General features: G+C 56.9%; 54 protein-coding genes and 1 tRNA gene (2 of these 55 cut by a window edge). 40 read left to right on the forward strand and 15 right to left on the reverse strand.

Annotated elements, in window-relative coordinates; genetic code table 11:
- From pheT to ACP3PW_RS11015, 8 genes are all read left to right on the forward strand, one after another.
- Positions 1-2155: the 3' portion of a phenylalanine--tRNA ligase subunit beta gene (pheT, locus tag ACP3PW_RS10980; RefSeq protein WP_426416737.1), read on the forward strand. The gene continues 218 nt to the left of window position 1, outside the view; 2155 of the gene's 2373 nt are visible here — the last part of the coding sequence; its start codon lies beyond the left edge, outside the window; the stop codon is at positions 2153-2155.
- A gap of 3 nt (positions 2156-2158) precedes the next feature.
- The gene (ihfA, locus tag ACP3PW_RS10985) at positions 2159-2461 is read left to right on the forward strand and encodes an integration host factor subunit alpha (RefSeq protein ID WP_426416738.1); all 303 of its coding nucleotides are present in this window, start codon (positions 2159-2161) and stop codon (positions 2459-2461) included.
- Positions 2442-2798, forward strand: coding sequence for a MerR family transcriptional regulator (locus ACP3PW_RS10990; protein WP_426416739.1), 357 nt, complete (start codon positions 2442-2444; stop codon positions 2796-2798). Before ihfA ends, ACP3PW_RS10990 begins: the two co-directional genes overlap by 20 nt.
- 96 nt (positions 2799-2894) lie before the next feature.
- Positions 2895-2971 (forward strand) — tRNA-Pro (locus tag ACP3PW_RS10995).
- 429 nt (positions 2972-3400) lie between these two features.
- Complete coding sequence (locus ACP3PW_RS11000; protein WP_426416740.1) at positions 3401-3601, forward strand: hypothetical protein; 201 nt, start codon at positions 3401-3403, stop codon at positions 3599-3601.
- Positions 3602-4084: 483 nt separating this feature from the next.
- Positions 4085-5197, forward strand: a complete 1113-nt coding sequence (locus ACP3PW_RS11005) for a phosphoserine transaminase (RefSeq protein WP_426416741.1) — start codon at positions 4085-4087, stop codon at positions 5195-5197.
- A 176-nt stretch (positions 5198-5373) separates the two neighbouring features.
- Positions 5374-6543, forward strand: coding sequence for a phosphoglycerate dehydrogenase (locus ACP3PW_RS11010; RefSeq protein WP_426416742.1), 1170 nt, complete (start codon positions 5374-5376; stop codon positions 6541-6543).
- Between the two features lie 256 nt (positions 6544-6799).
- Entirely contained in the window at positions 6800-7141 is a 342-nt protein-coding gene (locus ACP3PW_RS11015; RefSeq protein ID WP_426416743.1) for a zinc ribbon domain-containing protein YjdM, read from the forward strand.
- Between the two features lie 109 nt (positions 7142-7250).
- Here the strand turns inward: ACP3PW_RS11015 and ACP3PW_RS11020 are convergent, their stop codons facing one another.
- Together ACP3PW_RS11020 and ACP3PW_RS11025 are read right to left on the reverse strand one after the other, a co-directional pair.
- Positions 7251-8570, reverse strand: coding sequence for an aminotransferase class III-fold pyridoxal phosphate-dependent enzyme (locus ACP3PW_RS11020; RefSeq protein ID WP_426416744.1), 1320 nt, complete (start codon positions 8568-8570; stop codon positions 7251-7253).
- 176 nt (positions 8571-8746) lie between these two features.
- Complete coding sequence (locus tag ACP3PW_RS11025) at positions 8747-8986, reverse strand: hypothetical protein (protein ID WP_426416745.1); 240 nt, start codon at positions 8984-8986, stop codon at positions 8747-8749.
- Positions 8987-9347: 361 nt separating this feature from the next.
- Between ACP3PW_RS11025 and ACP3PW_RS11030 the strand changes: the two genes are divergently transcribed.
- The 15 genes from ACP3PW_RS11030 (at position 9348) to ACP3PW_RS11100 (ending at position 23250) form a co-directional block, all read left to right on the forward strand.
- Entirely contained in the window at positions 9348-10253 is a 906-nt protein-coding gene (locus tag ACP3PW_RS11030) for an EamA family transporter (RefSeq protein WP_426416746.1), read from the forward strand.
- A 3-nt stretch (positions 10254-10256) separates the two neighbouring features.
- Positions 10257-10724: a flavodoxin family protein gene (locus tag ACP3PW_RS11035; protein WP_426416747.1), complete on the forward strand. Its 468-nt coding sequence runs from the start codon at positions 10257-10259 to the stop codon at positions 10722-10724.
- Positions 10725-11069: 345 nt separating this feature from the next.
- Positions 11070-12311 (forward strand): urea ABC transporter substrate-binding protein, encoded by a 1242-nt coding sequence (urtA, locus tag ACP3PW_RS11040; protein ID WP_426417039.1) that lies wholly within the window; start codon positions 11070-11072, stop codon positions 12309-12311.
- 121 nt (positions 12312-12432) lie between these two features.
- Complete coding sequence (urtB, locus tag ACP3PW_RS11045) at positions 12433-14058, forward strand: urea ABC transporter permease subunit UrtB (RefSeq protein ID WP_426416748.1); 1626 nt, start codon at positions 12433-12435, stop codon at positions 14056-14058.
- A 3-nt stretch (positions 14059-14061) separates the two neighbouring features.
- Entirely contained in the window at positions 14062-15150 is a 1089-nt protein-coding gene (urtC, locus tag ACP3PW_RS11050; protein WP_426416749.1) for an urea ABC transporter permease subunit UrtC, read from the forward strand.
- Positions 15147-15977 carry an urea ABC transporter ATP-binding protein UrtD gene (gene urtD / locus ACP3PW_RS11055; RefSeq protein ID WP_426416750.1) on the forward strand — a complete coding sequence of 277 codons (831 nt, stop codon included), beginning with the start codon at positions 15147-15149 and terminating at the stop codon, positions 15975-15977. Before urtC ends, urtD begins: the two co-directional genes overlap by 4 nt.
- Positions 15978-15980: 3 nt before the next feature.
- A complete protein-coding gene (gene urtE, locus ACP3PW_RS11060) occupies positions 15981-16676 on the forward strand; it encodes an urea ABC transporter ATP-binding subunit UrtE (RefSeq protein ID WP_426416751.1) in 696 nt (231 codons plus the stop codon).
- A 371-nt stretch (positions 16677-17047) separates the two neighbouring features.
- A complete protein-coding gene (locus ACP3PW_RS11065) occupies positions 17048-17947 on the forward strand; it encodes an urease accessory protein UreD (RefSeq protein WP_426416752.1) in 900 nt (299 codons plus the stop codon).
- A 57-nt stretch (positions 17948-18004) separates the two neighbouring features.
- Complete coding sequence (ureA, locus tag ACP3PW_RS11070; protein WP_426416753.1) at positions 18005-18307, forward strand: urease subunit gamma; 303 nt, start codon at positions 18005-18007, stop codon at positions 18305-18307.
- 55 nt (positions 18308-18362) lie between these two features.
- Positions 18363-18686, forward strand: coding sequence for an urease subunit beta (locus ACP3PW_RS11075; protein ID WP_426416754.1), 324 nt, complete (start codon positions 18363-18365; stop codon positions 18684-18686).
- Positions 18686-20392: an urease subunit alpha gene (gene ureC, locus ACP3PW_RS11080; RefSeq protein WP_426416755.1), complete on the forward strand. Its 1707-nt coding sequence runs from the start codon at positions 18686-18688 to the stop codon at positions 20390-20392. The genes ACP3PW_RS11075 and ureC overlap by 1 nt, the downstream gene beginning before the upstream one ends.
- Positions 20393-20425: 33 nt before the next feature.
- On the forward strand, positions 20426-21040 hold the full coding sequence (gene ureE / locus ACP3PW_RS11085) for an urease accessory protein UreE (protein ID WP_426416756.1): 615 nt from the start codon (positions 20426-20428) through the stop codon (positions 21038-21040).
- Positions 21037-21702, forward strand: coding sequence for an urease accessory protein UreF (locus ACP3PW_RS11090; RefSeq protein WP_426416757.1), 666 nt, complete (start codon positions 21037-21039; stop codon positions 21700-21702). Before ureE ends, ACP3PW_RS11090 begins: the two co-directional genes overlap by 4 nt.
- Before the next feature lie 45 nt (positions 21703-21747).
- Complete coding sequence (gene ureG / locus ACP3PW_RS11095; protein ID WP_426416758.1) at positions 21748-22386, forward strand: urease accessory protein UreG; 639 nt, start codon at positions 21748-21750, stop codon at positions 22384-22386.
- A gap of 282 nt (positions 22387-22668) precedes the next feature.
- The gene (locus tag ACP3PW_RS11100; protein WP_426416759.1) at positions 22669-23250 is read left to right on the forward strand and encodes a DUF1415 domain-containing protein; all 582 of its coding nucleotides are present in this window, start codon (positions 22669-22671) and stop codon (positions 23248-23250) included.
- A 321-nt stretch (positions 23251-23571) separates the two neighbouring features.
- Here the strand turns inward: ACP3PW_RS11100 and ACP3PW_RS11105 are convergent, their stop codons facing one another.
- Positions 23572-25359: an ABC transporter transmembrane domain-containing protein gene (locus ACP3PW_RS11105; RefSeq protein ID WP_426416760.1), complete on the reverse strand. Its 1788-nt coding sequence runs from the start codon at positions 25357-25359 to the stop codon at positions 23572-23574.
- A gap of 231 nt (positions 25360-25590) precedes the next feature.
- On the opposite strand from ACP3PW_RS11105, the gene ACP3PW_RS11110 reads away from it, so the two are divergent.
- Positions 25591-26574 (forward strand): NUDIX domain-containing protein, encoded by a 984-nt coding sequence (locus ACP3PW_RS11110; RefSeq protein WP_426416761.1) that lies wholly within the window; start codon positions 25591-25593, stop codon positions 26572-26574.
- Positions 26571-29888 carry a DUF3427 domain-containing protein gene (locus ACP3PW_RS11115; protein ID WP_426416762.1) on the forward strand — a complete coding sequence of 1106 codons (3318 nt, stop codon included), beginning with the start codon at positions 26571-26573 and terminating at the stop codon, positions 29886-29888. Before ACP3PW_RS11110 ends, ACP3PW_RS11115 begins: the two co-directional genes overlap by 4 nt.
- 94 nt (positions 29889-29982) lie before the next feature.
- Here ACP3PW_RS11115 and ACP3PW_RS11120 read toward each other — a convergent pair whose 3' ends face one another.
- From ACP3PW_RS11120 to ACP3PW_RS11140, 5 genes are all read right to left on the reverse strand, one after another.
- The gene (locus ACP3PW_RS11120) at positions 29983-30864 is read right to left on the reverse strand and encodes a MaoC/PaaZ C-terminal domain-containing protein (RefSeq protein ID WP_426416763.1); all 882 of its coding nucleotides are present in this window, start codon (positions 30862-30864) and stop codon (positions 29983-29985) included.
- Positions 30865-30966: 102 nt separating this feature from the next.
- Positions 30967-31965, reverse strand: coding sequence for a metal-dependent hydrolase (locus ACP3PW_RS11125; protein WP_426416764.1), 999 nt, complete (start codon positions 31963-31965; stop codon positions 30967-30969).
- Positions 31966-32142: 177 nt separating this feature from the next.
- Complete coding sequence (locus tag ACP3PW_RS11130) at positions 32143-32745, reverse strand: Fic/DOC family protein (RefSeq protein WP_426416765.1); 603 nt, start codon at positions 32743-32745, stop codon at positions 32143-32145.
- Positions 32746-32747: 2 nt separating this feature from the next.
- Positions 32748-32948 carry a YhfG family protein gene (locus ACP3PW_RS11135; RefSeq protein ID WP_426416766.1) on the reverse strand — a complete coding sequence of 67 codons (201 nt, stop codon included), beginning with the start codon at positions 32946-32948 and terminating at the stop codon, positions 32748-32750.
- Between the two features lie 73 nt (positions 32949-33021).
- Entirely contained in the window at positions 33022-34146 is a 1125-nt protein-coding gene (locus ACP3PW_RS11140) for a M14 family metallopeptidase (protein WP_426416767.1), read from the reverse strand.
- 356 nt (positions 34147-34502) lie between these two features.
- Between ACP3PW_RS11140 and ACP3PW_RS11145 the strand changes: the two genes are divergently transcribed.
- From ACP3PW_RS11145 to ACP3PW_RS11155, 3 genes are all read left to right on the forward strand, one after another.
- On the forward strand, positions 34503-35099 hold the full coding sequence (locus ACP3PW_RS11145; protein WP_426416768.1) for a DUF938 domain-containing protein: 597 nt from the start codon (positions 34503-34505) through the stop codon (positions 35097-35099).
- An 89-nt stretch (positions 35100-35188) separates the two neighbouring features.
- Positions 35189-35677 carry an FKBP-type peptidyl-prolyl cis-trans isomerase gene (locus tag ACP3PW_RS11150; protein WP_426416769.1) on the forward strand — a complete coding sequence of 163 codons (489 nt, stop codon included), beginning with the start codon at positions 35189-35191 and terminating at the stop codon, positions 35675-35677.
- Between the two features lie 283 nt (positions 35678-35960).
- Positions 35961-36563, forward strand: coding sequence for a hypothetical protein (locus ACP3PW_RS11155; RefSeq protein WP_426416770.1), 603 nt, complete (start codon positions 35961-35963; stop codon positions 36561-36563).
- A gap of 27 nt (positions 36564-36590) precedes the next feature.
- On the opposite strand, the gene ACP3PW_RS11160 is transcribed toward ACP3PW_RS11155, so the two are convergent.
- From ACP3PW_RS11160 to ACP3PW_RS11180, 5 genes are all read right to left on the reverse strand, one after another.
- Positions 36591-38024: a DEAD/DEAH box helicase gene (locus ACP3PW_RS11160; protein WP_426416771.1), complete on the reverse strand. Its 1434-nt coding sequence runs from the start codon at positions 38022-38024 to the stop codon at positions 36591-36593.
- 76 nt (positions 38025-38100) lie between these two features.
- A complete protein-coding gene (locus ACP3PW_RS11165) occupies positions 38101-38505 on the reverse strand; it encodes a hypothetical protein (RefSeq protein ID WP_426416772.1) in 405 nt (134 codons plus the stop codon).
- Between the two features lie 274 nt (positions 38506-38779).
- Positions 38780-39964, reverse strand: a complete 1185-nt coding sequence (locus tag ACP3PW_RS11170) for an NAD(P)/FAD-dependent oxidoreductase (protein WP_426416773.1) — start codon at positions 39962-39964, stop codon at positions 38780-38782.
- A 93-nt stretch (positions 39965-40057) separates the two neighbouring features.
- On the reverse strand, positions 40058-40414 hold the full coding sequence (locus ACP3PW_RS11175; protein ID WP_426416774.1) for an FHA domain-containing protein: 357 nt from the start codon (positions 40412-40414) through the stop codon (positions 40058-40060).
- A 14-nt stretch (positions 40415-40428) separates the two neighbouring features.
- Entirely contained in the window at positions 40429-42789 is a 2361-nt protein-coding gene (locus ACP3PW_RS11180; protein WP_426416775.1) for a serine/threonine-protein kinase, read from the reverse strand.
- Between the two features lie 290 nt (positions 42790-43079).
- Here ACP3PW_RS11180 and ACP3PW_RS11185 point away from each other — a divergent pair, with 290 nt between their 5' ends.
- A complete protein-coding gene (locus tag ACP3PW_RS11185) occupies positions 43080-43523 on the forward strand; it encodes a rhodanese-like domain-containing protein (protein WP_426416776.1) in 444 nt (147 codons plus the stop codon).
- A gap of 14 nt (positions 43524-43537) precedes the next feature.
- Here ACP3PW_RS11185 and ACP3PW_RS11190 read toward each other — a convergent pair whose 3' ends face one another.
- Positions 43538-43840 carry an EscU/YscU/HrcU family type III secretion system export apparatus switch protein gene (locus ACP3PW_RS11190; RefSeq protein WP_426416777.1) on the reverse strand — a complete coding sequence of 101 codons (303 nt, stop codon included), beginning with the start codon at positions 43838-43840 and terminating at the stop codon, positions 43538-43540.
- 141 nt (positions 43841-43981) lie between these two features.
- Here ACP3PW_RS11190 and ACP3PW_RS11195 point away from each other — a divergent pair, with 141 nt between their 5' ends.
- The gene (locus tag ACP3PW_RS11195) at positions 43982-45091 is read left to right on the forward strand and encodes a c-type cytochrome (RefSeq protein ID WP_426416778.1); all 1110 of its coding nucleotides are present in this window, start codon (positions 43982-43984) and stop codon (positions 45089-45091) included.
- On the opposite strand, the gene ACP3PW_RS11200 is transcribed toward ACP3PW_RS11195, so the two are convergent.
- Positions 45092-46558 carry a flagellar hook-length control protein FliK gene (locus tag ACP3PW_RS11200; RefSeq protein WP_426416779.1) on the reverse strand — a complete coding sequence of 489 codons (1467 nt, stop codon included), beginning with the start codon at positions 46556-46558 and terminating at the stop codon, positions 45092-45094. It lies immediately after the preceding gene.
- Between the two features lie 197 nt (positions 46559-46755).
- On the opposite strand from ACP3PW_RS11200, the gene ccmA reads away from it, so the two are divergent.
- The 10 genes from ccmA to zipA form a co-directional block, all read left to right on the forward strand.
- Complete coding sequence (gene ccmA, locus ACP3PW_RS11205; protein WP_426416780.1) at positions 46756-47388, forward strand: cytochrome c biogenesis heme-transporting ATPase CcmA; 633 nt, start codon at positions 46756-46758, stop codon at positions 47386-47388.
- Positions 47388-48089: a heme exporter protein CcmB gene (ccmB, locus tag ACP3PW_RS11210; protein WP_426416781.1), complete on the forward strand. Its 702-nt coding sequence runs from the start codon at positions 47388-47390 to the stop codon at positions 48087-48089. The genes ccmA and ccmB overlap by 1 nt, the downstream gene beginning before the upstream one ends.
- 114 nt (positions 48090-48203) lie before the next feature.
- Positions 48204-48947: a heme ABC transporter permease gene (locus ACP3PW_RS11215; protein WP_426416782.1), complete on the forward strand. Its 744-nt coding sequence runs from the start codon at positions 48204-48206 to the stop codon at positions 48945-48947.
- A gap of 12 nt (positions 48948-48959) precedes the next feature.
- Positions 48960-49133, forward strand: coding sequence for a heme exporter protein CcmD (ccmD, locus tag ACP3PW_RS11220; RefSeq protein ID WP_426416783.1), 174 nt, complete (start codon positions 48960-48962; stop codon positions 49131-49133).
- A 2-nt stretch (positions 49134-49135) separates the two neighbouring features.
- The gene (gene ccmE, locus ACP3PW_RS11225; RefSeq protein ID WP_426416784.1) at positions 49136-49585 is read left to right on the forward strand and encodes a cytochrome c maturation protein CcmE; all 450 of its coding nucleotides are present in this window, start codon (positions 49136-49138) and stop codon (positions 49583-49585) included.
- A gap of 68 nt (positions 49586-49653) precedes the next feature.
- On the forward strand, positions 49654-51639 hold the full coding sequence (locus tag ACP3PW_RS11230) for a heme lyase CcmF/NrfE family subunit (protein ID WP_426417040.1): 1986 nt from the start codon (positions 49654-49656) through the stop codon (positions 51637-51639).
- A gap of 16 nt (positions 51640-51655) precedes the next feature.
- Positions 51656-52195 (forward strand): DsbE family thiol:disulfide interchange protein, encoded by a 540-nt coding sequence (locus ACP3PW_RS11235; RefSeq protein WP_426416785.1) that lies wholly within the window; start codon positions 51656-51658, stop codon positions 52193-52195.
- Positions 52196-52197: 2 nt separating this feature from the next.
- Positions 52198-52689, forward strand: a complete 492-nt coding sequence (locus ACP3PW_RS11240; protein WP_426416786.1) for a cytochrome c-type biogenesis protein — start codon at positions 52198-52200, stop codon at positions 52687-52689.
- A 175-nt stretch (positions 52690-52864) separates the two neighbouring features.
- Positions 52865-56371, forward strand: coding sequence for a chromosome segregation protein SMC (smc, locus tag ACP3PW_RS11245; RefSeq protein WP_426416787.1), 3507 nt, complete (start codon positions 52865-52867; stop codon positions 56369-56371).
- Positions 56372-56603: 232 nt separating this feature from the next.
- Positions 56604-57167: the 5' portion of a cell division protein ZipA gene (zipA, locus tag ACP3PW_RS11250; RefSeq protein WP_426416788.1), read on the forward strand. The gene runs 621 nt beyond the window's last position; the window shows 564 of its 1185 coding nt (coding positions 1-564); it begins with the start codon at positions 56604-56606; its stop codon lies beyond the right edge, outside the window.

The following is a 57167-nucleotide window of genomic DNA, read 5'->3' on the forward strand; positions in this document are numbered from 1 at the left end:
GTTTCAGGTTGTTTGTGGTGCCCCCAATGCCCGTGCCGGTCTCAAAGCACCCTTTGCCCGGGTGGGTGCAGTGCTGCCCGGAAACTTCAAGATTAAAAAAGCCAAGCTGCGTGGAGTAGAGTCTTTCGGGATGCTTTGCGCCGAGGATGAACTGGGTATTTCAGATGAGCATGATGGCCTGATGGAGCTGGAGGGGAGTGCCCCGCTTGGTGTCGATCTGCGTATTTTTCTGACTCTGGATGATCGCGTCATCGATGTTGACCTGACTCCGAACCGCGCCGACTGCCTATCCATAGCCGGAATCGCTCGGGAAGTGGGGGTTAACTATCGGCAGCAGGTAACCCCGGTGGTTATCAATGCGACCAAGCCGGTAATCGAAGATCATTTTCCGGTCAGCCTGGAGGCGCCCGCCGACTGCCCCCGTTATGTCGGCCGGGTTATTCGCAATGTCGATGTCACCGCCAGCACGCCGCTATGGATGGTTGAGCGCCTGCGTCGTAGTGGTATCCGCAGTATCGATCCGATTGTCGATGTAACCAATTACGTGATGATCGAGCTGGGTCAGCCCATGCATGGTTTTGATCTGAACCAATTGCAAGGCTCGATTGTTGTTCGTCGTGCTCGCCAGGGTGAGACCCTTGTCTTGCTCGATGGTCAGGAGGTCACCCTTACGCCGGATGTGTTGTTGATTGCTGATCAGCAGCGTCCGCTGGCTCTGGCGGGCATCATGGGGGGGGAGGATTCCGGGGTCAGCGAGAGCACTCGGGATGTTTTCCTTGAAAGTGCTTTCTTTAACCCGATATCAATCGCGGGCAAGGCGCGCTCTTTTGGTTTGCATACCGATTCATCCCACCGTTTTGAGCGCGGTGTTGACCATCGGTTGCAGGCCAGGGCGACCGAGCGTGCAACGGACTTGATTCTCGAAATCTGCGGCGGCGAACCTGGTCCCGTGGTGGAGAGTTCCAGCGCCAAGCACTTGCCGGTTGAGCCCGTTGTGACCCTGCGTGCGCAGAAGGTAACTGATCTGCTAGGGCTTGAAATTCCCCACTCGGAGATTGAGGAGCTATTGAAGCGCCTCGGTATGTACCTTGAAGCGCAGGGTGATGGTGTCTGGAGTGTGCGGGTGCCGAGCTACCGCTTTGATATCGAACTCGAAGTTGACCTGATCGAGGAGCTCGTGCGCACCTACGGTTATCACCGCCTGCCATCGTCTGCTCCCCGGATGAGCTTGGGGATGAGGCCTTTGCCTGAGGCCCACGTGGGTTTAGGTCTCGTGCGGCGTACGCTGGTTGCTGTTGGCTATCGTGAAGCGATTAATTACAGTTTTATCGATCCCAAGCTGCAGAGTTTGTTTGAACCGGATCTTGCGCCGGTGGTGCTCTCCAACCCTATCTCTGTGGATATGTCGGTGATGCGCACGAGCCTGCTGCCGGGGTTGGTGAAAACTCTGGAGTACAACCTGAACCGCCAGCAGAGCCGAGTCAGGCTGTTTGAATCAGGTTTAACCTTTGTGCCCAGTGAGGGTGGAATCGAGCAAAAGTTGAAGCTGGCCGGCTTGATCTACGGTACCCGACATCCGGAAGGCTGGACGGGGGATAATGGCCGGGTTGATTTCTTTGATCTCAAAGGAGATATGGAAGCCGTGATGTCGTTGGGGGGGAATCGCAGCGAGTACAGTTTTAAGTCCATCAGCGATGTTCCCTATTTGCATCCAGGTCAAACTGCCGCTCTGTTCCACCAGGGGGTTCGTATGGGGCAGATGGGTGCGCTGCACCCCTCCATTCAGGCGAAGCTGGGTATCGATCACCCTGTCTACCTGTTCGAAGCGGATACGATGGATGGGTCTGTCGCAAAATTCAATGAATTATCCAAGCATCCGGAAGTTCGTCGGGATCTCGCAGTCCTGGTTGATCTGGCTGTAAATGCGGGTGATGTTCAGGATCTTGTACGTGAAGCCGCTGGCGACTGGCTCACAAACCTAAGGTTGTTTGACGTTTATCAAGGCAAAGGTATTGATCCACATAGAAAAAGTCTCGCTTTAGGCTTGACCTTACAGCATCCATCGCGCACTCTTACTGATGATGAGGTGAATGAAATATTCGCTAAAGTGGTGAGTGCACTGGAAGAGAGGTTTGATGCCACTCTAAGGATGTAATCTATGGGGGCTTTGACAAAGGCCGAAATGGCCGAGCGCCTGTTTGAGGAACTCGGCCTGAATAAGCGTGAAGCCAAGGAAATGGTAGAGATGTTTTTCGAAGAGATTCGAGATGCGCTCGAGAACAATGAGCAGGTCAAGCTGTCCGGTTTCGGTAACTTTGACCTCAGGGATAAGAGTCAGCGACCAGGTCGAAATCCGAAGACCGGCGAAGAGATTCCAATCACGGCGCGCCGTGTGGTGACCTTCAGGCCTGGACAAAAACTGAAAGCCAGAGTGGAAGCCTATGCTGGAGCCAAGCAATAACGACGAACTGCCCCCGATTCCGGGAAAGAGGTACTTCACCATTGGTGAGGTAAGCGACTTGTGTGCAGTGAAGCCTCATGTTCTGCGGTATTGGGAGCAGGAGTTCAACGAGCTCAATCCAGTTAAGAGACGAGGTAATCGTCGCTATTACCAGCGTCAGGATGTGTTGATGATACGGCAGATCCGTAGCCTGCTGTATGATCAGGGGTTCACTATTGGGGGGGCTCGCAACCGCCTCTCCGGTGACGAGGTTAAAGAGGATAACACCCAGTATCGACAGATCGTCAAACAGATGATTGCCGAGCTGGAAGATGTATTGGAAGTCCTTAAGAAGTAGTCGAAAAAGTCTTAAAAACTGTTTGCGGGTGTAGCCGATTGCTGTATTATTCGCACCGTCCTGCAGTTGAGGTTGTCGCCATTTCTGTAGTGCAGTCGGAACGTAGCGCAGCCTGGTAGCGCACCACAATGGGGTTGTGGGGGTCGGAGGTTCGAATCCTCTCGTTCCGACCATATTTCTAAAAAGCAGCTTTCGAGCTGCTTTTCTCGTTTCTGTCCCAGGCTGGCGCGTCCCTTTGTGTTGGCCCCTTTCGTTCTAGCGTCCAGTTGCGCCTGCGACCCCTCTTTGATCTCCACGTTTTGCTTGTAGTGCCTAACAAATATCTGACCGCTCTGGTTGTTGCTTTTTCTCATTTTTGATACTCCCAACCAAAAAATGAGATCTGGTTGGCATTTGTGTGTTGTTAATTTCAGGTTCCGGGTCTTGAAATCTTTCTAAATAGGGTGCTGGGTTGATCTTTGTCAACTGCCGACCTGTTTCCGTTGTTCTTCGCTCCATGTAGCACATTTGTAAGCGATTGGCATGGAGATTGTAAGGTTATAGGCAGGGAGGTCCCACAGTAGTGATGGGGCTGAAAATTCCTTCTGGTGTTGGAGTATGTGATGGATTTACATAACTACCGGGCGGCTGCGGCCAATGAATTGCAGCTGGGGACTTTTGATCGTGAGCTATGGTGTAACGCTCTGGGCATGAAGGATGGTCATGTTTCGGCGGCTCACGGAGCTTATGTCAGGATGCGTGCGCAAGTGTTGGCGGACTCATCAGACAGCGGCATGGTAAATGGATTTTCCAATAGGGATTAATGCAAGGGAGTATAGGGGGTAACTATGTGCAGCATTGAATATTGCCATAACAGCGAATGCGGTCACCCGTATCGAATTGAAACGATCGGCGGCTTACTGCCGGGAATGAAAAGTCTGGAATCAATAACCTGCCCGTATTGTCGGCACACCTACTGGGTGCGCAGCCACGGGATCTTCCGCTGCTTTCCACTCACCGCAAGACAAATGCTTGATCATGACCGTAGTCAGGGTATGCCGCTCGAGAGAGCAAGCTAACAGCCTGGCACGACTCTTGTCGGGATGCCCGCGCGACTAAATATCAAGCGAGCATCCAAGGTTTGCCTGCATTGGGTCTCGGCGCTTTGCTGCGTCGGCGTGGTGTGATATTTCCCGTGACCCACCTTTGGTCGTGCTCGCCAGCAGGATCGACCTTCCTCTATAATGCCCGTTTACCCGGCCTCGCCGTCGCCCCCTAACCCTGTTTTGCATCTTCGAGGAATATCCATGAAGCCCGCGATTAAACCGGCTAACCCTAATTTTTCATCTGGACCCTGCAGCAAGCGCCCTGGCTATGCACTGGATGCGCTTGATATCAGCACGCTGGGTCGTTCCCACCGCTCTTCGGTCGGTAAGGATGCGCTCGCTCGCGCCTGTTCGGAAACTGCGCGCCTGCTGGAACTACCCGAAGGTTATCGGGTGGGTGTTGTACCCGGCTCCGATACCGGGGCGATGGAGATGGCGATGTGGTCCCTGTTGGGTCCCCGCGCGGTGGATGTGTTTGCCTGGGAGTCCTTTGGTAAGGGGTGGTTAACCGATATTCTCAAGCAGCTAAAGCTTGCGCAGGTGAACGCCTATGAAGCCGATTACGGCCACCTGCCTGATTTTAGCCAGGCCAGTGCTGCCAACGACATCGTATTTACCTGGAATGGTACCACCTCCGGGGTGCGGGTCGATAACGCGGACTGGATCAGCGATCAGCGCGAGGGTCTAACCCTGTGTGATGCGACCTCATCCGTTTTCGCCATGGATATGCCCTGGGAGAAGCTGGATGTCGTCACCTTTAGTTGGCAGAAAGTGCTGGGCGGTGAGGGTGCTCACGGAATGTTGATCCTGAGCCCGCGGGCGGTGGAGCGACTCGAGACCTATACTCCGAGCTGGCCAATGCCGAAGATTTTCCGTATGACCAAAGCTGGAAAGCTGATCGAAGGGATCTTCCGCGGGGAGACGATCAATACACCCTCTATGCTGTGCGTAGCCGACTATCTGGATGCGTTGCAGTGGGTCGACAGTCTGGGAGGGGTTAGCGCGGCGATCGACAAGTCCCGTAAGAACCTCGCGGTACTGGAAAGCTTTGTTGCCGAGCGTGAGTGGATTCAGTTTCTGGCCCAGAGCCAACCGACCCGTTCCAACACCAGTATTTGCTTTACCCTCTCCCTCGAACAGGAGCAGGTTAAAAAGATGGCAAAACTGTTGGAGCAGGAGGGGGTCGCTTACGATATTGGATCCTACCGTGATGCACCACCAGGGCTCCGTATCTGGGGGGGAAGTACCGTCGAAGCCGCTGACCTTGAAGCGTTGCTGCCGTGGCTGGATTGGGCCTACGCTGAAGTTGCCTGACAGACCCCGGACCCTGCGGACGATGTTGAGGTCCGCAGGTAACCGCTTTGCGGTGCATCTATTGCGTCGGCTAGGGGGTTGTTCGATACCGATAAATTGGCAGTCACGAACTGAGCGCCTGAAACCCTGTAGATAGCTCCGGGTGCGGCCCATAACAATAAAAAGGAAAGCCATTGATGCACAAAATACGAACCTATAACCAGATCTCTGCGCTTGGTCTCGACCGCTTTTCTCGTAGCCTGTACGAGGTCGCCAGCGAAATCACTCACCCCGATGCATTTTTACTGCGCAGTCAAAATCTGCACAGTATCGAGCTTCCCGACACGCTGCAGGCGATTGCCCGCGCCGGTGCCGGTGTTAACAACGTGCCCACCGAGCGCTGTTCCGAGCAGGGGATCGTGGTGTTTAACACCCCCGGTGCCAATGCCAATGCGGTCAAGGAGCTGGTTCTCACCGGGTTATTGCTAAGCTCTCGTGGCGTTTCCGAGGGGTTGGCCTTTGTACAGTCGCTTGATGCTAACCAACCCGCTGACGAGATGGCCGCTTATCTGGAGGCACAAAAAAAGCGCTTCGCCGGTAGCGAAATCGCGGGCAAGACATTGGGGGTCGTCGGTCTCGGTGCGATCGGTTCAATGGTAGCCAATATGGCGCTTTCGTTGGGGATGGATGTGGTGGGATACGATCCGGCGATTTCGGTGGAAGCCGCCTGGAGACTCTCCAGCAAGGTCGGCAAGATGGATAACCTGCACAGCCTGCTAGCGCGTAGTGACTTCGTTAGCCTGCACGTACCAGCCTTTGAAGCGACCCATCACCTCATTAACAGCGATAGCCTGAAAAGCGCCAAGCCCGGACTCAAGCTGCTGAACTTTTCGCGGGAGGAGATCGTCGACCACGATGCGATTTTACCCGCATTGGCGGAGGGCGTGCTGGCGGCTTATGTAGCTGATTTCCCAACCCCGAACCTGATTGGGAAAGCGGGCGTGCTGCTATTGCCCCATATCGGTGCCAGCACTCGTGAGGCGGAGGAAAATTGCGCGGTAATGGCGGCTGAACAGCTGATCGACTACCTCGAAAATGGAAACGTTAAAAATTCGGTCAATTTCCCCAATATTCGCATGGACCGGGCGGGGGGAAGCCGTATCACCTTCTCCAACCACAACGTCTCCGGCGTGCTGGGGGATGTGCTTTCGGTGCTCGCCGAGCGTAAGGTCAATGTGCTCGACATGCTTAACAAGAGTCGCAACGAACTCGCCTATAACATCATCGACGTAGAAGGCAGTGCGACCGAGGATTTGGTGGCGGCGATCTCCGCGCTTGAGCACGTCATCAAGGTCAGGGTGATATAACCCTGGCGTCTGCTGCCCGGTGGTCGGACAAACATTGTCTGCTCAATATTGGAATCCTGGGGCGCGCTTCAGTACAATGCGCGCTTTTCACCTTCGGCAACGATGACGGTGGGCAAACGTCCGCTTAGGGTGTCCACAAGGCGAGCCTCAAAGGCGGTATGGAGTGGGTTGCCAGTCGCGGTCTTCGTCTGAATAGCGCAGTGCCTTTGGAAGCGCAGGGCGCTGTTTCCATCTTATTGATAACAGGAGCCATGCCATGGCCGATTACCCCGCCTGCCCAAGCTGCAGTGCCGAGTACACCTATGAAGACCGGGGGTTGTATGTCTGCCCCTCCTGCGGTCACGAGTGGTCTTCCGAAACCATCGCCGAGGAGGTCGAGGAGGGACTGGTTGTGCGCGATGCCAACGGCAACCCGCTCGCCGACGGCGACAACGTGACCCTGATCAAGGACCTGAAAGTGAAGGGTTCCTCGTCGGTGATTAAAGTGGGCACCAAGGTTCGCATCAACCGCCTGGTTGAGGGTGACCATGACATCGATTGCAAAGTTGATGGCATCGGCCCGATGATGTTGAAGTCGGAGTTCGTTAAAAAAGCCTGATCAGGAGCTTCGTGGGGCGGGGAGGTTGAGCCCGTACCAGGGTTCAGGGCCATAAAAAGGCCGGCAGCAATGCCGGCTTTTTTGTCTCTTTATTGCGGAGGGGATGGCGTTAGCCGATCACCTCGGCGATCGAGAGGCGCAGGCGTTCGATAAAGAGGTCGATCTCCTGCTCGCTGATGGTCAGGGGTGGCGACATCACCAGGGTATCGCCAACCCCGCGGCATAGAAGGCCGTTTTTGAAACACTGGTTGTGAACAGGTACGGCGGGTCCAGCCGGGAATCGACTGTCGGCGGCAAAGGTGACGGCGCCGAGCAGGCCGAAGTTGCGGATGTCGATCAGGCTGTCGATATCGCGCAGTCCGTGCAAGGCGTCCTCCCAGTATTGGCCGATTGGACCGGCAGCACGGGTTAGCAACTCCTCCCGCGCATAAATTTCCAAGGCAGCCAGACCCGCAGCAGAGGAGACCGGATTCCCGGAGTAGGTATTACCGTGGAAAATCTCGGGCCCGCCGGCCGGTGCGGCGTCGAAAATGACTTGCTGGATCTCCTCACGCATAAACACACCACCCATGGGGACGGTGCCGCCGTTGATCGCCTTGGCGCAGGTGATCAGATCCGGGGTGACCCCCATCGATTGTGCGGCAAAGGCCGCGCCGGTGCGACCGAAGCCGGTGACAACCTCATCGAAGATCAGCAGGATATCGTGCTGGTCGCACAGCTCACGCAATGCCTGCAGGTAGCCCTTGGGCGGGGGTACCATGCCGCCGGCGCCGACACAGGGCTCGACCACTACAGCGCAGATGTTTTCCGCACCGCGCTGGGCGACCAGCTTGTTGAAGGCCGCTTGCAGGCGGTCGGTGCCGTGCTCGGGCAGGCCCCGGCTAAACGCGTTACGGTCGATATCCAGCATGTCCGGCAGGAAGTCCACCTCATCGTAGACCGGAAAGCCTTTACGGTTGTTGGGTAGCCCCTGTAGCGAAGTGCCCCCCATATTGATGCCGTGATAGCCTCGCTCGCGGGCGATAAACCGGGTCTTGCTGGCTTTGCCGCGGGCGCGCTGGTATTGGTAGGCAATCTTGATCGCCGTATCCACCGACTCGGAGCCGGAGTTGGTGAAGAAAACCCGGTTTAGCTCGGGCGGTGCCAGCTTTGCCAGCTGCTCTGCGAAGCGGAAGGTGACCTCGTTACCGAACTGGAAAGGGGGGGCAAAATCCAGCGTCATCAGCTGGTTGCTAACGGCGTCGGCCACTTCCTGGCGGCCGTGTCCCAGATTGGCACACCAGAGACCGGCGGTAATATCCAGCACATCGCGACCATCATCGGTATAGAGAAAACAGCCTTCGGCGCGGGTAAAAATTCGAGGGTTGTCTCGAAATGCCCTGACGTTGGTAAAGGGCTGCCACCAGTGCTCGAGGTTCAACTGTGTCATGCCGATGCTCCTTTGGGTTAACGGCTATAAAAGTAGGGGTATTATTCTATAGCAGTTGTCCGTCTGTGCAATCTTGTTGCGGGTTTGACGTGGGGAGCGCATAAAAGACCCAGACCCAAAAAGGGGGCTGCTTGCGCATCCCCCTTTGGTCAGCTTGGGCGTTACATTCTGTTGAATTAGCGGCCTTCGGCGTGGCAGGCGCGTTTGGCGGCTTCCGCCTCAAAGGCGATCTCTTTCATGCCCCAACCGTCGTCGTCAGCAGCGTGCCCGTAGTAATGGTTGCTGTTGTTGGTGTAATCGTTACGGGTATCGATCGCAACCTGGCGGCACTCGTCAGAATATCCAACGGGCTCGTTATTCATCGCCTCGACACCAACTAAGCCTGCGAACGTAGCAGCAAATACAGCACCTAACATAATCAATCCCTCCATCGGAGAACAGTAAAATAATACGCTTGCAAAACAGTGGTCCTGGCGTTCAATTTGCCGATGGTTGGTCCGTTTTGCTGATGGGGTTATTAGACGTGAAGGCGGCTTTTTGCACTATACGTAATGGTGCGAAATGCTGTGTGAGTAGTACCTATTCTGAGCGTGTAGATGCTTATGCCGTGCATCCAGGCTGTAAAAACTGCCGTGGAGTTCTCGCCCTGCTACTATTGCGGCAACCAATGGCAGCAACTAATGGCGGCAACCCTGACCGGGCAACGGAAAAGGCTTTCGTCGGGCAACGGCAGGGGAGGTCCCTGGCCCCAAGCTGGCTACAAGGCGGTTTAAAAATATGGTGTTTCGAGACTGGGTGCTGGCGCTAATGGTCGTGGTAGCGTGGGGCTTCAATTTTGTGGTGATTCGCTGGGGACTCGATGGCATGCCCCCAATGTTACTGGGGGCGCTGCGCTTCGCCCTCGTGGCTTTTCCGGCCCTGCTGTTTATACCGCGCCCCAAGCTCCCCTTGCGATGGTTGTTTGCCTATGGCATGACGATTAGTTTTGGTCAGTTTGCGTTGCTGTTTGGGGGGATGTATTTAGGAATGCCCGCAGGATTGGCGTCGCTGGTACTGCAGGCTCAGGTTTTGTTTACGTTGCTGTTTGCAGCGTTGCTACTGGGTGAGCCACCGCGGCCGGAGCAGTGGCTGTGCCTGTTGGTGGCATCGGCAGGACTATTGATGCTGGCACTGCAGGGGGGAGGGGGTGGCAGCTCAATGACACTGATCGGTTTTCTACTCACGATTGCTGCCGCCGCCAGTTGGGGCTTGGGAAATATTATCAATCGTCATATTGGCTCCATGGGCAGCGTCAACCTGATGGGGTTGGTGGTGTGGGGTGCGCTGATTCCTCCCGTACCCTTTATGCTGTTGTCGCTCTGGCTCGAAGGTCCGGCATTGGTGACAGAGAGTCTGCTCAACATCAGCCTGCAGTCGGTATTGGTATTGGTTTACCTTGCCGCGGTGGCGACCCTGTTTGGTTATCGGGTCTGGGGCGGCTTGTTAACCCGCTATTCGCCGGGAGTGGTGGCCCCTCTTACGCTTCTGGTTCCCGTGGCGGGACTCCTGTTTGCAGACCTATTGCTGGATGAGCAGTTGAGCGTACTGCAATGGGCAGGGATCGCCCTGGTTATGGCGGGCCTGGCGATCAACCTGTTGGGGGGGCGCTTGCGTCAACGAGCTACACTGAGTAGCAGGAGGTAATCCATGTCGGCCAGTAAACAGCTGTTAATCGTCGCCCATACACCCTCGCCCAATACCCTGTCGCTGGCCCAGGCGGTTCGGATTGGAGCGGAGTCCGAGGCGCCTTCGGTGCGGGTGACCCTGATTCCACCGTTGCAGGCCACCTGTGAGGATGTTCTTGCTGCCGATGCCATTATCCTCGGGACCACCGAAAACCTGGGTTATATGAGTGGTGCCCTGAAGGATTTCTTTGATCGTATCTACTACCCCTGCCTGGAGCTGAAACAGGGGTTGCCCTATGCCCTCTATATTCGTGCCGGTCACGATGGTACCGGCACGCGCCGAGCCGTGGAGACCATCACCACCGGCCTGCGTTGGCGCGCGGTGCAGGAGCCGCTGGTCTGTCGCGGGGAATTTGACCCGCAGTTTCTTGAGCAGTGTCGCGAGCTGGGTATGGCGATGGCGGTGGGGCTCGATACGGGAATTATCTGAATCCGGTGGCTCGTATGAGCGAGTGTTTTCGCCATCAACTGCATTTTTCTTGTGCATTGTTATATTCCTGACAAAAGATGCGCCCTCTTGGGGCAGGCTTAAAAAAGCCTGCGCCAGTTCGGTGCCAATGAGTATTTCTCATCTTGATATATTTCACGGGAGTGCCTCGAAACCCTTGCGCTAGAGCGCTTTGGTAATGTTGGTCTGTCCTTTGCAAATACCTGTTTGACCAGTTGGGTTGTAATACGACAAAACCAATAATCCGAAAATAGATGCACAGGAGTTATCATGGGATTCTCTCGAGTCACGTTTAAGAAGACATTGCTGGCGCTGGGTACCAGCGTGATGGTTGCCGGAAGCAGTATGGCAATCGCTGCCGAAACCATCAAAGTCGGAGTGCTGCATTCGCTCTCCGGCACCATGGCGATCAGTGAGACCACTCTGAAGGATACGATGGAGATGTTGATCGCAGACCAGAACGCCAAGGGTGGTGTGTTGGGTAAGCAACTCGAAGCGGTCGTTGTCGACCCCGCCTCGAACTGGCCGCTATTCGCGGAGAAAGCCCGCGAACTGATCGAGAAGGAAAAGGTCGATGTTATTTTTGGCGCCTGGACCTCGGTGTCACGCAAGTCGGTACTGCCGGTTATCGAAGAGCTCGATAGCATTATGTTTTATCCGGTACAGTACGAAGGTGAGGAATCCTCTAAAAACGTTTTTTACACCGGTGCTGCGCCTAACCAGCAAGCAATCCCCGCCGTGGATTACCTGAAAGATGAGCTGGGTGTTGAGCGCTGGGTGTTGGCAGGAACCGATTACGTCTATCCGCGTACCACCAACAAAATCCTCGAAGCCTACCTCAAGGCGAACGGTGTTGCCGAAAGCGACATCATGATCAACTATACTCCCTTCGGTCATTCCGACTGGCAGAGCATCGTTGCAGACGTAAAGAAATTCGGCAGTGCCGGCAAGAAAACTGCAGTGGTTTCCACTATCAATGGTGACGCCAACGTACCTTTCTACAAGGAGCTAGGCAATCAGGGTATCTCTGCTGAAGATATTCCTGTGGTAGCTTTCTCGGTGGGTGAGGAGGAGCTTTCCGGTATCGACACCAAGCCGTTGGTGGGTCACCTCGCTGCCTGGAACTACTTTATGAGCGTCGAGTCTGATACTAACGCTGAGTTCATCGAAAACTGGCACGGCTTTATTAAAAATGATGAGCGTGTAACCAACGACCCAATGGAAGCCCATTACATCGGTTTCAATATGTGGGTACAAGCGGTCGAGAAAGCCGGCACTACCGATCCCTCCGCAGTGCAGGATGCGATTATCGGTGTTAGCGTTCCCAACCTGACCGGCGGTTATGCCACCATGGCGCCTAACCACCACATCACCAAGCCCGTTTTGATCGGTGAGATTCAGGAAGATGGTCAGTTCCAGGTCGTGTGGGAAACCAACGGCACTGTACTGGGTGATGCCTGGTCCGACTTCCTCTCCGGCTCCAAGGACATCATCTCCGACTGGCGTGCACCGCTTTCTTGCGGTAACTACAACGTCAAAACCGGTAAGTGCTCCGGCCAAAACTTCTAATCCTGTTCTGCGACGACAACCCTGACGTTGTCGTCGCATCCTCACTCCAAAGCTTACGCATCCTGAGCCCCAAGGGGCCACCATAGCGCGTCATTAGAACGTGCCCAAGGACCGTACCCCTATGCCTGCCTTTCATTATTGCGCGCGACTGTTACCGCTTTTCTCCCGTCTGCTCTTTTGCCTGGGTGTTCTATTTTGCTCATCGGTTCAGGCGGCCACCGAGTTCGAGCAGGGCATTGAGTTGCTTAAACAGGGTAAACTCAAGCAAAACCCTCGTGCCATCGAACTGATCATCGCTAGCGAAGATCCACGCGCCCTTAGCCTTCTACTTCCAATGCAAAAGGGAGCGCTTTACCTGCATAAACCCTCTAAAGCACTGGTTCTTGTCGAAAGAAGCGACAAAAAATATCTACTAACCGACCTTCTCACAGGGGAATCATTGGGAGCGGTTAGCAAAAGAATGATCAAGAAAGTCCCCATTAACAACCGTCTGCGTAACCAGCTCAAGGCGGCGATAGCACTGCTACAGATGGCCAGCCCAGAGCCGGCATTACGGTTGCAATCGGTGCAGGCGCTGCTGCCGGAGGTGGGCGTTGATCATGTTGAGCTCTTAACCCTGCGACAGCAGAAAGAGACCGATGCTGAGGTCTCCGCATTGATCTCGGTAGCGCTGTCCCTGGCCGCTCTCGAAAGTGATGCGCCCGGCCAGCGCATGGGCGCTGCCGAAGCTTTGGGCGAGAGTTTGCAGCCCGAGGTACGCAATCGACTGACCGCATTATTGGGCACCGAAAGCGATAAAAGGGTAAAGGCCACGATCGAAGATAGCCTGCAGCGTATCCAGCAGCGGGTCGACCTTTTTGGTCATATGGAGACCCTCTATTTCGGGGTTAGTCTGGGCTCTGTGCTGGTGCTCGCGGCCATTGGGCTTGCCATCACCTTTGGCGTCATGGGTGTGATCAATATGGCCCACGGCGAGCTCATCATGCTGGGTGCCTACACCACCTATGTCGTGCAACAGTTGATGCCCAATCATATCGAGTACTCGTTACTGGTAGCGGTACCTGCCGCGTTTATCGTCTCGGGCCTGGTGGGTATCGCCATTGAGCGCGGCGTTATTCGTTTCCTTTATGGGCGTCCGTTGGAGACTCTGCTCGCCACCTTCGGTATCAGCCTCATTTTGCAGCAAGCGGTACGAACGATCTTTTCGCCACTCAATCGAAGCGTCGAGACTCCGGCCTGGATGAGTGGTGCGCTGGAAATTAACAGTGTGCTTTCCCTCACCTTTAACCGGCTCTACATCATTATTTTCTGCCTGATGGTGTTTGCTGCACTCTTTATGGTGCTGAAGAAAACCCGCCTCGGTTTGCAGGTCAGGGCTGTGTCGCAAAACCGTGAGATGGCTCGTGCCATGGGGGTGCGTTCGCAGTGGGTCGATGCCATGACCTTTGGTCTCGGCAGCGGCGTTGCCGGGGTAGCAGGGGTTGCCCTGAGCCAGCTTACCAATGTCGGTCCCAACCTGGGGCAGGCCTACATCATCGACTCCTTTATGGTGGTGGTGTTTGGCGGGGTCGGTAATCTCTGGGGTACGCTGGTCGCGGGGTTGTTCCTAGGTATCGGTAACAAGGTACTCGAGCCCTGGTCCGGGGCTGTACTGGCCAAAATCCTGGTGCTGATCTTTATCATCCTCTTTATCCAGAAGCGACCCCGCGGACTCTTTCCGCAGAAGGGTCGGGCTGCGGAGAACTAATCGATGCTACTCGACAAGCTGTTTATGAACGATCGTGGTGGCCAGATCCTGATTGGCTCGCTACTGCTTATCACGACACTGGTAACCCTGTTAAACCTGTTTGCCCCTCCCGGGAGTGCATTTCATGTGCCCACCTACACGGTAACCCTGTTGGGTAAATACCTGTGCTACGCACTGTTGGCGGTGGCACTGGATCTGGCCTGGGGCTACCTCGGAATCCTGAGTCTCGGTCATGGAGCCTTCTTTGCCCTCGGTGGCTACGCCATGGGGATGTACCTGATGCGCCAGATCGGTGATCGTGGGGTATACGGAAATCCCGATCTGCCCGATTTTATGGTGTTCCTCGACTGGCAGGAGTTGCCCTGGTTCTGGAGTGGCTTCGATAACTTTGGTTTTGCCATGATCATGGCGCTGTTGGTGCCGGGTCTACTGGCCTTCGTGTTCGGGGCGCTGGCGTTTCGTTCGCGGGTCACCGGGGTCTATCTGTCGATCATTACCCAGGCGCTCACCTACGCGCTGCTACTGGCGTTTTATCGCAACGAGATGGGGTTTGGCGGTAACAACGGTCTTACCGATTTCAAAGAGCTGCTGGGTTTTAGTCTGCAGTCCGATACGACCCGCCTGATGCTGTTTATCGCTTCGTCCCTGGCGTTGATCGCAGGCTACCTGATCTGTCGCGCCGTGACCCGCTCGCGCCTGGGCAGAGTCTGTGTGGCGATCCGTGATAGCGAAAACCGGGTGCGTTTTATTGGTTACCGGGTCGAGCGCGTCAAGCTGGCGGTCTTTACTCTGTCGGCGGCACTGGCGGGGGTGGCCGGTGCGCTCTACGTACCCCAGGTGGGCATCATCAACCCCAATGAGTTTTCACCGCTTAACTCCATCGAAGCGGTGGTGTGGGTGGCGGTCGGTGGTCGGGCAACCCTCTATGGAGCGGTAGTGGGTGCGCTGCTGATCAACTATGCCAAATCCTATTTCACCATGGCGATGCCCGAGGTATGGCTGTTCGCCCTCGGTGCCATCTTCGTACTGGTGACGGTGTTCCTGCCCAATGGCATTGTGGGGCTGTTCAAGCGCAAGGAGGCCAAGGCATGAACATGATCGAATCCTTTCGTCACTACACCCGCCGGGACCAGGTGTTCGATTTTTTGATACCGCCGGCGATCAGCAACCTCGACCTGTCGAAAAATACCATTCTCTACCTCGAGGGGCTTAACGTCAGCTTTGATGGATTCAAGGCGATTAATGATCTTAATCTCTACATCAAGCCCGGCGAACTGCGCTGTATTATCGGCCCCAATGGTGCCGGTAAAACCACGATGATGGATATCATCACCGGCAAGACTCGCCCCGACAGTGGCAGTGCCTTTTTTGGGCGTCGTATCGATCTGTTGCAACTGAGTGAGGCGCAAATTGCCGAGGCGGGGGTGGGCCGAAAATTCCAGAAGCCCACGGTATTCGAACCCCTCAGCGTGTTCGAAAACCTGGAGCTGGCGATGTCCGGTGACAAACGGGTGTGGACCACGTTTCGGGCCCGTGTTGGTGCCGAACAGCGCGATCGCATCGAGGCGACCCTGCAGCAGATCGGTCTCAAGGATAGCGCGCAACAGCGCGCAGGCGCGCTCTCCCATGGCCAGAAACAGTGGCTGGAGATCGGTATGCTGCTGATGCAGGAACCCGAACTGCTCTTGATTGACGAGCCGGTGGCCGGCATGACCCATCAGGAGATGGACCGCACCGCCGAGCTGCTGCTGTCGTTGGAGGGTAAGCACTCGGTAGTGGTGGTGGAGCACGATATGGATTTTGTGCGCTCCATCGCCCGTACCGTGACGGTGCTGCACCAGGGCAGTGTACTGGCCGAAGGTACGATGGATCAGGTGCAAGCCGATCCCCGTGTTAAAGAAGTCTATCTGGGGGAGTAGGGGATGTTACAGGTTCAGGGTATCAATCAGTTTTACGGGGCGAGCCATATTCTGTGGGATCTCGACCTCAATGTCAGCGAAGGCCGTTGCACCTGCCTGATGGGGCGTAACGGAGTGGGCAAGACCACGCTGTTGAAAGCGATTATGGGGTTGCTGCCGGTGGCATCGGGAGGTATCGCCTTTAACGGTAATGACCTGCTCGGCCAGTCGGCGGAGCGCCGTGCCAGGCTGGGGATCGGTTACGTGCCCCAGGGGAGACAGATATTCCCCCTGTTGAGCGTGGAGGAAAACCTGCAGATCGGTCTGCCCGCGCGGAGCGATAAGGCGCGCAGCATCCCCGGGTATATCTTCGAACTGTTTCCGGTACTGAAGGAGATGCTGCACCGCCGTGGTGGAGACCTCTCCGGCGGCCAGCAACAGCAGTTGGCGATCGGTCGTGCGCTGGTGACTGATCCCTCGCTGTTGATTCTGGATGAGCCCACCGAGGGGATACAGCCCAATGTGGTGCAGGAGATCGGCGAGATTATACGCAAGCTCAACCGGGAGATCGGCCTAACGGTCTTGTTAGTGGAGCAAAAGCTGCCCTTTGCTCATAAGGTCGCCGACGACTTCTGCATCCTTGAGCGAGGCCGTAACGTCGCCACCGGTGAGATGAGTCGCCTCAGCGAGGAGCTGGTGAAACAGTACCTTACCGTATAGATCTGAGCATAGGTGCAGACACAGATACAGACACAGGTTTTTGGTTTGGGTTGTGCGGGGCAACCGCGTCCGGTGGGAGGGTGCTACCTTGCACCTTCACGGTGCGCGCCATTTGGGCGCGTGCTCATCTTTGGTGCGGAGACTGGCGGCAGATGAGTGTTGCTCAACTCTACCCCTCAAGCAGGCTCAGGCTTTTGGGGGAATCACAAAACTGGTCTGTGCTTTGCAAACCCAATTGTATCGTCCGTCACTGCACCCGGTTGACGGCCCCGTTACAGGATCGAGGCAATAGTATCCATGCAGTGTTTGCATATCGTAGTTAGGGTTGACTCCTTGCAAGGCCGCCGCTGTCCAGTGGGAGCCTCCCGCCGATGAACGCCGTTACGCCCCTGTGTTGCGACACCCCTGAAGCGATGGCGCCTGAACCTGGCTTTGGCCAGCAACGCCAATGGCTGGCATCGCTGGAGCTGGGTTTCGACCTTCGCGGCGGGCGTACCGCGCTGCACCATCTACTGCACAAGGGGCCCCTGCGGGTGCAGAAGCCCTTTTACCCCGAGGGCGATTGCTGCCATGTCTATCTGTTGCATCCTCCCGGTGGTCTGGTGAGCGGCGACCGGCTGGCGATCGATATAGAGCTGGGGCAGGAGAGTGCCGCCCTTATCACCACACCGTCGGCGGGTAAGATCTACAAGGGCGACAGCAATGGTGTCGCCCAGCAGCAACGGGTTGAAGCCCGCGTCGCCCAGAGAGCCGCCTTGGAGTGGTTACCCCAGGAGACGATTCTGTTCGATGGAGCCTTGGGGCGCACCCACACCCGGATTGATCTTGCCGACGACGCTCGCTTTATCGGCTGGGAGCTGATCAGTCTCGGCCGCCCTGCCAGCGAGGAGCGGTTTGAGCGCGGCAGCATGTTGCAGCAGGTGAGTCTCTATCGTAATGGTAAGCCGCTGTTACTGGAAAAGCAGGATCTCTACGCGGGCAGTGAACTGGCCCGCCAAGCCTGGGGGCTCGGCGATAACGTCGTCACCGGCAGTGTCTGGGCCAGTGGGTTCGATGCAGAACCGCTGCAGTTGATCGACAGGCTGCGTGAGCTTATTAGCAGCGATACCGATGCCCGTTACGCCATCAGTTACCGTCGTGATGTTCTCTGTATCCGCTATCTGGGGGATGAGATGGAAGCGGCTCGTAACTATTTTACGGCGGCCTGGCAGTGCATCCGCCCTGTTTTATTACAGCGCCAGGGAGAGTTGCCGCGTATCTGGTTAACCTAGCCTGGCCACGCAGTCCGCTTCAGCCCTTAGCCAACAACAATTGTTAACGGAACCATTATGGAATTAACGCCCCGCGAAAAAGACAAACTGATGCTATTTACCGCCGCCCTGTTGGCAGAACGACGCCGCGCCCGTGGCGTCAAGCTCAACTACCCGGAGTCGGTGGCCCTTATAAGCGCCGAGATCCTCGAAGGTGCCCGCGATGGCAAGACCGTGGCAGAGCTGATGAGTTACGGCCGCACCATCCTGACCCGCGACGAGTTGATGGAGGGGGTGCCCGAAATGATCGACGAGATTCAGGTGGAAGGCACCTTCCCCGATGGCACCAAGCTGGTCACCATCCACGATCCGATTCAGTAGCACCACCGTTTTAGCAACGGCGGTTAACTCAAGCACAGCACACAGGGAGAACCCGATGCATCCTGGTGAAATGAAGATTAAAGCGGGGCAGATCGAACTCAACCCCGGGCGTGAAACCTGCACCCTCAAGGTGGCCAACAGCGGCGATCGTCCGATTCAGGTAGGTTCCCATTATCATTTTTTTGAGACCAACCCCGCCCTCGATTTTGAGCGCGACCTCAGCCGCGGCTTTCGACTCAATATCGCCGCCGGTACCGCGGTGCGATTCGAACCGGGCCAGAGTCGTACCGTAGAGCTGGTGCGCTATGCAGGTAAACAGCGCATTTTTGGTTTTCGCGGTGATGTAATGGGTGACCTTAACCCGCAGGGAGAGAGCTGATGGCGACGATTTCACGACAGGCCTACGCCGAGATGTACGGCCCCACCAGCGGCGACCGGGTGCGCCTGGCCGATACCGAGCTGTGGATCGAAGTCGAAGAGGATTTCACCCACTACGGTGACGAGGTAAAATTTGGCGGCGGTAAAGTAATTCGCGATGGCATGGGTCAGAGTCAGGGGCTGTCCAGCGCCGTGGTCGATACCCTTATCACCAACGCCCTGATTCTCGACCACTGGGGGATCGTCAAAGCCGATGTGGGGATCAAGGATGGACGCATCGTCGCCATCGGTAAGGCGGGTAATCCCGACACCCAGCAAGGGGTAACCATCGAGGTAGGTCCCGGCACCGATGTGATCGCCGGCGAAGGCCAGATCCTGACCGCCGGTGCGATAGACTCTCATATTCACTTTATCTGCCCGCAACAGATCGACGAAGCCCTGATGTCAGGCGTGACCACCATGCTCGGCGGTGGCACCGGTCCCTCCACCGGCACCAACGCCACCACCTGCACGCCCGGGCCCTGGAATATCGGCAAGATGCTGCAAGGCACCGATCACCTGCCGATGAACTTTGGTTTTCTTGGCAAGGGTAACGCCAGCCTGCCCGCCGCACTGGAGGAGCAGTTGCTCGCCGGCACCATGGGGCTAAAACTGCACGAAGATTGGGGCACTACCCCGGCCTCAATCGACAACTGCCTCAGCGTAGCCGATCGTTTCGATGTTCAGGTGGCGATTCACACCGACACCCTCAACGAGTCGGGTTTCGTCGAAGATACCATTGCGGCCTTCAAGGGGCGTTCGATCCACACCTACCACACCGAGGGGGCGGGCGGAGGCCACGCGCCGGATATCATCAAGGCCTGCGGACTGCCCAATGTGTTGCCATCCTCCACTAACCCGACCCGGCCCTATACCCATAACACCGTGGATGAACACCTCGATATGCTGATGGTGTGTCATCATCTCGACCCCAACATCCCCGAGGATGTAGCCTTCGCCGACTCACGTATCCGCAAGGAGACCATCGCCGCCGAGGATATCCTTCACGATCTGGGCGCCTTCTCCATGATCGCTTCCGATTCCCAGGCGATGGGGCGGGTAGGGGAGGTGATCATCCGCACCTGGCAGTCCGCCCACAAGATGAAGGTGCAGCGGGGCCTGCTGGCGGAGGATGTGCAGCTAGGTGCCGATAACTACCGCGCCAAGCGCTATATCGCCAAATACACGATCAACCCGGCACTGGCTCACGGCATCGCCCACGAGGTGGGTTCGATCGAGGTGGGCAAACTGGCTGACCTGGTGCTATGGAAGCCCCGCTTTTTTGGCATTAAGCCCTCGCTGATCATCAAGGGCGGGTTTATCGCCGCCGCCCCCATGGGCGATCCCAATGCTTCCATTCCCACCCCGCAGCCGGTTCATTACCGCCCCATGTTCGGCTCATCGCCAGCGGCGGCCGCGGCCACCAGTCTCACCTTCGTGACCGCCGCCGCTATGGAGCGCGGTCTGGAGGCGTCCCTCAAGCTGGAACGTCGCCTCGCCGCCTGCCAGGGGGTGCGTCAGGTCGGCAAAGCGGACATGGTGCACAACAGCTATCAGCCGCAGATGGAGGTCGACCCGCAAACCTACGAGGTGCGCGCCGACGGCCAACTGCTCAGCTGTGAACCCGCCACCGAGCTGCCCATGGCCCAACGTTACTTCCTGTTTTAGTCGCCCACTGCGCCACCACGAGAGACCCTGCCTATGTTGAAGATTGTCCAGCGCTTGCAGCCCAACCCGCTTTCGGTCGTCGGAACCCCTGCCGCCGCCGGGGTGAAGGATACCCCCAGCGATACCCTCAGCTTGCCCTTCGAGTTGCGTTGCAAAGGGCGTTTTCGCGCCCGCACCGACGGGGGGCAGGATGTCGGTGTTTTTATCGAGCGGGGCCAGGTGCTGCAGGATGGCGAGCTGTTAAAGACCGAGTGCGGCCAGCTGATTCGGGTTCGCAGCCAGCGGGAAACCCTGGTCACCGCCCGCTGCGATGACTGGCTGGCATTCTCCAAGGCCTGTTATCACCTGGGCAACCGTCATGTGCCGCTGCAAGTGGGGGAGCGATGGCTGCGTTTTCAGCCGGACCATGTGCTGGAGGAGTTGGTACGCTTGCACGGTCTCGAGGTGATCACCGAAGAGGCACCCTTCGATCCGGAAAATGGCGCTTACGGCCATCTGGGTGGGCATCAGCATCAGCACGATGAACCGCAGGAGGCGCAGGTACAACAAGCGCCCAACTCCCATCAGGGAGACAACCACAGCCATCACCATGACGGTCATGGCCACGATCATTGTCATTCCCACTCGCTCGGGCAGGGCACCCCATGACGCCACCGCTGCTGCACCTGCTGCAGTTGGTGAGCCCCTCGCTACCGATCGGTGCCTTTGCCTACTCCCAGGGGCTGGAGTACGCCATCGACGGGGGTTGGCTAACGCAGGAGGGCAGCCTCGAAGCCTGGATGAACGGTGTCATGGAGGAGGGGGTAGGCCGGGTTGACCTGCCCCTTATCCTGCGCCAGATGCGCGCCTGGAAAGCCGGCGATCAAGCCGCCCTGGCGCACTGGAACCAGTGGCTGCTGGCCAACCGCGAAACCCGTGAACTGTTGCAGGAGGAGTTGCAGCTGGGGGGAACCCTTACCCGCTTGCTGCGCTCCCTTGAGGTGCTGCCCCCCGCGCGGCCGCTACCCGAGGAGCCCGCTTACTGCACGCTGTTTGCGATCGCCGCCTGCCATTACGGCATCAGCGAGTCCGAGGCATTGCAGGGGTTTTGTTGGAGCTGGCTGGAGAATCAGGTAGCGGTGGCCTGCAAAACCGTCCCCCTGGGGCAGACCGCCGCACAGTTACTGCTGCAACGCCTGATGCCCACGATCGCCCTGACCTGCGAGCGCGCCCTGCTCCTGGACGATGAGGCGATGGGTGGCACGCTGCCCGGTTTCGCCATCGCCAGCGCCCACCATGAAACCCAGTATTCCCGGCTGTTTCGCAGCTAGCCCAACAGATAAAACGCCAAACGAACAAACAGAAGGAGTTATGCCATGAGTCAACAGTGTTTACGGGTCGGGGTCGGTGGACCGGTAGGGTCCGGGAAAACCGCGCTGCTAAAAGAGTTGTGTCAGGTGCTGCGTGATCACTACAACCTGGCGGTGGTGACCAACGATATCTACACCCGCGAGGATGCCCAGTTTCTGCTGCGCCACGAAGCACTGGAAGCTGACCGCATCATGGGGGTGGAGACCGGCGGTTGTCCCCACACCGCGATTCGCGAGGATGCCTCCATGAACCTGGCCGCCATCGACGAGCTGCAAGCGCGCCATCCCGGACTAGAGCTGGTACTGGTGGAAAGCGGCGGTGACAACCTGAGCGCCACCTTCAGCCCCGAGCTGTCAGACCTCACGCTCTATGTGATCGATGTCTCCGCCGGCGACAAGATCCCCCGTAAGGGCGGCCCCGGTATCACCAAGTCGGATCTGCTCATCATCAACAAAACTGATCTCGCACCCCTGGTGGGCGCCGACCTGGATGTGATGGACCGAGACGCGAAAAAGATGCGCGGTGAGCGCCCCTTCGTGTTCAGCAATCTCAAGTCGGGACAGGGGTTGCAGTCGATCATCGACTTTATTATCGAGCAGGGGATGCTGGCGCACAGGCTGGGCAACGTCGAGCAGAGCGCTTAGGGTGTCTGGCAATCCGCTATGGGGTAGCCTATCGGTTTGACCCGAGGTCAGCCGCCTATGGCCATGGCGCTGGGTATCCGTTTTCGGGTGGGGCCGGTCGCGTCTTTGAGGGTTCGTTTACCCTGCACGAACTTTGTTGTCGCGACCAGTTTGTAACCGGGGGCTCGGAACTGGGTCGGCTGATCGTTTTTGGGGCACCGGTCGTCAACCCACGGTGCTATAGCCGCAAGGAAGGGGTACACTCGCTTTTTAATTTTTCGGCGAGCCTTACAGGAACCCCCTATGTCCACCTCAGAGTCGGTCTCTCACACTGCATCCGAGCTTCACCCGGCCGCCCGCATCACCAGTAACTGGGTTGAGCGGGTGGTGGTAGGGCTTAACTTCTGTCCCTTCGCCAAGCGCGAATTTATGCAGGAGCGTATCCACTACCGGGTCATGGAATCCGATGCGGATACCGCCCTGCTGTCGATGCTCAACGAGTGCCAGCGCCTGGATGAAGAGCCCGAGATCGAAACCACCCTGCTGATTTTTAACGATAGCCTGCAGGACTTTGACGACTTTCTGGTGTTGGTGGACATCGCCACCGAACTGCTGCGGGAGCAGGGCTACGAGGGGATCTACCAGCTGGCAACCTTTCACCCTGACTATCGCTTCGCCGGTTGCCCCCCGGATGACCCGGCCAACTACACCAACCGCTCCCCGTATCCCATGTTGCACCTGATCCGCGAAGCCAGCCTGACGCGGGTGCTGGCCAACCATCCTGACCCCGACTCGATCCCCGACACCAATATCGAAAAAGCGCGGGAGATGGGGCTAGGGAAGTTGCAATCCTTGCTGGCCGGGTGTGTAGAGCCGGGTTCGTAGGCCTGATCTGCCGGCGTTTGTTCTGATTGAGGGTACCTTGTGCACACAAGGTTTCGCTCTTGAGGGCGACTTCATTTCTTTGTCGCACGACAAAGAAACCGAAGCAAAGAAAACGTGCCCCATTTCAGTGGCCTTCGGCTGCACTGCGCAGCAAGGCTAGAATGCGGGCGGCTCGAGGGGACTCCTGTCCCCGCGACCCGGTTCGACCTCCTTGTCTCACCCCTTTGGGCCTTATCGCATTCTAGCCATGTTGCTTGTCGCTGAAACAGGGGGGCAGGTTTATAGGCACAAGCGTCCTTCGCCAACCGGTCGTTGCGACGGCTATTGCTCCCGGGTGGGCACCTCGGGCTCCTTGAATTGCAACTCCGCCAGCCGTCGATAGAGCGGTGAACTTAGCAACAACTCCCGATGGGTGCCCTGGGCGACTACGCGTCCCTGATCCATCACTACGATGGTATCGGCGTGGAGGATGGTGGCCAGGCGGTGGGCAATAATGAGGGTGGTTCGGTTTTTCATCAGCGCTTCCAGCGCTTGCTGCACATGGTGCTCGCTCTCGGCATCCAGCGCACTGGTGGCTTCGTCCAGCAGCAGGATTCTGGGGTCCTTGAGGATCGCACGGGCGATCGCCAGACGCTGCTTCTGCCCGCCGGAAAGCCGGGTGCCCTGTTCCCCCAAATGGCTGGCGTAGCCGTCGGGCAGGGCGCTGATAAACTCGTGGGCGTGGGCGGCCTGGGCGGCGGCGATCACCTCCTCGTCGCTGGCGTCGGGCTTGCCGTAACGGATGTTGTACCAGACATCGGCGGTAAACAGCGCCGGCTGTTGCGGCACCACTGCTATCTGCTCGCGCAGCCAGCCGGTATCCAGCTCACGGATATCCACCCCCCTGAGGCGAATGCAGCCCTGTTGCGGGTCGTAAAACCGTTGTAGCAGTTCGAACAGGGTCGATTTGCCCGCCCCCGAGGGGCCAACCAGCGCCAGACTTTGACCCTCCTTTACCCGCAGCGCCAAATCGCTAAGGGCGGCGGCGTCCGCTCGGGAGGGGTAGTGAAAACTCAGCGCCTCCAGCGCCAGGATCGGGCCATCGCCCCCGGGGGCGAGGTCGTCGGTAGCCGGGACATCGCTGGCCGGGGGGATCAGCGCGGTCACGTTGAGCAGGCCGATCAGGCGTTCGGTGGCCCCGGCGGCCCGTTGCAGCTCGCCGTACACCTCGGAGAGGGTGGCCACCGCCATCGCCATCATAATGGCGTAGAACACGAAAGCTCCCAGCTCGCCGCCGCTCATGCGCCCGGCCAGCATGTCATTGCCCCCCACCCAGAGCATTCCGGTAATAGCGCCAAACACCATCAGGATCACCACCGCAATCAGCAGCGCCCGCTGCCGCACCCGCTGACGGGCGATCACAAAGGCGGCCTCCACCTCCTTGCCGAAGGCTCCTCGCTCATGCTCTTCCCGTGTGTAGCTCTGCACGGTCTTGATGTGCTGAATAATCTCGCCGGCGTAGCTGCCCACATCGGCGATGGAATCCTGGCTGCGTTTGGAGAGCCTGCGCACCCGCCGCCCGTAAAGCAGCACCGGCAGCAACACCAGCGGCACGCACACCAGCACCATCAGGCTCAGCTTGAGGTTGGTCACCAGTAGCAGGATCAGCGCCCCCACAAAGGTGAGGCAGCTTCGCAGCGCCATCGAAAAGGAGGAGCCGATGATGGTCTGCAGCAAGGTGGTGTCGGTAGTCAGCCGCGACATAATCTCGCCACTGCGGTTGGACTCGAAAAAGCTGGGGTGCAGGGACACCACATGGTTAAACACCGCCTTGCGCAGGTCGGCGCTCACCCGTTCCCCCAGCCAGGAGACCAGATAGAAACGGGTAAAGGTACCCACCGCCATCAGCAGCGACAGCCCGATAATAAAGAACACCGCCTGCCGCAGCGCCCCATGGGACTGGGCCACAAACCCCTCATCGATCAGCAGCTTCACCCCCTGTCCGATCGACAGCGTCACCCCGGCGGTGAGGATCAACGCCACCGCCGCCCCCACCAGCGTGCCCCGGTAGGGGGTAACGAACTGCCACAGCTGCAGCAGAATGGAGAGGGATTTTTTGGGGGTGGTCATACGGGGGTGGCTACGCAGTAAAGGTAAGTGACCCTAGTGTATGTCGCTGGGGGTGGTTTACAAGAGTCGCTTTTGCGGAGTTCGATAATCGCTGCCTGCTGACATGTGTCAACAAACTGTACCTGTGGGTTTGTACAGGCTGTACAGAGGATTCTGGATTTGAGAGTGTAGATCCCATTACATCGTGCCCGTTGGTGCGAATATGATGTCTCAGCGAGGCGAGGAACTGTTTTGATTAAGGTTACGGCTGCAGTATTTGAGTGCGACGATATGATTATGGCCGCTCGCAGAGCTAATGGTAAACATTTGGCCGGGTTTTGGGAGTTTCCCGGTGGAAAGCTGGAGCAGGGTGAAACTGAAGAAGAGTGTTTAGCAAGAGAACTTTTTGAGGAGTTTGGGGTTGAGGTCGTAGTCGGCGATTTTGTTACCGACAGCAGGCATGACTATGGAGATGTTAGTATTTTATTATTGGCATATAAGGTTCAGTTAGTTAGTGGCTCTTTCACCCTAAGGGATCACGACGAAATCTGCTGGCTGCCCATCACCCGTTTGCGAGAATTAGAATGGGCTCCTGCGGACCTCCCGGTTATCCATGCACTTGAAGCTGAGTACTCAGCTTTGCAGACAGTTTCATATTACGATGATCATCCTCAAGCCTACTTCGATGAAACGTTGAACAATGATATGTCCGTGCTGCGAGATCGTTTTCTCGCGGAGGTGTCACCATCGGGCCGAATTCTCGATCTTGGATGCGGGTCTGGAAGAGATAGCAAATTTTTCTTGGACCGGGGGTTTGATGTCGTCCCTATGGATGCCTCTGAACCCTTGGCAAAATTGGCGCAGAATTATTTGGGGTGCCACGTTCAGGTGTCAAACTACCAGGAACTTTCAGGCAAAGCGTGCTTCGATGGAATTTGGGCGTGTGCCAGTCTATTACATTGCCCGGAGCATCAAATTTATAGTGTTTTTAGTCGGTGCGTGGATGCGCTTAGGAGTCGAGGAGTGTTTTACTTTTCGTTCAAATCAGGTGTATCTCCACGTGTTGATAGTAGAGGTCGCTTTTTCAATGATTACACATTGACGAAAGCAAAAAATCTGATTGCACGGTTTTCAGAGCTAACTGTAATAGATGTATGGGAAGAGGAAAAGCCGCTTCGCGGTGCCAACCAGTATTGGATTAATGGGTTAGTCAGAAAATGTGATGAGGCTCTATGACGGTGTTTGATAAGTATCTATCCACCGGTGGCGATGACCACTTTTTGCCAAATTTGGTGGAGGCGATTAACAGAGCGCAGAAAATAGATATCACGGTGGCTTTTATCCGTCAGACGGGGCTGTCTCTGTTAATGGAACCGCTGCTGGATGCCTTAGACAAAAAGGTCTCGGTGCGAATCTTGACTGGCGATTATCTTTACATCACAGACCCCGAGGCGCTGCACACGCTTTTGCTATTAGGTGAGCAAGGGGCCGACGTCAGAGTCTTTGAAAGCAAAAACAGTACGAGCTTTCATATGAAAGCTTATATTTTCATCTACCCAGAGGATTGTGGAGCTTGTGCCTTTGTTGGTTCGAGTAATATTACACGATCAGCTCTGCAGCAGGGACTTGAATGGAATCTCCGAGTAGATCAAGCAGAAAACCCTCGTCGCTTTCGAGAGATATGCGAGGGCTTCGATGCTATCTTTCAACAGAATGAAACTGTACCTCTGACACAATTATGGGTGGAAGACTACCAGCGACGTTATTCGCCTCCCGCTGGACGTAACGGACAGTTCGCTCCGGGAAGCGATGAAGTGCCGGAATTGGTTACTCCAAATGATGCTCAACAGGAGGCTCTCGATAATCTTGCTGAAACCCGAGAAGCTGGCTACCAGCGGGGCTTAGTGGTCATGGCAACCGGGATGGGTAAAACATGGTTAGCCGCCTTTGACAGCAAGGCAATGAATGCCAAGCGTGTGCTGTTCGTAGCGCATCGAGAAGAAATTTTGCTGCAAGCTGAAGCAACCTTTATTCGTATTCACAGTGACGTGAAAGTAGGGCGCTATAGCGGTCAGTACAAAGAAGTGAACGTAGATATGCTGTTTGCCAGTGTTCAAACCCTTGGTAGGCAAACTCATCTGGATCAATTTCCTAGCAATCATTTTGATTATATCGTTGTTGATGAGTTTCACCATGCGGCGGCGAGAACTTATCTGCGGTTACTTGCACACTTCCAACCGAGATTTATGCTGGGTTTGACTGCTACGCCGGAGAGGACCGATCAGTCCGATATATTATCTCTGTGTGATAATAATTTGGTGTTTTGTTGTGATCTATTTGACGGTATTGAGAGTCAGACTCTTTCTCCATTTGAATACTATGGGATTGGGGATGAAACGGTTGATTATCAAGAGATCAGTTGGCGCAATAGTCGTTTCGACCCTAATCAATTGGTTAACCAATTAGCCACGCTAGCTCGTGCAAATCATGCCCTTAAAGAGTGGAGTTCGCGTCATCAATCAAAAACCTTGGCATTTTGTATATCGCAGAAACACGCTGACTTCATGGCGCATCACTTCAATCGAAATGGAGTTAAATCGTTATCGGTACATAGTGGCTCAGATGTTCGTAGAAATGATGCCATCAGTCAGCTCGAAGCGGGAAGAGTTTCTGTAATATTTTCCGTAGATCTTTTTAATGAAGGGGTTGACATCCCTTCAGTCGATACGGTTTTGATGTTGCGGCCAACGGAATCAAAAATCGTCTTTTTGCAACAGCTCGGTCGAGGGCTTCGCCGATATTCCTTGAAGGAAAAGTTGGTAGTGTTGGATTTTATTGGTAACCACCAGAGTTTTTTCAATAAGGCTGAGGCGCTTTTTAAAATTGGCGCTAGTAATCGAGAGCGTAAGGACTTTCTAAAAAGAGCAGAGTCAGAAACTCTTGAGTTACCGGCGGGCTGTTTTGTGAACTACGACCTTAGCGCTATCGATATTATGCGCAGTTTAATATCTACTAAAACTGGGCATCAGCTCGAATTGTATCGCTCACTCAAGGATTCTTTAGGTAGGCGCCCGTCGCTTTCTGCTTTTTATCAAGCAGGAGGTTCCGTTGAAACTATACGTAAGGAGTATGGGCAGTGGTTTATCTTTGTAAAACAAGAAGGGGATCTGTCATCAATTGAAGTAGAGATGCTGGCTATCTACGAGAAATTTTTGTATGAGGTAGAGACGACTAGTCTTACTCGATCCTTTAAAATGGTACTCTTAGAGGCTTTTTTGGAGATGAATGGTTTCTCCGAGGCCCCCTCGGTTGAGCTGTTGGCCAGGAAAAGCTTCGATGTTTTGAAACGCCGGCCCACTCTGAATCCTGATCTGCCCAACATATATTCCGAACTAACTAATCTAGATGGAGTAAACCAGACTAAGTGGGTGGCCTACTGGAAACAGAACCCCATTAACGCTTGGATAGGTGGGAATCGCTCCAAAGGACCTTTTTATTTTTCCCAACAAGATGGCAATTTTAGTTTCACTGGTAATGTCGTTTCTGAACTCCTCGATCCTTTGTATGTATTGACTCAGGAACTAGTGAATTATCGCTTCCTTAGTTATGAGGTCCGCTTGTCAAAAGAGAAGGATACAAGTGTAGGCGGATGTGATGTGGTGCCTCTTCGGCCTAATACGGTAACAATACCTTATTTTACCGACCTGAAAATAGCATGTGGTTTTTTTAGAACCAGTGCTCACGATATCGATGAAATTGAGCAGTATCAACTGCCGGAGAGTTATGGTCATTTGGATCCTGCGAGGCACTTTGTAGCGAGGGCTTCTGGTGACTCTATGAATGGTGGTAAGAATCCAATTCGTGATGGTGACTATCTTTTGCTTGAGGCTATTAGTTCTGATAGTGCTGGTAGTATCAGTAATCAGACTGTCGCGATTCAACGCCGTGATGTCTCAGGGGATGATCAGTACCTCTTGAGAAAGGTGAACAAGGTAGGTGGCGGCCATTATCAGTTAATAGCCCAAAACCCGGCCTATGAACCTATGATGGCAACGGATGAGATGAATACATTTGCTCGATTTAAGGCGCTGATCGATCCAGTAGACCTGTTTATTCACCGTAGCTTCATGCGCGAGGAAATCCCCAGTTTATTCGGTTTAGAGTTCAATACGGGGTTGTGGCAAAACGGACACGTTCGCCCGAAAGGGCACGCAGATCAGTATTTGTTCGTTACTCTAAACAATCAAGGAAGGATCAAAAATCAAAAGTTCCATGACTATTTTATTGATAGCAAAACACTGCATTGGGAGAGCCAGAATAGCGTTACGCCCAGTAGCAGCAAAGGGAAGGCTATTATTGAGCACGCATTACTCAATAGTAACGTTCATCTATTTGTAAGAAAGCACAGACTAATTGGCGGAAAAGGAGCACCTTTTTATTATTGCGGGCCGATTTTCTACCGTTCACATAAGGGACAGAACCCGATGAGCGTAGTTTGGGATCTTAAAGTAACGCTGAGTGAAGAGCTTAGTCACGCCTTTATAGACTAGTGGCGATTTACGCCTCGCCTCGCAGGGCTCAACCAAGCGCTCGGCCTAACGGGGTCGCCATGGGAGTGGCTCCAGCAGAGCACCCCCCCGGCCTCTACAGCTCCACCACTGCCGCACAGATGCTTGGCTTCGGGTTGGTGCCGCAATAAACATCGAAGCGGGAGGGGTCCTGCTCCAGGTTTTGTTTGATCTGCAAATCACTGCCCAGGTACAAAGGACCTTTGAAAATCACATCCACCTGTAGGTTGTCTTGCCCGGTACGGCTGTGCGTTGCGTGGTGGATCGCCTGTGCCAGCACCCCGAAGCCGTGGGCGATGTCGCGCTTGAAGCCGAACAGCTTGGCCAGTAACGACGACATATGGATCGGGTTGTAGTCGCCGGTGATGGCGGCGTACTTTTTACCGCGATCGGTCGGTATCGACCATTGGCTGGTGTCGGTGGCGGATTCCAGGCTGGCCAGCTCAAAACTTTTGCTGGCGCTGGGGTTGTCGCGGCCGCCGAATGTGCCGGCTTTAAAGTAGGTGGTGGTCTCCTGCCAGAGGGTTTCACCCTCTACGATCACTGCGGTGGTGAAATCAAATTCGACGCCTTTTTCCACCAAGCGGGTTTCACCCATGCGGCTATCGAAGGTGAGGGCTTGGTCGGCCCGAATCGCCCGGTGCTGGACGATGCGGTTCTTGAGGTGCACCGCGCCCAATAGCCGGATCGGGAACGCTTTATGGGTCAGCATGTGCATGTGCATGCCCCCGGCCATTACGTGGGGGTAGAGGATGGGCAGGGTCTCGCTGGCGGGTAAGCCCAGCAGTGTCAGGTAGCGGCCCAGGGCATCGGGGTCGACGCGAGCGCCGGACCAGGTGGCGTGAATCTGTGGCAGCCCGGTGTGGGCGTTGAAGCCTTTGCGCGGTAGCAGCAGGGCTTTTAGCATCGCCGGTGCGATAGCGGGCTTTGTAGTGAATGTGAGTTGCAGGTCAGGCATTAAGGGTTCCAGGGGTGGGTACAGGTTTGGGCAGGGGGCAGCGTTCGCTGTGCACCCCCTGTCGTTGTGGCGCAGGCCTTTCGTTCGTGATCGGCCAGAGCGCTAATCAAACACCATTTGCCAGAATTTGTCGCGGTTACGTTGGCTGGTGTCGCGCCCGGTCTGGTAGCGTACATGCTGGCGCGGGCCGGCGCTGGGGGTCAGTTCGATCCCCCATAGTGCCTTGATCTCGTTGGGGATGACCGAGTAGCGCACATCGACGACCCGGTTGGGATGCTCCGGGTCCTTGGCGATATAGCCATTGGAAAACCAGCGAAAGCGTTCGATATCGCGGGCCTGCTGGGAGGCGGGGTCGAGCCAGGGTAGGTCCCGGGGGATATCCAGTTTTTCCACATTCTGACCGGCGTACACCTTATGCCCGCGGGCGACCCTTACGGCATCCACGTAGTAATGGTCTTCGGTTTCGTAGACAATTTTCCACACCAGCAGGTTGGCAAAGCTGGGTTTGGCTTCGAGCCGAATCGGTTGGTGACCCCGTGCGCTGGCGATCTCCCACCCAACCGCTTCGGCGCGCTCCCGTTGCACCATGCCGATGGTGGGATAGATCAGCGCCCAGGCCAGCGCGATGCGGGCCAGTGCCGGTTTGCGTTTAATGGCTGCGCCAATTACCAGCGCCCCCAAGGGCAGGGTATAGAGGGGGTCGATGATCGACATCGTATTCCAGGCCACTCGCATACTGCTGAAGGGCCAGAGCAGCTGGGTGCCGTAGGTGGTGCAGGCATCGAGGAGGGCGTGGGTGGCGAAACCGAGGGTGCTAAACAGCAGGCTTTGCCACAGCCGCAACCCGAATCGTCTGCCCAGCAGGGCGTGCATCAACAGGCCGACGAGGGCTCCGCCGAAGGGGATAAAAATCAGCGAGTGGGTAAACTGTCGGTGGTACTCCAGATACAGCAGCGGGTCGGTTTCGGAGCGAATTAATATATCGAGATCGGGTGCCATACCCCCGGCGATACCCAGCACCGTAGCGCCGATAAGGAGTTTGCGATTGCTGGCTGACTGGGCGAGGGTGGCGCCCAATATGCCTTGGGTAACGGGATCCATGGGTGGGATGTGCTCAGGTTGCTGTTCAGGGTGAGTTTAACAGGGGAATTAAAACCCGGTTGGTTGGACCCATGCTAGCCTTCGGGGTTCCCGCTTGTCGAGCACTCGCCGAGCCCCATGACAGGCTGCAACCTGCCTTCTGGATTGTCAATTACTCGGTAGGTAATCCTCCCTTTTTTAGCTAGCGCCAATCCGGGAGCCTACACAGCGTTTAAAGATCGTTTCCATACTCCGGCAATCGCCGTGGTAACTGTCGATACTGGCCTGAACCCACGCCTGCTCGCTAATCGATTCCCAGCGGATCTCCCAGCCGCAGTTGACGGTCAAGTGCTCGAATAAAATTCGTTGTGTTCTACCGTTACCTTCCCGGAAGGGATGAACGACGTTGAGGTTACCGTACAGCTCGGCAAGAGCACCAATCAGCTCACTCTTTTCGAGGTCAATGTAGTAATTTCTACGCTGGAGTTCGGCAAATAGTTTATCGGCTTCGGGGATGATCCGGGCACAGCTACAAAAGCGGGTGGCTCCTTTCGCAATGTCGATCTGCCTGATCTCTCCCGCCCAGGGGTAAATTTCCTGGAACAGCACTTTGTGAATCTGCCGTAGGTAATTCAGGTCATAGGGGGGCGGAGCGAAATCAATTTCGGAAGCCGAGATTTCGGTGATTTCACGCTCTGCCTGTTCGAGAATACCGGAACTTTGTATGTTCAGATGGTTGATGAGGGTTTTGCTATCGGGATAGCAGTCGGGGTCATCACCCGTTCCATACTTGCCAACCACGGTTAGCCTGCGGTTAAACGGTATTTATCGATGATCTGCTGCTTGGAAACGGCTCGTTCGTCGACAGTCTCAGTATCATCGGGCAGATCAAAGCCCTCTAATCGCAAGCTGGAGCGATAATTGATCGATCGCGTCTTGGCGACGTAGGCTCTCTTAGCCGTCAGGGACAGTGTCTTTGTAGTGTTTTTTGTATCGTTGGCCATGGTTGCCAGTATACCACACAACAGCCGTCTGGCCGCCAGGATCGACGGCCTCGGTAAGTCAGATGGAAGTGGTTTATAACCGGTCGATCACCCCATGCAGCGCGTCCAGCGCACTGGCACCCAGACGTTTGCAGCGCTCGGGAGACCAGCCTTCACGGGGCTGCGGGGTGTCGGCGGTGTCCTTGAAGGGCATCTCCAGGGTGATCGCGACGCAGTCGAATGTCTCGGCCACGTAGTTGGTGCACATGTTCATATTGGCATTACCGGCGCTGTTGTCCGGGTAGCCGTGCACCAGCTGAAAGTCGGGGTTGGCCCGGCGCAGGGCCTGGCCAAAGCCGTTGTGCACGTTCAGCCGCTTCTCATCCCAGGAGGGGATGCCGTGGGTGCCGGCGATAAAGTTGTAGGGCAGGGTCTCGTCACCGTGCACGTCGAGGCAGAAGTCGACGCCGATCGCGGCCATCTGTTCGCGTACCAGCAACACCTCGGGGCTGTTCTCCGCGGTCGGCGTGAGCCACTCCCGGTTAAGGTTGGCCCCGGCGGCGTTGGTGCGCAGATGACCCCGGCGGCTGCCGTCGGGGTTCATATTGGGCACCACATAAAAGACGGCCCTCTCCAAAAGGTCGCGGGCGATGGCGTCGTTGGGGTCGATCAGGCGTGGCACAAACCCCTCCATCCACCAGGAGGCCATGGTCTCTCCGGGGTGCTGGCGTGCCTGGATCCAGATCTTCTTCTTGCCCTCGCCGGGTTCGCCGATCACCAGCTGGTCCAGCGGTTGACCATCGAGGGTCTGCCCCAGGGTGCGCTGCGTTACTTTGGGATGGGTTTGCAAGCCGGCGATAAAGTCGCCGAGTCGCTCCATCGAATAGGGGGCAAAGTAGGCGTAGTAGACGCTGTTGTGAACCGGCTCGTGCATGATACTGAGGACGCCCTCATGGAAACGGGTCGGTACCCGAAACCAGCGTTGACGATCGTAGGAGGCTACCGCCTGGTAATTTTCCCAGCCGCCAGGGTATGCCGCGCCGGCGGCGTTGAGAATTTTCATGTTGCAGGTTTGACCACGGGCACCGCTGAGGCGGAAGTAGAACCATTGATAGAAGTCGCTGTTGTGGTCAGCGCGGATATTGAGCTGAATGTCGTCGGCGCGCTCCGCGCTGATGACCTCGATATTGCCGCCATCAAAGGCTGCGTTAATGTGCATGGGGGGCTCCGTCAGGTTGCAGGCGATTCAACAGGATATGCAGGGATTATTGCAGGTTCGACCGCGGGCGCAAGGGGCTTTGGGGGGCGTTTTCAGGCTTGCGACTCCGGGACTCGAGGTCGCAGCCACCCAGGCCAGCGTAACCCTGGCATCAGTGCGTTACCGGTCAGGACCAACCCGAGCCCGGTAACGCTGGCCCGGGTCCATTGGTAGCCTTCGAACCAGGTCGATAGGGTCAGCGCTGTTCAGGGGCTTTAGCGGGCATCCATCGGTGATACACTGAGGCCATGAAGCTGGCGACCCCCTCTCGTAGTGCACTACTCCCGGGTCGATGGCGAGCATGCTACGGAGAATCTATGGAAAAGCCCCTGAGCCAACCCTGCCTGCGTAACCAGCAAGCGATCTGCGAGGCATTGCGGGTGCACTTTGCCGGGGTGTCACGGGTGTTGGAGTTAGGCAGTGGTACCGGCCAGCACGCGGTCTATATGGCCGCGCGGATGCCGCACCTGCAGTGGCAGCCCAGCGAATTAGCCGGTGCCCTGGCGGGTATTGAGCTCTGGCGTCAGGAGGCCGGGCTGGACAATCTTTTGCCGGCGTTCGAGCTCGATGTCAGCCGCCGCCCGTGGCCGATAGAGGGCACCTACAGCGGCGCATTTACCGCCAATACCCTGCACTATGTCGGTTGGTCGGTGGTGGAGGCACTGCTGGGGGGGGTCGTCGATGCGCTGGAGCAGGGCCGTTGTTTTTGCGCCTACGGCCCCTTTAATCGGGAGGGGCGCTACACCAGTGCAGGTAACCGCGATCTGGATGTCTGGTTGCGCCAACGGGATCCCGCCAGTGGTATCAAGGATATTGCAGAAATTTCCGATGTCGCCGCCGGCCTGGGACTGCGCTACCTCGGCGAGGAGACGATGCCCGCCAATAATCTGTTGCTGCGCTTCGAGCGAAAATAGTCGCCTTGTGCTGGCCCCTCAATGGTTGCCAATGCCTCGAACGCACCGGATAATGTGCGCCCCCGTTTTTCTCTTTGGAGTATCTGTAGATGAAGGTTGAAGCCGATAAGGTGGTGCAGTTCCATTACCGTTTGAACGACAGCGAAGGCAATGAGCTGGAGAACTCCTACGACGGCGATCCCATGGCGTATCTGCATGGTCACAACAATATGATACCCGGACTGGAGATGGCGATGAATGGCCGCGCCGTCGGTGATAGCTTCAGCACTGTCGTGGTGGCAAAGGATGGCTACGGTGAGCGGGTCGAGGACAGCGAGCAGCGTATTCCGATTAAGCACCTGCTGGTGAAAAAGAAAGCGTTATTGGTGCCCGGGTCAGTGGTGAGCGTGAACACCGAACAGGGGCCACGCCATGTCACTATCATTAAGGCCGGTCGCTTCAATGTTGATGTAGACACCAACCATCCGTTGGCGGGCATGGACCTGCATTACGATGTGGAAGTGGTTGACGTACGTGACGCCAGCGATGAAGAGGTCGCCCACGGTCACGCCCACGGTGTGGGTGGTCATAACCACTAGGGTTCAGGCTCATTGCAGTGATGAGGGCGCACCCCCATGCGGGCTGCGCCCTTTTTTGTGCGCCCTTTTTATTGCCTTTTTGCCGCGGATAGTTGCATAACGCCCACAGCGAGCCCGCGATCGCTCACAGGGTGAACGCCCGATTCCCCACAGGGCCGGGGGCTTGCCATCCCTTCAGTGGCCTCGCTATAGCCCCTATGATCAGTTCCCGTGCATCGGCTCCGGCATAGACGGCGGGTCCTGCATAAAACGAGAGATCATCATACTCAGGGAGGAGTCAGGGATGCATCGATTGACAGGGAGCGGTCAGCGGCGTTTAACGGATACAGTTTTGGCCCTCGTGGTGGCTATCGTGTTGGCCGCCACGTTATCCGCCGAGGCCAAGGCTTCGGAGCCGGCACCAGACTATGAACAGGCCAGTAGCCTTGAGCGTGTCGCACTGGCCTTTGGGTTTCGTTGGACGCGGTGGGATAAGCAACTGTGGCTGGCGCAGGTGAAAGGGTTTACCCGGCCCGATGGTACGGTCGATGAGTTTGTCAGGGCTTCTTTACTGTTATCGGTCGGCTGTTTGGCCGATAACAAAGCGCTGGCCGAGGGCAGCGATGCCTGGTACCTGAGTTTGATGGGCCAGCCATCAGCGCTGGGTGACCCGGCGACCTTTATGCTGGCGACGGTGAATGACGACCAGCTACCCCCGGGCGGTGCCGCCAGAAGGGCGGAGTGGGGTATGCGTCATGTCAGCGGTGAGATGCAGGAGGGCTGTGGAGCGCGACCGTCGGCGCAGGACGGTTTGGTGCAAACAGGAGTGCCGGGTCGGGAGCGCAGAGCCTTACCCAGACCGGCAACGTCAACCGGGACAACCGCGATAAGGGCGGTGCCCCGTTAGGGGCAAGGCCGCTCACTGTACCAGAGGCTATTTACGCCGTTTTGGGGGCTCGAAACCGGCGTCCTGTCCCCAGACGGCGGGTTTGGATTTTGTGGACGCCTTGGGTTTGGATGGCGTTTTTTGCGCGCTTTTGGGCGCGCCCTTGGGGCGGTCGGTGGATGGGGTGCTGTTGTCACCGGTGCCGGCTCTCTTTTTGGGGGCGGAACCCTTGCTGCTGGCTTTAGCGCCCCGTGGATCTTTACCCGCCGGGGTTCTTTTACCAATCGCGGACCTCTTTTTTTTGCTACCGGCCGCCTTGCCCGAGCTCTTCAGTTTTTTCGGCCCCTTGTAGTTGGCGATCAAACCGTCGATGTGGCGTTTTCGCAGTCCCGTATTAAGGTAGCGCTCGATACCGGCTTTAAGATTCCAGTCGTAGGCGCACACCAGGGTGATGGCAACGCCGGCGGCTTCGGCCCGCCCGGTACGCCCGATACGGTGGATATAGTCGTCGCCATTGCGCGGCATATCGAAATTGATCACCAGGTCGATACCCTTGACGTCGAGGCCCCGGGCGGCGAGGTCGGTGGCGATCAGCATCTTGAAGTGGCCATCACGAAACAGCTGCATGGCCTGGTTGCGTTCGGGCTGGTTCATTTCGCCGTGGAGTACACCGGCAGGGAGACCCTGGCCGCGTAATTTTCCGCACAGGCGGTCGGCTAGCTCACGGGTGTTGGTGAAGACCAGTGCTTTGTCGAAGGGTTCGTGCTCCAGCAGGTGGGCGAGCAGCGCGCTCTTGTGGTCGTTGTCGTCGGCCAGGATCATCTGCTGGTCGATATCACTTTTTTGTTTACGTGGGGTGTCGAGAATAAGGGATTCGGGGTTATCGAGCGCCAGCCCGATAATTTCGTTGAGGCCTCGCCGTTTGAGGGTGGCGGAGTAGAGCAGGGTCTGGCGATCTGCTGTGCAGGCGCTGCAGATCTTTTCCAGGTCCTCACTGAAACCCATTTCGAGCATGCGGTCGGCTTCATCGAGCACCAACACTTCAATGTCGTCGAAGTGCAAAGACTCCGCTTCCAGGTGTTCTACCAGTCGGCCCGGCGTTGCGACCAGTATTTCAGGGTTCTTGCGCAGCATCGCGCGCTGCTCCTTGAAGCCCTCACCGCCGATGATCATACCGGCTTTGATAAAGGTGAACTGCCCCAGCTGCTGGCAGGCTTTCATCACCTGTCGCGCCAGTTCCCGGGTGGGGACCAGAATCAACGCGCGGGCCTGGCTCCCGGGTTTGCTGGACTCCTGCAGGCGGTGCAGAATGGGCAGCACAAAGGCTGCGGTTTTACCGCTACCGGTGCGGGCGCAGACCAGCAAATCTTTGTCGGCCAGGGCGTGGGGAATGGATTTCTGCTGGACCTCGGTCGGCTCGGTAAAGCCAAGGTTATCGAGTGCTTTTAGCAGACGCTCATTCAGGGCAAGTTGGTTGAACAATGGAGGGCCTCACGGGGCAGCAATAAAACGGTGGAGCATTGTAAACCCCTCGCAGCGCTGATCAAAGCATAACCGCTTACAGATCCCGGGACAGACGGTAGCCCTGCAGGGTGAGGAAGGTTTCAGCCTCCCGGGGAGAGCTTACGAGTTTGGTACGGTTTTGCCCGTGATAGGTCATCACCTGAGCGATCAAATGCTGTTTGATCAGGCCCTCGCCGGTATAGAGTAGGGTGTACTGTACGCCGTGGCCTACCGCCCATTCAACGGCCTGTTGCAAATAGGGAAGGGCTTCCGGATTGGCCAGATTCCACTGGGAGGCATCAACATAATGGGACCAGTGGGTCAGGCCCGCTTGCTCGACAGTGGCGGCGAGTTCGTCGAGCCAAGCCTTTGCGGTGACCTCATTCCAGGAGCCATAGCCCCTGCAGATCACCAGTTGGTGGTCTGTCTCGATCTGGTAGCGGCCATGGCCTCGTTTCATCGGTTTTCCACTGGAGCGGGATTGAACATGCCCCCCTCAGTATAGATGCTTACAAGATAGCTGTTGTACTGCCGAGGACCGGCGAACAGGATCTTGCCTCCCTGAAGAGGGAAGGCGTCAACGAGGCGGTTGCGCAAAGCAGCAACGAAACCGCCGCTATCGTAGACACCACCCAGCAGGTAGCCTAAAAGCCATCGAGCTCAAAGCCCTGGTTGATCGCTTTCGGGTGAGCTAGGCAGCGTGCAGGGAAGCGGTGGTTTTGCGCTGCGGGTTCCTAAACCACCTCTCCTGCAACGTGGCCCGAGGCCCAGGCCCATTGGAAGTTGTAGCCCCCGAGCCAGCCGGTAACGTCCACCACCTCGCCGATAAAATAGAGTCCGGGCTGGCGCTTGCTCTCCATGGTTTTGGAGGAGAGTTCGTCGCAGTCGATGCCGCCGAGGGTGACCTCGGCCGTGCGGTAACCCTCGGTGCCCGATGGCTTCAGTCGCCAGCCATTGAGGTGCTCGCCAATCTGTTGCAGTCGTTTGTCCGCTATTTCGGCGATGGGGGTTTGGCTCAACTCGCTCCACCAGAGGCTTTCCAGTTCGGCGACCAGGGCCTTGGGGAGGTGGCGGGATAGCAGGGTGCGTAACAGGCTCTTGGGGTGCTGGCGCTTGAATTCGAGCAACAGGCTGACGGCGGACTCGGATGGCAGCAGATCCACCGTTACCGCCTCTCCCGGCTGCCAGTAGTTGGAGATCTGCAACACCGAGGGTCCGCTCATTCCCCGGTGGGTAAACAGCAGGGCTTCGCTGAACTCGGTCTGCTTGCAATGGATCGTAACCGGAATCGCCGTTCCTGACAGCCGTTCGCAGATCCCTTTGGTCTGGTCGCTAAAGGTGAAGGGAACCAACCCCGCCCGGGTGTCGGTGACGCTGTGTCCGAACTGTCGGGCGACGTCGTAGCCAAATCCACTGGCACCCATGGTGGGGAAGGAGAGACCGCCGGTGGCGATTACCAGCGATTGGGCGGTGAAGTTCCCGAGGCTGGTTCGCAGTTGATAGCTTCCATCGTGTTCGATCCTCTCTACGCTACAGTGGGTGCGGATCTCGACACCCGCCTCATCGGCTGCGCGCAGTAGCATGGCCAGCACCTCTTTGGCGCTTTCATCGCAAAACAGTTGGCCGTGATCGCGCTCGTGCCAGGGGATGCCCTGGCTGGAAACCATCGAAATAAAATCCCATTGGGTATAACGACTGAGGGCCGATTTGCAGAAGTGGGGGTTGTTGCCGAGGTAGTTGTTGGCGGAGAGATCAAGGTTGGTGAAATTGCATCGTCCTCCGCCGGAGAGGAGGATCTTTTTGCCCGGCTTATTACTCTTGTCGAGGAGCAATACTCGCCGGCCACGGGCTCCGGCGGTGAGGGCGCACATCAGGCCGGAAGCTCCGGCGCCAATGATAATGACGTCAAACTGGTTCAAGGGTGGGTCCTGCAGGCAGAGGGCGGCGTATTGTAGCGGCGAGTCGCGCTTGTGTCAGCCAGCCTGCCCGATTTGCCACCCGTCGACCCGAGTCTATTCGGTATCGATACTGAATACCGTCTGCTCAAGGGTGCTTTCGGTGTCGTCGACGAACTTGAAGTGGTTCCAGGCGATACGAATCAGGTCGTTATTGTGCAACTTGCAGCGGCCGTTGACCGCCTGGTTGTTCACAAAGGTGCCGTTGGTGCTGCCGAGGTCCTCGATATAGATATCCATAACGCTGCGGATAGCCGAGTTGGGTTCGCGGAGCAGGCGCGCATGGTGACTGCTCACCGTCGCTTCACTGATCTCTATGTCATTGTCCGGGTGGCGACCGATGGTGGTTTCGGGTTGGTCGATCTCCACGCGATTGACCACGACGTCATCGATCAGTTGAGCCAGTGTTGCCATGATGTTCTCCAGTGTCAGGCGGGTTCGCGAGCGAACTCTTTGGTGATGGATTTGCGCAGCGCCTCGGCCATCTCGGCGGCGTCTTGATAGCGGTCGCTGGTTTTCTTTTGTAGCGCTTTATTGACGATGCGGACCGCACTGGCAGGAAGGTCGCTGCGGTGCGTGCGCACACTTTTGAATTTGCTGTTGACGATCTGGTGGGTCAAGGAGGCAATGTTTTCCCCATTGAAGGGCAGCTCCCCGGTCAATAGTTGGTAAAAAGTAACCCCCAGGCTGTAGATGTCGGCAGCGCCGGTGACCTTGGCCCCCTTGATCTGTTCGGGGGACATGTAGAGCGGGCTGCCCAATATACTGCCGGTTCGGGTTTGGGAGTCGTCGCTGATACGGGCAATACCAAAATCGGTCACCTTGACCTCACCGCTATCGGCGTCAAACATGATGTTGCCGGGCTTTATGTCCCGGTGCACAATTTTGTTCTGGTGCGCGTAGCTGAGGGCATCGGCAACATCGGCAACGATTCGGTACACGGTCTTCACCGGCAGCAGACTGCCCGGCTTGCAGTGGCGGTTAAGGGGCGACCCCTTGGCGTAATCCATCGAGATAAAGGCGAGGTTGGGCTCCTCACCCATGTCGAACACGGTGACGATATTGGGATGGTTAAGGCGTCCGGCGGCTTCCGCTTCACGGAAAAAACGGGATTTCATTTCAGGGATACGGGTGGGCTCGAACTGGGCGTAGGTCAGTGTCTTGATCGCTACGTTGCGAGCAATGCGCGGATCTCGTCCGAGGTAGACAACGCCCATCGCCCCACGACCTATTTCGCGGACCACTTCGTAACGGCCCAAATGGGGGGTAGTCCCATTTTGCTCGGGAAGCATCATGGTTTGTGTTGTGGCCAACGGGACATCGACCAGAGTGTCCCCGAGTTCGCCATTCAGTTTGGCGATGCGCTTGCCCACATCCTTGAACTGGCGTTTACGTTGTTGAATGCGGGTGTAGTTGACCAGTGCCCCTTGCAGATCCTGGGTTTGCTCCTGCTGGTGGGCAATATCGTAGGTAAGGCCCAGCAGGGCTTCACTGGTATCGCAGCCATCGAGGGCAGAAGCCGCCTCATCCAGCTGTCCCTGATGGTAGAGGGTGCTGCCAAGCTGCAGGGAACGCGCCTGGAAACGCTGTTGCAGCTGTTTGTAGCGCTGCTGCTGTCGCACCTGAATCATCATCAGGGCTGCGCCCCCTAGCAACAGCACGAGCGGCTCGGCAAGCGGTACCCAATAACCGTACAGGCGTTGCAGTATCAACTGGCCTGCCATCAGGGAGATGCCCAGCGCCAGGGTACAGGCAACGCCGCGCAACAGGCCAAGGAGGGGCATCACCAATAGCAGGTACGCCGTTATCAGCAGCAATCCGACTGTCTCGGCCCCCCTGTTCCAGGGAACACTGCGCAGATAGTGCTGGTGTTGCAGTGCCTGAATGGCAGCGGTCAGGGCGCTGCCCTGGCCATTCAGGGTTGCATCAATAACCAGCAGCACCTTGGGACCGGCGAGGCTCGAGGCCTCCTTCAGGTTTACCGCCTCGGTGGGCGGCATATCACCGTTGGGGACAAGGGCAAATATTCGGCCATCACTGGCGCTTACGAGGGGGCTGGTGTCGCCAGATCTGCGATTGACGAACCCTCTGTTGGGTACCCACTGTAAAGCGGGGGAGAGGTATTGGCGGGCCAGCGGTAGCAGTACGCTGGCGTACCACTGTTGGTCGCTCTGGTAGATCAGAGGATAGCCGTACTCCTCGGGAGACGCGCCTGGCCATAGCGCTATACCGCTGTGCGCCCCATCGGTCGCGGGTAGTTCCGGTGGTTGCAGGTTGAGTGCGCGGCTGATTGGCGGAGGCAGAAGCGTGCTGGAGGCTGCCGGATCCGCCACGACCCGTTGTTTGTCTTTGGTCATGGAGGCGGGTGCCGCAGATGGAGAAACCCCGATGATCAGTTGGCCGCTCTTTTGCCAGGCGCTGAGTTGTTTTTGTCGGCTTACCAGTTTCGCCTTTGCATCCAGCTCTGCGAGCGCGGTAGCGGAAAGCAGTGGCGGGGAGGGTAATAGCAGGACCGCTGTTCCTCCCTGTTGAATCTGTTGTTGCATCAGGGCAAACAGGCTGTTTGAGAGCACCGGGTGTCCCACCGCGTTGCTGCGGACTGCTGCAGGCAGGGTCACCTCAAGCGGGCGTGGGTGGGTGGAGACCCCGGACTGGGAATGAATCGAGGAGCTCCACTGCAACCAGTACTGGTTCAGGCTGTGCAAGGGTATTTGGGCTGCCATTACCATCCCGGCCAGTAGCAGTACCAGAAAGCGGGTGCTAAACAGGGTAAGGAGCCAATTGATCAACAGCGTTTTCACGAAGGGGTAATGCGACCTTGATTGATGAGGTGAGCGGATAGCCGTAACCGCGTTGCAGCGCCTATGACCGACCTACATTATCACAGCTAGCTAATGAGTCTATCCAAAAGCGGTGGCTACAATTGTGTGCCAAGTCTCAGCTTGGTTTTGGAACCGGGCTACAACGACTCATAGATAATAATTGAGTAAAAAAGTTGGTCTTAGCACTATTGGTTCCGTTGATGGAATACAGGTCTCGCTAAACTGAGGGCAGCGGCGTCAGAAAGAGGGAGTTGGATATGCGCGCACTTATTCGTTTACTGGTCTTGTTGTGTTACATGGTGGCTTATAATGCGGTGGCGCTCGAATCGCCATTCAATGTCATCGGGGCGACCACCATTAACGTGCACCAGGCAAAACAGCTCTACGATGCGGGAGCCGTGTTTGTGGATGTGCGTGGTGATCGGCAATGGCGTTGGGGGCACATCGAGGGGGCTCGACATATGGAACTGCGACGGGACTTCGGCAAGCTGTTTTACCCCGGGTATATGGAGCGTGATATCCCCCTGGTGATCTACTGTAATGATCTCGATTGCAAGCGCAGCGCCTTTGCCAGCTACCTTGCAGCAAAGTGGGGGTATACCCAGGTCTACTACTTCCGCGACGGTTATTACTCATGGTTGGCGTGGGATATGCCGATAAAAACCGCCACTCGAGAGCAGTACCATTGGGCCGAACGCTAGCAGTTGCTCCGGGTTCAGGTCTCTCCGGGGTCGGTCCAGCCGGGAGGAGCCTTGCCCTGAACGCGGTAGGCAAAGGCGATCAGTTGTGCGATGCAGATGTACAGGTTCTGGGGGATTTGTTCCCCCAGATCCAGCTGGCTTAACAGTCGTACCAGTTCGGGATTTTCGTAGAGTGGGATCTTATGCTCGCGGGCAATAGCAATAATTTGTTCAGCCAGGTCACCCTCCCCCTTGGCGGAGAGTTGAGGTGCGCTCTCCCCGTCGTATTCGAGGGCGACGGCGTTGCGCGGTGGGGGAGGCGGTGGGGTTTGCTTCATACTCTCATGCTACGCCAATATTTTAGGGCTGTAATCCCTCGCTTTATTGAGCTGGCTCATTGTGGCAGGGACCGCTTTGCGGTGAGATTGTGGAAACGTGGATCAGACGGGTTACAGGGAACGTAATTCTGAGGGGGGTAGATGGGGTCACGCTGGGTGATCAAAATAAGCGGGTTAGGTGCCATTGCGATCGGCCTACTGTTGGCAGTGCTGCCCCAGCCCCGGGTCGCCATTGCGGCCACCGCGGTGGAAACCACCTACCAGAAGTTTTTGCAGATGGCAGAGCTTGGAGACCCCGAGGCGCAAAACTTTGTCGGCTACATGTTGCTCTATGGTGAGGGGGTCGAACGCAATCATAAGGGCGCCCACGATTGGTTCCATGAATCTGCCGAGCAGGGGTACTATGTGGCGGCCCGTAACCTCGGTATTTTTCACAGTGGCGCGCTACCGGGCGTGCCCGAGGGTTTCATTGATCGCAAGGAGAGTAATCTTTGGTTTAGTCTCGCGGCTGCCAATCTGTCGAGCCCTGAAGATACGGTGCTCGCAAGTCGCTCCTACAGTCTGTTTCTGGGGGAACAGATCCCCCCCCAGAGCCCTGAGGAAACCGACTACCGCTTTGGTGAAAGGGTCTATCTGGGGCTCTGCGCGGGTTGCCACGGGTTTAATGGCTGGGCGGCCCATGAGGGGGTGCCCTCCTTTGCACGCTACGATCGACTGAATAGGGATGATTACGAGTTGGTGCAATCGGTGCTGAACGGCAAGGGCAATATGCCGGGCTGGGAGGGGATCTTCTCGGTGCGCGATAGCTTCAAGGTGCTCGACTATATTCGGCAACGCTTTATCCTCAATGGGGGCGATATTCCCCCGCGGCCGCTTCCCACGTTGGTTGATAACCCCCAGGAGCATCAGCTGGGTGAGCATACTTTTATCACCTTCTGCGCGGGCTGCCACGGTTTTAGTGGTATTGCTTACTATCGCCACTCCCCCTCTTTTGCCCTGGGGGAACGGCTGCACAAGACGGATGGCGAGCTACTCGGCAGCATCACCGACGGCCGGGGTCAGATGCCGGGGTGGGGGGAAAAACTGGAGTCGAGGCAGATCAGGGCGGTGCTGCGGTATATTCGCACCCTTAAACCCAACTTTGACTCGGGCCTGGTCAATCATCTGCGAGAGCCGCCCGAGATCTATTTCCGTTTTCGGCCCCGGGGAGAAGAGGGCTCCGATGAAAACTGGAGCTGGATCAGGCGTTAGTCAGGTGTGAATATCGACCAGTGATCGCGCCAGCCGGGTTTCGCGCGGAATAGGCAGGCCCCGTTTGCAGCGCAGCTCCTCTACCTCCAGTCCTGCGGCTGTCAGCGCGGTGTGCAGCCCTCCGATCTCATTTCCCAGCATCTGCAAAGTCTGGGGCGCGTCTGCCCATAGTGTGATCGCTGCGCGGTTGTCGATGAGGCTGATGAGGGCCTGGAAGGGGGCCAGTGGCGCGATCTCGAAGGCCAGGTTGATCTGCCAGCGATAGCTCTGCTCGGAGCGTTTTTTCTTCTCTTGGTGGGCGTATTGTTCGATCAGTAGCTGGATGCTGTCGAGTTGTTGCTCATTGCGCACGGGTAGCTCGTAGAGCCAGCTGTTAAGTGGCGCCCCGGGGTCGGCACCGGCGGTTTGCTGTTGCACGAGGCTCAGTATCTGCTGCGTCTGCAATCGTGCCAGGGCTGTGGCCAGATGCAACATTAGCTGCTGTGGACTGGATTCGTTGCTGGTGATCCTGGCGTCGGTGGAGGGCGTCGCCGTCGTAAACTGGGGAAAATGGGGTGGGGTCAAAGGGAGATGTTCACCACCATAGGGGGTGCCGGAGGATGCTACGGGTTTGGCCGCTGGCATCAACAGCGCCAGTAGCTGCAGCAACGGCGGGTTACCCTTGGGTGCGCCGGTACCGGATGCAGCGACCGTCTGCAGGGTAGTGAGTAATGCGGCTTTAAGGTCCGGGGCGCTGGCAGAGGCGGCGCCCGCCGGCGGGCCTTGAGGGTTAACAGTATTCGATGGTGAGGGGCTGCTTCCCCGTGGCGACTGTTGTGCCAGCAGCCCTTCGAGATGCAGGCCGCTACGCTGTAACTGTTCGCGTACCGAGAGCGGAGTGCTCAAACTGGCCGGAGTCGGCAACTGCTGAGCCAGTGTGTGCAGCGCCTGGAGCGTTTCCCGGCTATGCAGCGCGGGCGTCGCCGGTGGCGCTGTGGAGGGCGGGCTAAGGCTGGCCAGTTGGCGAATATATTCCACCAACGGGCGGCGGCTGTAGGGTATCAGCTGCTGTAGCTGCTGCAGCAGCTGGGAGCGGCTGCTGTCGGCGGCAGGGCTCTGCTGGACCTGTAAGCTGAGAACCCCCTCTTTTGCGACCAGCACCAGGGGCTGATTGGGCGGCGGCAGCTGGCGAGTGGCCAGCAGCAACTCCTTACCGGCAACCAGCGCCCGTACCAACAGGGTGGGGTCCCGGGTTAATTCAATCACGGGCTCTTTACCCGGCAGGTAACTCTGGATCGCCTTTATGGTGAGAACGAGTTCGGGGGGAGAGCGCTCTTTGATCGCCTGTAATAGATTGCCAACGGGGTTCGGGCTGGGGGGGGCGTTACGGTCACTGCCCTTGGCTTCGCCATCGTGGATGCCTATAAGCGGCGAGGTCGCGTTTACTGGAGGGCGAGGAGGGGTTGGCTTGGGTGGGTCAATGGACATAGTCGGAAGAAGTGCCGATGGCGTCTCGTTGTGGCACTATTATTGACTAGGCTCATCAGTTTTGGAAACTATTTGTATATAATGCCAAGCGCTTAAAAGTGATGCGCGTCGGAGTCTTTATATGCAAACGCCTCGATTTCGACTCGGTGTCACCCATAATCGAGGTCGGTAAACCTGACAAATAAACGGAGTGTCGTTTGGACCCCTTTCTAGAAGTACGTCAGCTGGGTTGTGAGCGAGATGACAGGGTGTTGTTCCGGGCGCTGGATTTTGATCTAAGCCCGGGTGAGATTCTGCAGATCGAAGGACCGAATGGTAGCGGAAAAACCACAATGCTGAGGGCGTTGTGTGGCCTGTCCGCCGATTTCGAGGGCGAGATTCACTGGCGTGGCGTCGCCATCCGGGATGATCGCGAAAGCTATTTTAGTGAGCTGCTGTATGCCGGCCACAGTGTCGGGGTCAAGGCGCAGCTTACCCCTCAGGAAAATCTGGCCTGGTATTGCGGTCTGCACGTCACTGTCGGTGACGATGAAGTGAATGACGCGCTGGAGAAAGTCGGCCTCTACGGCTACGAGGATGTCCCCTGTCATAGTCTCTCTGCCGGCCAGCAGCGCCGGGTTGCTTTGGCGCGCCTGCACCTGGCACGTCAACCCCTGTGGATTCTGGACGAACCCTTTACCGCGATCGATAAATCCGGTGTAGCGGCCCTTGAACAGCTGCTGGTTAATCACGCCGAACGGGGCGGAGCGATCATTCTGACCACTCACCACGATCTGGCGATGATCTATCCCGATCTTCGACGCATCAGCTTGGCCGCCAGGGAGCAGTAATGATGATGGAAAAGCAATCCAAGCCAAGCTTGTGGCAGTCCTGTGCCATGGTGTTGCGGCGTGACCTGCGCCTTGCTTTGCGCAACCAAAGCGACCTGGCCAACCCCCTGATCTTTTTTATTATGGTTGCCACCCTGTTTCCCCTGGGTGTGACCCCGGATAAGGAGTTTTTGGGAGAGATCTCGATCGGAATTATTTGGGTGGCAGCCTTGTTGGCGACCCTTTTATCGCTGGATGCGATGTTTCGTTCCGATTATGATGACGGCTCGCTAGAGCAGTTGTTGCTGAGCCCTTATCCCCTTTATCTGTTGGTGTTGGCAAAAGTCGTCAGCCACTGGATGGTGAGCGGGTTACTGCTTACCTTGCTGTTCCCGCTACTCGCGGTAGTGCTATTTCTGCCTTGGGAGGGGTACCCTGCTATGCTGGCGAGCTTGCTGCTCGGGACGCCCCTGTTAAGTTTGATCGGCGCCATCGGCGCGGCGCTGACGGTTGGCTTGAAGAAGGGAGGGGTATTGCTCTCTTTGCTGATATTGCCGCTTTATGTGCCGGTGTTGATTTTCGGCACCGGGGCCGTGGGGGCTGCGGTTAACGGCACTCCCTATATAGGGCACCTGTTGTGGTTGGCGGTGTTTCTGGTGATGGCGTTGACCCTTGCACCATTTGCGATTGCTGCGGCTCTACGGGTGAGCATCGCAGGTTAGGCTGCACTCTGGATGGTGTGCCGAAATGAGTTGTTATGACCGGATGTCGACTGATTAAACAGGGGCTGAAGGTTTAAAACAGGTAATAATTTAGTTGAACTGGACGTGGTAACGATGAACTGGACTTGGTTTCACAAAATGGGTTCGCCCAAGTGGTTTTACGACATCACCGATAAATGGATGTTTTGGTTGGGCCTGGCAAGTGTGCTGCTGCTGGCCACTGCCATGGTATGGGGGTTGGCGTATGCCCCCGCGGATTACCAGCAAGGCAACAGCTACCGTATTATCTTTATTCATGTGCCTTCCGCCTTTTTGGCCCAGGCTTGCTACATCATGATGGCGATTGCAGGTGCCATCGGGCTGATCTGGAAGATGAAAGTGGCGGATATGGCGGCCAAGGTCAGTGCGCCCATCGGTGCCTCCTTTACCATTTTGGCGTTATTGACCGGTGCTATCTGGGGCAAACCGACCTGGGGCACCTGGTGGGTATGGGACGCACGATTAACCTCCATGCTGTTGTTGCTGTTCCTCTACTTTGGGTTCATGGCCCTGCAGGCAGCATTCGATAACGAAAATACAGCCGCCAAGGCCAGCTCAATCCTTGCCCTGGTAGGTTTGGTGAATATTCCGATCATCAAATACTCCGTGGAATGGTGGAATACCCTGCACCAGCCCGCGACCCTGACCGTTACCGAACGACCGGCGATGGCCACCGAAATGCTAATACCCTTGTTGCTATCAATAGCAGCCTTTTATTGCTTTTTTACCCTGGTTTTTCTGATGCGTCTGCGCACCGAAGTGCTGATTCGAGAAAATCGTACCAACTGGGTGAAGAAAATCGTCCAACGTGATGTCTGATTGAGGTAACCCATGTATTTTGACAGCTTCGCGAGTTTTATCGAAATGGGTGGTCATGGTCCTTATGTTTGGGCCTGCTACGCTATTGCGGTTTTGGTGGTGGTCTTTAATGTCTGGAGTCCACTGCGTATTCGCAAGAATTTTATCGTTGATATGAAGCGCCGTTTGCGCAGAGAGGCCAAGTAGTCATGAATCCAATTCGTAAAAAACGCCTGATTATCGTTCTGTTTTTGGTGTTTGGCGTTGCCGCCGCCGTCGGTCTGGCGCTGGTGGCGCTGCAACAGAATATCAACCTGTTTTTCTCTCCTACCCAGATCGCCGAAGGCGAAGCCCCCGTAGGGCAGCGAATTCGTGGTGGTGGCCTGGTGGTTACCGGCAGCGTGGACCGTGACTCGCAAAGCTTGATGGTACGTTTTGATATCACTGATGGTGCTGAAAGTGTACCCGTGGAGTACGTTGGCATCCTGCCGGACCTGTTCCGAGAAGGGCAGGGGATCGTGGCCCAGGGATCGATGCGCGCCGATGGTGTGTTCGAAGCGGTCGAGGTTCTGGCCAAGCACGATGAAAACTATATGCCTCCCGAGGTGCAAGAAGCGATCGATAAGGCGGGTCACCCCGCCAAGTCAACCGAAAGCTAGGTGCTCGTAAGAGCATAGCGATAACCTGAAACGCCGGAGGCGTGTGTAACATGAATGAAATGGGAACGATAATCCCGGAATTTGGCCATATGGCCTTGATACTGTCGCTGATGTTTGCGGCTCTTCTGGCGGTGGTACCGCTAGCCGGTACCTACACGGGTAACCGCCAGTGGATGACCCTTGCGCGCCCCCTCAGCTGGGGGATGTTCAGCTTTTTGGCATTTGCCCTGGTGTGCCTGGCTACCTCCTTTGTGGCAGATGACTTCTCGGTGAAGTATGTGGCGCAAAACTCCAACAGTCTGTTGCCGACGCAGTTCAAGATCAGTGCGGTCTGGGGTGGTCACGAAGGCTCGTTGCTGTTGTGGGTCGTCATTCTTGCTGGCTGGACCTTCGCGGTGTCGATCTTCAGTCAGGGCCTGTCCCGCGAGATGATGGCGCGGGTGCTCTCGGTGATGGGTATGATCAGCATCGGTTTCCTGCTGTTTATGCTGTTGACCTCCAACCCATTTGATCGACTGCTGCCCAACCACCCGGTGGATGGGAACGACCTTAATCCGTTGCTGCAGGATGTCGGCCTGATTATACATCCCCCCCTGCTCTATATGGGCTATGTGGGATTCTCGGTGGCCTTTGCGTTTGCTATTGCCGCCCTGTTGGGTGGGCACCTGGATGCTGCCTGGGCACGTTGGTCTCGCCCCTGGACAAACGTGGCCTGGGCCTTCTTGACCCTCGGTATCGCTCTCGGTAGCTGGTGGGCTTATTACGAGCTTGGCTGGGGCGGCTGGTGGTTCTGGGATCCCGTTGAGAACGCCTCCTTCATGCCCTGGTTGGTGGGTACCGCATTGATGCACTCGTTGGCGGTGACTGAAAAACGCGGCGTGTTCAAGAGCTGGACCGTGTTGCTGGCGATTTTTGCCTTCTCACTCAGTCTGCTGGGAACCTTCCTGGTGCGTTCCGGAGTGCTGACCTCGGTGCACGCCTTTGCCACCGATCCGGCTCGGGGTGCCTTTATCCTGATGTTCCTGTTGCTGGTGATCGGAGGCTCGCTGACCCTATACGCTCTCAAGGCGCCGGAGGTGAAGAGTAAGATCACTTTCAGTTGGAGCGCCCGCGAAGCGTTTTTGCTGGTGAACAACATCCTGCTGACGGTGGCTGCGGCCATGGTCTTGCTAGGAACCCTGTTCCCGCTGCTGTTGGATGCCGTCGGCGGCGGCAAGATCTCCGTGGGGCCTCCCTATTTTAATGCCCTGTTTACACCCCTGGTGGCGTTAATGGCGGCCACCCTGGGTGTGGGCATGATCTCGCGCTGGAAGGAGACACCGGCTGATTATCTCTGGGCTCAACTCAAGCGCGCGCTGCTGTTGAGCGTGGTATTGGGAGTGGTCTTTAGCCTGCTGTATGGCGATAACTTCTACTTCTCCGTATTGCTCGCGATGACGCTGGTGTTCTGGGTTGCCCTGGTGACCCTGCAGGATGTTATGACCCGTACCCGCAATAAGACCGGGATCGTTGCGCGCCTGAGATCATTGAAGCCCGTCTATTGGGGTATGGTGCTGGGCCACCTCGGTCTCGCTGCGGCCATCGTAGGCGCGGTGCTGACCAGCCACTATACCGTCGAGCGTGACCTGCGCATGGAGCCGGGTGACACCCACGAAGTCGCTGGCTACACCTTTAAGTTTATGGGCGCTCGCCATCTGATCGGCCCTAACTATGAGGGCGATGAGGGGGTATTCGAGGTTTACCGTGGTGACAGCTTGTATCGGACCATGACGCCCGAGAAGCGGATCTATACAGTATCCCAGATGCCAATGACCGAAGCGGCTATTGATCCGGGCCTCAACCGCGACCTTTACCTGGCGATGGGAGAAGAGCTGGGCGATGGTGCATGGGCCGTGCGTATTCAGTACAAGGCGTTTGTACGCTGGATTTGGCTTGGTGGTTTGCTGATGGCTCTTGGTGGCCTGATCGCTGCCTGTGACCGCCGCTATCGTTTACGTGAGAAGGCAGCTGAGGGCCGCGTTGCCGGCCCTGCGTCCTCCTCCGCCGTCGCTTAACCGTTAAGGAATCTGGATGAAACGTTTAAAGCTATTTATTCCCCTCATCATCTTTATGGTGATGGCGGGCTTTCTCTACAAAGGGTTATTTATGCAGAAGGAGATTCTCCCCTCGGCCCTGATCGATAAGCCGTTTCCGGAGTTTTCCCTTCCCACCGTAAAAGATCCGACCCGCACGGTTACCCGCGATGACCTGCTTGGAGATGTGTCGCTGGTGAACGTGTGGGCGACCTGGTGCCCCGCCTGCCGTGTGGAGCACCCCTATCTGGTTGAATTGGCGCGGGATGAGGGGATACCTATCTACGGCGTCGACTACAAGGATGAGCGCGATCAGGCGCTGCGCTGGTTGAAGGAGCTGCACGACCCCTATGTGTTCAGCATCGAGGATGCCGATGGCCGCCTCGGGATCGATCTCGGGGTCTACGGCGCTCCCGAGACCTATCTGGTCGATCGTAAGGGGATAATTCGCTACAAGCATGTAGGCGTGGTTGATAAGACTTTTTGGGAAACGACGCTCAAGCCGCTGGTCGAGCAGTTGCGCAGGGAGGAGGGATAGGGATGATAGTACGTGCATTGATGCTGGTGATCGCTCTGCTGGTGCCCCAGGCCCAGGCGGCTATCGATACCTACGAATTCAGCACTCCCGATCGCCAGGCGCGTTTTTCCGTGTTGACCGAAGAGCTGCGTTGCCCCAAGTGCCAGAACCAGAATATTGCAGACTCCAATTCGCCCATTGCCAACGACTTGCGTCGTGAGATTTATCGCATGCTCGAAGAGGGGATGAGCGACGACGAAGTGGTGAATTTCCTGGTGGATCGGTACGGGGAGTTTGTACTTTATAAGCCTCCTTTCAGCACCAAAACCCTGGTTTTGTGGGGCGGTCCAGCGCTGTTTCTTCTGATCGGCTTGATTATGTTGGGCGGGTTGTTGCGCAAAAACCGTCAGCAGAAAGTAGCGACACAGACAGAAAGTGGGGACTCTGCGGTATTCGCTGATGACCTCAACGAAGAGGAGCGCCAGCGGCTCAACCAGTTGTTGCAAGGGAAGTAATTCCTGCGAGTAACCGTACTGCAGGGCCGGAGCGAAACTGGCCCTGTGCTTTCCAATTGTTCGTTCCACTCACCGTTGCTGGCGTGTAAACTGATCCACTTGATAAGAGCTCGTGTGGCACCTCGGGGAAGGTGGCTGCAAGCGGGCCTTTGCAGATTCAGGACCATTAGATAGCATGCGACTCAAGTGTATTAAACTCGCCGGATTCAAATCCTTTGTAGATCCGACCACCGTGCAGTTTCCCAGCAATATGTGCGCTGTGGTAGGGCCTAACGGGTGTGGGAAGTCCAATATCATCGACGCCGTAAGGTGGGTAATGGGGGAAAGCTCCGCCAAGAACCTGCGCGGTGAATCGATGACCGACGTTATCTTTAATGGTTCAAACGCGCGTAAGCCGGTAGGGCAGGCTTCTGTCGAACTGGTGTTCGATAATAGTGACGGTACCATACGGGGCGAGTATGCCGCGTTTGCCGAGATCTCGGTACGCCGTAAAGTGACGCGGGATGCCAAAAATATCTATTACCTGAACGGCACCAAGTGTCGTCGCCGGGATATTACCGATATTTTCCTTGGCACCGGTCTTGGGCCACGCAGCTACTCCATTATTAGCCAGGGCATCATCTCCAACCTGATCGAATCCCGGCCGGAAGATCTGCGGGTATTTATCGAAGAGGCGGCGGGGATCTCCAAATACAAGGAGCGGCGCCGGGATACCGAAAATCGAATTCGGCGCACCAACGAAAACCTTGAACGACTCACGGACCTGAGGGATGAGCTCGAACGCCAGCTGCACCATCTTCAGAGCCAGGCCCAGGCGGCCGAAAAGTATAAAGAGTATAAAGCCGACGAACGGCTCAAAAAGGCCCAGCTTAGCGCCCTGCGTTGGCGCTCGATTGATACGGAAGTGGGTGAGAAAGAGGCGATTATTCGTGACCTTGAGGTGCGTATGGAGTCGTTTGTGGCCGACCAGCGTGCCATGGACGCAGCCATCGAGAAGAAGCGCGATGATCACACCCAGCTGACGGATCGCTTCAACGAGGTGCAGGGGCGTTTTTACAGCGTGGGGGGCGAGATTGCCCGTGTGGAGCAAACCATTCAGCATACCCGCGAGCGTTCACGGCAGTTACTCGAAGACCTGCAGCAGGTGGACAAAAGCTGGGAGGATACGACTCGCCATCTTGAAGCCGATGTGGCGTTGGTCGAGAGGCTGGAAGCCGAACTGGTGGAGCTGGAACCCGAGGTTGAGCTGGTGCGGGAAACCGAGGAGGAGGCCACGCTGACCCTGGAAAGCGCCGAAGAGGCGATGCAGGACTGGCAACAGCAGTGGGATAGTTTTAACCAGCGAGCCTCCGAGCCACGCCAGCGGGCGGAGGTCGAACAGTCGCGAATCCAGCATATCGAGCAGGTGGTTTCCCGTCAGGGTGAACGCCTGCGCCGATTGCAGGACGAGCGCGACGAGCTCAGTGCTGGCGAGGCTGAAGAGGAGCTGGAACTCCTCGCCGAGCAGCTATCCGAGCTGGAGATGGCGGGCGATGATCAGCAGGTGGCTCACGAAGCACTACAGGAAAAGATCGAGCAGCAGCGCGAGAGTATCCAGCAAACCGGCACCTCGCTGGATGAATGCCGTACTCGTCTGCAAAGCCAGCAAGGGCGTAGAGCCTCGTTGGAAGCGCTGCAGCAGGCCGCCCTTGGACAGCGCGGAAGCCTTGGCAGCTGGCTGGAAAAGCAGGGGTTGGCAGAACACCCGCGCCTGGCGGAGAAGATTCAGGTGGAGGAGGGGTGGGAGTTAGCCCTCGAAACCGTGTTGGGCGACACCCTGCAAGCGGTCTGTGTCGATGGTTTGGACCCACTGGTCGAGCTATTGGGAGAACTGGATGCCGGTACCCTGACGGCGTTTGAGAGCCGCCGTGGCGGGGCATCCCCAGGCGAGATTGCTGCTAACAGCCTGCTCAGTAAAGTGACTTCCGATACCGCCCTCGATGGGTTACTTGAGGGGATTCTGGTTGCTGATGACCTCACCGCTGCCCTGGCGCAGCGCGGTTCACTGAAAGGCCGCGAGTCGATCATCACGCGCGATGGAGTCTGGGTGGGTAGTAACTGGCTGCGGGTCGCTCGGGATGAGGATCAGCAAGCGGGTGTATTGCAGCGGCAACAGGAGCTGGAAGAGCTGGTGCTCCAGATCACCTCAGGGCAGGAGCAAGTGGAGACCCTCGCCGAGCAGTTGCAACAGCATCGTGACAGTCTGAAATCAGCGGAAGTAGAGCGTGAATCCCTGCAGAAGGCGATCGCGGAGCAGGGGCGCCGTCAAAGTGAAATTCGCGCCGAACTGAGTGCCAAGCGAGTCCGTATCGAGCAGGTCGCCACGCGCCGCGAGGGGATAGACAGCGAACTTGCAGAGATTCGTGAGCAGCAGGAGCTGGAGCAGGAAAAACTGGGTGAAGCGCGCCTGGTGCTGCAGGAGGCTCTCGATCTGATGGAGACGGATGCCGGTCAGCGTGAGCAGTTGCTGCGTCTGCGGGACGACAATCGTTCGCGTCTTGACGAAGCTCGTCAGCGCTCCCGTCATGATAAGGACCGCAGCCACCAGTTGCAGCTGCGCTACCAGTCCATTCGCACCCAACTGGACGCGACGCTGGGTGGCCAGCAGCGACTGCAAGACCAGGTAGGGCAGCTTCGGGAGAGGAGGGAGCAGTTGCAGTTAGGCCTTAACCAGGCGGATGAGCCGGTTGAAGAGCATAAGTTGGTGCTCGAAGAGCTGCTGGAGCAACGGGTCCTGGTCGAAGAGGAGCTGGCGGAGTCCCGTCGTCAGGTTGAAGCACTGGATCACGAGATGCGCGAGCATGAGAAACAGCGTTCGGAAGCGGAACAGCATGCAACGACCCTGCGTGGCCAACTGGAACATATTCGGATGGCTTGGCAAGCGCTGCAGGTGCATAGAACGACGCTGCAGGAGCAGTTGCTAGAGGAGCAGTTTGATCTGCCGACGGTGCTCGAAAATTTGCCCGATGATGCCACTGAAACAGAATGGGAAGACCTGCTGCGGCGCCTGGATAATCGCGTCCAGCGCCTGGGAGCGATCAACCTGGCGGCTATCGACGAATACAAGGCGCAGGCCGAGCGAAAAGAGTATCTGGATGCACAGAACAACGATCTGGTAGAGGCGCTAACGACGTTGGAAAATGCCATTCGCCGCATCGATCGGGAAACCCGTAGCCGGTTTAAGGAAACCTTCGAAAAGGTCAATAGCGGACTACAGTTACTTTTCCCCAAAGTGTTCGGCGGCGGCCATGCTTACCTGGAGCTGACAGGCGACGACCTGCTCGATACCGGAGTGACGATCATGGCTCGACCCCCGGGCAAGAAAAACAGCACCATTCACCTGCTCTCGGGTGGCGAAAAGGCGTTAACGGCCATCGCGCTGGTGTTTTCTATCTTCCAGCTGAATCCGGCACCCTTCTGTATGCTCGATGAGGTGGATGCACCACTGGATGATGCCAACGTGGGACGCTACGCCCGCATGGTAGAGGAGATGTCGGCGTCCGTGCAGTTTATCTATATCACCCACAACAAAATTGCGATGGAGGCTGGCAACCAGCTAATGGGGGTGACGATGCACGAACCCGGCGTGTCGCGGATGGTTTCTGTTGATATCGAGGAGGCTGCTGCTCTGGCCGCGGTCTAAAGGCTGGCCTGGGCTCAAATTTAGGCAACAGATCTTTTTGAGTTTTATCGGGTGCTGTCCGATAATGGGTGCATGCTCGGCAGGGGGGCGAGGCGCGTGGATTGCCGGCGAACATTTGATCCTGAACTACAAAAACGGTGGTAAAGGTACGAGTGGTTTGGCCAATCAGGGAACGTTGCTGTATGTCGGGATGGTTATCCCGCTATGACTGAACAGGGGTTAGTGAAACAAGATGGATATGGGTGTGCGTGGCTGGCTGGTTGCTGTAGCCGTAGTGTTGATTCTGGGTATTTTGGCCGATGGCTACCGGCGCATGCGAGCGGCCCGCAGGCGTCCCAAGGATCTTGAATTTTCCTTTGGCGATGGCGACGAAGATTTTAACAACGAACTCCCCAACGGCGGGGCGCGGGTGATTCTGAGCCCGGGTGATAAGGCACCAGACCTTGAGGGCGCGGCAGCTGAGGAGGAAAACGACCCCCTGTTTATGCCGCCTCCCCGCCAGTCCTCAGTTAAACCAGCGCCGCCTCAGGAACCATCTCAGGAGGTTGAAGGAAACGAGGCATTTGGGTCCGCCCTTGATGAGACCCTCGGTTATAGCGCCGAGGCGGAGCCCTTTGTTGCCGAATCCGGGTTTACCGAACCGAGCCTGGAGGCCCCGTTCGATAGCGAACCCGAAATCGCCGCTGGGGTGACACGGGAGCCTGTTGTCGAGCCGGCTTCCAGAGGATCCGCAGTGGAACCCCAGCATGACTCCGAGCCTCTGACGACTGAACCCGTTTTGCCGTTGGGGCAGGTG

It is taken from the genome of Aestuariirhabdus sp. LZHN29, assembly GCF_049985285.1.
Taxonomy (GTDB): Bacteria; Pseudomonadota; Gammaproteobacteria; order Pseudomonadales; family Aestuariirhabdaceae; genus Aestuariirhabdus.

Bases quoted from the DNA above. Each gene is read 5' to 3' on its own strand.
- ihfA (WP_426416738.1), top strand. From the start codon at position 2,159: ATGGGGGCTTTGACAAAGGCCGAAATGGCCGAGCGCCTGTTTGAGGAA.
- ACP3PW_RS10990 (WP_426416739.1), top strand. From the start codon at position 2,442: ATGCTGGAGCCAAGCAATAACGACGAACTGCCCCCGATTCCGGGAAAG.
- ACP3PW_RS11000 (WP_426416740.1), top strand. From the start codon at position 3,401: ATGGATTTACATAACTACCGGGCGGCTGCGGCCAATGAATTGCAGCTG.
- ACP3PW_RS11005 (WP_426416741.1), top strand. From the start codon at position 4,085: ATGAAGCCCGCGATTAAACCGGCTAACCCTAATTTTTCATCTGGACCC.
- ACP3PW_RS11010 (WP_426416742.1), top strand. From the start codon at position 5,374: ATGCACAAAATACGAACCTATAACCAGATCTCTGCGCTTGGTCTCGAC.
- ACP3PW_RS11015 (WP_426416743.1), top strand. From the start codon at position 6,800: ATGGCCGATTACCCCGCCTGCCCAAGCTGCAGTGCCGAGTACACCTAT.
- ACP3PW_RS11020 (WP_426416744.1), bottom strand. From the start codon at position 8,570: ATGACACAGTTGAACCTCGAGCACTGGTGGCAGCCCTTTACCAACGTC.
- ACP3PW_RS11025 (WP_426416745.1), bottom strand. From the start codon at position 8,986: ATGTTAGGTGCTGTATTTGCTGCTACGTTCGCAGGCTTAGTTGGTGTC.
- ACP3PW_RS11030 (WP_426416746.1), top strand. From the start codon at position 9,348: ATGGTGTTTCGAGACTGGGTGCTGGCGCTAATGGTCGTGGTAGCGTGG.
- ACP3PW_RS11035 (WP_426416747.1), top strand. From the start codon at position 10,257: ATGTCGGCCAGTAAACAGCTGTTAATCGTCGCCCATACACCCTCGCCC.
- urtA (WP_426417039.1), top strand. From the start codon at position 11,070: ATGGTTGCCGGAAGCAGTATGGCAATCGCTGCCGAAACCATCAAAGTC.
- urtB (WP_426416748.1), top strand. From the start codon at position 12,433: ATGCCTGCCTTTCATTATTGCGCGCGACTGTTACCGCTTTTCTCCCGT.
- urtC (WP_426416749.1), top strand. From the start codon at position 14,062: ATGCTACTCGACAAGCTGTTTATGAACGATCGTGGTGGCCAGATCCTG.
- urtD (WP_426416750.1), top strand. From the start codon at position 15,147: ATGAACATGATCGAATCCTTTCGTCACTACACCCGCCGGGACCAGGTG.
- urtE (WP_426416751.1), top strand. From the start codon at position 15,981: ATGTTACAGGTTCAGGGTATCAATCAGTTTTACGGGGCGAGCCATATT.
- ACP3PW_RS11065 (WP_426416752.1), top strand. From the start codon at position 17,048: ATGAACGCCGTTACGCCCCTGTGTTGCGACACCCCTGAAGCGATGGCG.
- ureA (WP_426416753.1), top strand. From the start codon at position 18,005: ATGGAATTAACGCCCCGCGAAAAAGACAAACTGATGCTATTTACCGCC.
- ACP3PW_RS11075 (WP_426416754.1), top strand. From the start codon at position 18,363: ATGCATCCTGGTGAAATGAAGATTAAAGCGGGGCAGATCGAACTCAAC.
- ureC (WP_426416755.1), top strand. From the start codon at position 18,686: ATGGCGACGATTTCACGACAGGCCTACGCCGAGATGTACGGCCCCACC.
- ureE (WP_426416756.1), top strand. From the start codon at position 20,426: ATGTTGAAGATTGTCCAGCGCTTGCAGCCCAACCCGCTTTCGGTCGTC.
- ACP3PW_RS11090 (WP_426416757.1), top strand. From the start codon at position 21,037: ATGACGCCACCGCTGCTGCACCTGCTGCAGTTGGTGAGCCCCTCGCTA.
- ureG (WP_426416758.1), top strand. From the start codon at position 21,748: ATGAGTCAACAGTGTTTACGGGTCGGGGTCGGTGGACCGGTAGGGTCC.
- ACP3PW_RS11100 (WP_426416759.1), top strand. From the start codon at position 22,669: ATGTCCACCTCAGAGTCGGTCTCTCACACTGCATCCGAGCTTCACCCG.
- ACP3PW_RS11105 (WP_426416760.1), bottom strand. From the start codon at position 25,359: ATGACCACCCCCAAAAAATCCCTCTCCATTCTGCTGCAGCTGTGGCAG.
- ACP3PW_RS11115 (WP_426416762.1), top strand. From the start codon at position 26,571: ATGACGGTGTTTGATAAGTATCTATCCACCGGTGGCGATGACCACTTT.
- ACP3PW_RS11120 (WP_426416763.1), bottom strand. From the start codon at position 30,864: ATGCCTGACCTGCAACTCACATTCACTACAAAGCCCGCTATCGCACCG.
- ACP3PW_RS11125 (WP_426416764.1), bottom strand. From the start codon at position 31,965: ATGGATCCCGTTACCCAAGGCATATTGGGCGCCACCCTCGCCCAGTCA.
- ACP3PW_RS11135 (WP_426416766.1), bottom strand. From the start codon at position 32,948: ATGGCCAACGATACAAAAAACACTACAAAGACACTGTCCCTGACGGCT.
- ACP3PW_RS11140 (WP_426416767.1), bottom strand. From the start codon at position 34,146: ATGCACATTAACGCAGCCTTTGATGGCGGCAATATCGAGGTCATCAGC.
- ACP3PW_RS11145 (WP_426416768.1), top strand. From the start codon at position 34,503: ATGGAAAAGCCCCTGAGCCAACCCTGCCTGCGTAACCAGCAAGCGATC.
- ACP3PW_RS11150 (WP_426416769.1), top strand. From the start codon at position 35,189: ATGAAGGTTGAAGCCGATAAGGTGGTGCAGTTCCATTACCGTTTGAAC.
- ACP3PW_RS11155 (WP_426416770.1), top strand. From the start codon at position 35,961: ATGCATCGATTGACAGGGAGCGGTCAGCGGCGTTTAACGGATACAGTT.
- ACP3PW_RS11165 (WP_426416772.1), bottom strand. From the start codon at position 38,505: ATGAAACGAGGCCATGGCCGCTACCAGATCGAGACAGACCACCAACTG.
- ACP3PW_RS11175 (WP_426416774.1), bottom strand. From the start codon at position 40,414: ATGGCAACACTGGCTCAACTGATCGATGACGTCGTGGTCAATCGCGTG.
- ACP3PW_RS11185 (WP_426416776.1), top strand. From the start codon at position 43,080: ATGCGCGCACTTATTCGTTTACTGGTCTTGTTGTGTTACATGGTGGCT.
- ACP3PW_RS11190 (WP_426416777.1), bottom strand. From the start codon at position 43,840: ATGAAGCAAACCCCACCGCCTCCCCCACCGCGCAACGCCGTCGCCCTC.
- ACP3PW_RS11195 (WP_426416778.1), top strand. From the start codon at position 43,982: ATGGGGTCACGCTGGGTGATCAAAATAAGCGGGTTAGGTGCCATTGCG.
- ACP3PW_RS11200 (WP_426416779.1), bottom strand. From the start codon at position 46,558: ATGTCCATTGACCCACCCAAGCCAACCCCTCCTCGCCCTCCAGTAAAC.
- ccmB (WP_426416781.1), top strand. From the start codon at position 47,388: ATGATGATGGAAAAGCAATCCAAGCCAAGCTTGTGGCAGTCCTGTGCC.
- ACP3PW_RS11215 (WP_426416782.1), top strand. From the start codon at position 48,204: ATGAACTGGACTTGGTTTCACAAAATGGGTTCGCCCAAGTGGTTTTAC.
- ccmD (WP_426416783.1), top strand. From the start codon at position 48,960: ATGTATTTTGACAGCTTCGCGAGTTTTATCGAAATGGGTGGTCATGGT.
- ccmE (WP_426416784.1), top strand. From the start codon at position 49,136: ATGAATCCAATTCGTAAAAAACGCCTGATTATCGTTCTGTTTTTGGTG.
- ACP3PW_RS11235 (WP_426416785.1), top strand. From the start codon at position 51,656: ATGAAACGTTTAAAGCTATTTATTCCCCTCATCATCTTTATGGTGATG.
- ACP3PW_RS11240 (WP_426416786.1), top strand. From the start codon at position 52,198: ATGATAGTACGTGCATTGATGCTGGTGATCGCTCTGCTGGTGCCCCAG.
- smc (WP_426416787.1), top strand. From the start codon at position 52,865: ATGCGACTCAAGTGTATTAAACTCGCCGGATTCAAATCCTTTGTAGAT.